This window comes from Haloarchaeobius litoreus (assembly GCF_024495425.1).
Taxonomy (GTDB): Archaea; Halobacteriota; Halobacteria; order Halobacteriales; family Natrialbaceae; genus Haloarchaeobius; species Haloarchaeobius litoreus.
Window position 1 is genome coordinate 1,045,934 of the sequence record NZ_JANHJR010000002.1, and the last position, 56,918, is coordinate 1,102,851.

General features: G+C 66.1%; 53 protein-coding genes, 1 rRNA gene and 1 other RNA gene (1 of these 55 cut by a window edge). 31 read left to right on the forward strand and 24 right to left on the reverse strand.

Annotated elements, in window-relative coordinates; all coding sequences use genetic code 11:
* A protein-coding gene (locus NOW55_RS12105) for a PKD domain-containing protein (protein ID WP_256400347.1) crosses the window boundary here: on the forward strand, positions 1–2,570 show its 3' portion. 928 nt of this gene lie to the left of the window's left edge; only the last 2,570 of its 3,498 coding nucleotides appear in the window; its start codon lies off the left edge, out of view; its stop codon occupies positions 2,568–2,570.
* The gene (locus tag NOW55_RS12110) at positions 2,560–3,507 is read left to right on the forward strand and encodes a hypothetical protein (RefSeq protein WP_256400348.1); all 948 of its coding nucleotides are present in this window, start codon (positions 2,560–2,562) and stop codon (positions 3,505–3,507) included. Before NOW55_RS12105 ends, NOW55_RS12110 begins: the two co-directional genes overlap by 11 nt.
* Here the strand turns inward: NOW55_RS12110 and NOW55_RS12115 are convergent, their stop codons facing one another.
* From NOW55_RS12115 to NOW55_RS12150, 8 genes are all read right to left on the reverse strand, one after another.
* Positions 3,508–3,738 (reverse strand): Rdx family protein, encoded by a 231-nt coding sequence (locus tag NOW55_RS12115; protein WP_256400349.1) that lies wholly within the window; start codon positions 3,736–3,738, stop codon positions 3,508–3,510.
* Between the two features lie 56 nt (positions 3,739–3,794).
* Positions 3,795–4,592, reverse strand: a complete 798-nt coding sequence (gene surE, locus NOW55_RS12120) for a 5'/3'-nucleotidase SurE (RefSeq protein ID WP_256400350.1) — start codon at positions 4,590–4,592, stop codon at positions 3,795–3,797.
* Between the two features lie 78 nt (positions 4,593–4,670).
* Complete coding sequence (locus NOW55_RS12125) at positions 4,671–5,885, reverse strand: TIGR04347 family pseudo-SAM/SPASM protein (protein ID WP_256400351.1); 1,215 nt, start codon at positions 5,883–5,885, stop codon at positions 4,671–4,673.
* A 12-nt stretch (positions 5,886–5,897) separates the two neighbouring features.
* The gene (locus tag NOW55_RS12130; protein WP_256400352.1) at positions 5,898–6,161 is read right to left on the reverse strand and encodes an Htur_1727 family rSAM-partnered candidate RiPP; all 264 of its coding nucleotides are present in this window, start codon (positions 6,159–6,161) and stop codon (positions 5,898–5,900) included.
* 100 nt (positions 6,162–6,261) lie between these two features.
* Positions 6,262–7,713 (reverse strand): small ribosomal subunit Rsm22 family protein, encoded by a 1,452-nt coding sequence (locus NOW55_RS12135; protein ID WP_256400353.1) that lies wholly within the window; start codon positions 7,711–7,713, stop codon positions 6,262–6,264.
* 2 nt (positions 7,714–7,715) lie between these two features.
* Complete coding sequence (locus tag NOW55_RS12140; RefSeq protein WP_256400354.1) at positions 7,716–8,474, reverse strand: prephenate dehydrogenase/arogenate dehydrogenase family protein; 759 nt, start codon at positions 8,472–8,474, stop codon at positions 7,716–7,718.
* 210 nt (positions 8,475–8,684) lie between these two features.
* The gene (locus tag NOW55_RS12145) at positions 8,685–9,866 is read right to left on the reverse strand and encodes a M24 family metallopeptidase (protein ID WP_256400355.1); all 1,182 of its coding nucleotides are present in this window, start codon (positions 9,864–9,866) and stop codon (positions 8,685–8,687) included.
* A 77-nt stretch (positions 9,867–9,943) separates the two neighbouring features.
* The gene (locus NOW55_RS12150) at positions 9,944–10,366 is read right to left on the reverse strand and encodes a DUF8009 family protein (protein ID WP_256400356.1); all 423 of its coding nucleotides are present in this window, start codon (positions 10,364–10,366) and stop codon (positions 9,944–9,946) included.
* A 95-nt stretch (positions 10,367–10,461) separates the two neighbouring features.
* Between NOW55_RS12150 and aroA the strand changes: the two genes are divergently transcribed.
* The 3 genes from aroA to aroC all read left to right on the forward strand — a co-directional run bounded on the left by aroA (position 10,462) and on the right by aroC (position 14,378).
* The gene (gene aroA, locus NOW55_RS12155; RefSeq protein WP_256400357.1) at positions 10,462–11,748 is read left to right on the forward strand and encodes a 3-phosphoshikimate 1-carboxyvinyltransferase; all 1,287 of its coding nucleotides are present in this window, start codon (positions 10,462–10,464) and stop codon (positions 11,746–11,748) included.
* A gap of 47 nt (positions 11,749–11,795) precedes the next feature.
* Positions 11,796–13,034, forward strand: coding sequence for an alkaline phosphatase family protein (locus NOW55_RS12160; protein ID WP_256400358.1), 1,239 nt, complete (start codon positions 11,796–11,798; stop codon positions 13,032–13,034).
* 198 nt (positions 13,035–13,232) lie between these two features.
* Positions 13,233–14,378 (forward strand): chorismate synthase, encoded by a 1,146-nt coding sequence (gene aroC / locus NOW55_RS12165; protein ID WP_256400359.1) that lies wholly within the window; start codon positions 13,233–13,235, stop codon positions 14,376–14,378.
* A gap of 26 nt (positions 14,379–14,404) precedes the next feature.
* Here aroC and NOW55_RS12170 read toward each other — a convergent pair whose 3' ends face one another.
* A complete protein-coding gene (locus tag NOW55_RS12170) occupies positions 14,405–14,611 on the reverse strand; it encodes a DUF8149 family protein (RefSeq protein WP_256400360.1) in 207 nt (68 codons plus the stop codon).
* Positions 14,612–14,790: 179 nt separating this feature from the next.
* On the opposite strand from NOW55_RS12170, the gene NOW55_RS12175 reads away from it, so the two are divergent.
* The 6 genes from NOW55_RS12175 (at position 14,791) to NOW55_RS12200 (ending at position 20,374) form a co-directional block, all read left to right on the forward strand.
* Complete coding sequence (locus NOW55_RS12175; protein WP_256400361.1) at positions 14,791–16,701, forward strand: 2-oxoacid:acceptor oxidoreductase subunit alpha; 1,911 nt, start codon at positions 14,791–14,793, stop codon at positions 16,699–16,701.
* A gap of 3 nt (positions 16,702–16,704) precedes the next feature.
* The gene (locus NOW55_RS12180) at positions 16,705–17,640 is read left to right on the forward strand and encodes a thiamine pyrophosphate-dependent enzyme (protein WP_256400362.1); all 936 of its coding nucleotides are present in this window, start codon (positions 16,705–16,707) and stop codon (positions 17,638–17,640) included.
* A gap of 103 nt (positions 17,641–17,743) precedes the next feature.
* Positions 17,744–18,172: an HTH-type transcriptional regulator LrpA1 gene (gene lrpA1 / locus NOW55_RS12185; protein WP_256400363.1), complete on the forward strand. Its 429-nt coding sequence runs from the start codon at positions 17,744–17,746 to the stop codon at positions 18,170–18,172.
* 95 nt (positions 18,173–18,267) lie between these two features.
* Positions 18,268–18,750 carry an SRPBCC family protein gene (locus NOW55_RS12190; RefSeq protein WP_256400364.1) on the forward strand — a complete coding sequence of 161 codons (483 nt, stop codon included), beginning with the start codon at positions 18,268–18,270 and terminating at the stop codon, positions 18,748–18,750.
* Between the two features lie 64 nt (positions 18,751–18,814).
* Positions 18,815–19,375: an FAD-dependent oxidoreductase gene (locus NOW55_RS12195; RefSeq protein WP_256400365.1), complete on the forward strand. Its 561-nt coding sequence runs from the start codon at positions 18,815–18,817 to the stop codon at positions 19,373–19,375.
* 78 nt (positions 19,376–19,453) lie between these two features.
* The gene (locus NOW55_RS12200) at positions 19,454–20,374 is read left to right on the forward strand and encodes a DMT family transporter (RefSeq protein ID WP_256400366.1); all 921 of its coding nucleotides are present in this window, start codon (positions 19,454–19,456) and stop codon (positions 20,372–20,374) included.
* 111 nt (positions 20,375–20,485) lie between these two features.
* Here NOW55_RS12200 and queC read toward each other — a convergent pair whose 3' ends face one another.
* From queC to NOW55_RS12220, 4 genes are all read right to left on the reverse strand, one after another.
* Positions 20,486–21,232: a 7-cyano-7-deazaguanine synthase QueC gene (gene queC / locus NOW55_RS12205; protein ID WP_256400367.1), complete on the reverse strand. Its 747-nt coding sequence runs from the start codon at positions 21,230–21,232 to the stop codon at positions 20,486–20,488.
* A 17-nt stretch (positions 21,233–21,249) separates the two neighbouring features.
* The gene (locus NOW55_RS12210) at positions 21,250–22,014 is read right to left on the reverse strand and encodes a 7-carboxy-7-deazaguanine synthase QueE (protein ID WP_256400368.1); all 765 of its coding nucleotides are present in this window, start codon (positions 22,012–22,014) and stop codon (positions 21,250–21,252) included.
* A 1-nt stretch (position 22,015) separates the two neighbouring features.
* Complete coding sequence (locus NOW55_RS12215) at positions 22,016–22,477, reverse strand: 6-pyruvoyl trahydropterin synthase family protein (protein ID WP_256400369.1); 462 nt, start codon at positions 22,475–22,477, stop codon at positions 22,016–22,018.
* A gap of 98 nt (positions 22,478–22,575) precedes the next feature.
* A complete protein-coding gene (locus NOW55_RS12220) occupies positions 22,576–22,935 on the reverse strand; it encodes an ArsR/SmtB family transcription factor (protein WP_256400370.1) in 360 nt (119 codons plus the stop codon).
* Positions 22,936–23,680: 745 nt separating this feature from the next.
* Here NOW55_RS12220 and NOW55_RS12225 point away from each other — a divergent pair.
* From NOW55_RS12225 to NOW55_RS12265, 8 genes are all read left to right on the forward strand, one after another.
* Positions 23,681–24,268 (forward strand): chemotaxis protein CheW, encoded by a 588-nt coding sequence (locus NOW55_RS12225; RefSeq protein ID WP_256400371.1) that lies wholly within the window; start codon positions 23,681–23,683, stop codon positions 24,266–24,268.
* 125 nt (positions 24,269–24,393) lie between these two features.
* On the forward strand, positions 24,394–24,756 hold the full coding sequence (cheY, locus tag NOW55_RS12230; protein ID WP_089733104.1) for a chemotaxis protein CheY: 363 nt from the start codon (positions 24,394–24,396) through the stop codon (positions 24,754–24,756).
* On the forward strand, positions 24,753–25,826 hold the full coding sequence (gene cheB, locus NOW55_RS12235; RefSeq protein ID WP_256400372.1) for a chemotaxis-specific protein-glutamate methyltransferase CheB: 1,074 nt from the start codon (positions 24,753–24,755) through the stop codon (positions 25,824–25,826). Before cheY ends, cheB begins: the two co-directional genes overlap by 4 nt.
* Positions 25,819–29,328 (forward strand): chemotaxis protein CheA, encoded by a 3,510-nt coding sequence (locus NOW55_RS20615; RefSeq protein ID WP_303648701.1) that lies wholly within the window; start codon positions 25,819–25,821, stop codon positions 29,326–29,328. The genes cheB and NOW55_RS20615 overlap by 8 nt, the downstream gene beginning before the upstream one ends.
* 25 nt (positions 29,329–29,353) lie before the next feature.
* Positions 29,354–29,959: a chemotaxis protein CheC gene (locus NOW55_RS12250; RefSeq protein ID WP_256299515.1), complete on the forward strand. Its 606-nt coding sequence runs from the start codon at positions 29,354–29,356 to the stop codon at positions 29,957–29,959.
* Positions 29,956–31,200 carry a chemotaxis protein CheC gene (locus NOW55_RS12255; RefSeq protein ID WP_256400373.1) on the forward strand — a complete coding sequence of 415 codons (1,245 nt, stop codon included), beginning with the start codon at positions 29,956–29,958 and terminating at the stop codon, positions 31,198–31,200. Before NOW55_RS12250 ends, NOW55_RS12255 begins: the two co-directional genes overlap by 4 nt.
* Positions 31,197–31,718 carry a chemotaxis protein CheD gene (locus tag NOW55_RS12260; protein WP_256400374.1) on the forward strand — a complete coding sequence of 174 codons (522 nt, stop codon included), beginning with the start codon at positions 31,197–31,199 and terminating at the stop codon, positions 31,716–31,718. The genes NOW55_RS12255 and NOW55_RS12260 overlap by 4 nt, the downstream gene beginning before the upstream one ends.
* A complete protein-coding gene (locus NOW55_RS12265; protein ID WP_256400375.1) occupies positions 31,715–32,518 on the forward strand; it encodes a CheR family methyltransferase in 804 nt (267 codons plus the stop codon). The genes NOW55_RS12260 and NOW55_RS12265 overlap by 4 nt, the downstream gene beginning before the upstream one ends.
* A gap of 171 nt (positions 32,519–32,689) precedes the next feature.
* Here NOW55_RS12265 and NOW55_RS12270 read toward each other — a convergent pair whose 3' ends face one another.
* Positions 32,690–36,040 carry a methyl-accepting chemotaxis protein gene (locus tag NOW55_RS12270; RefSeq protein WP_256400376.1) on the reverse strand — a complete coding sequence of 1,117 codons (3,351 nt, stop codon included), beginning with the start codon at positions 36,038–36,040 and terminating at the stop codon, positions 32,690–32,692.
* Positions 36,041–36,319: 279 nt separating this feature from the next.
* On the opposite strand from NOW55_RS12270, the gene NOW55_RS12275 reads away from it, so the two are divergent.
* The 6 genes from NOW55_RS12275 (at position 36,320) to NOW55_RS12300 (ending at position 44,876) form a co-directional block, all read left to right on the forward strand.
* On the forward strand, positions 36,320–37,567 hold the full coding sequence (locus tag NOW55_RS12275; RefSeq protein WP_256400377.1) for a hypothetical protein: 1,248 nt from the start codon (positions 36,320–36,322) through the stop codon (positions 37,565–37,567).
* A gap of 74 nt (positions 37,568–37,641) precedes the next feature.
* Entirely contained in the window at positions 37,642–38,634 is a 993-nt protein-coding gene (locus NOW55_RS12280; RefSeq protein WP_256400378.1) for a glutathione S-transferase family protein, read from the forward strand.
* 253 nt (positions 38,635–38,887) lie between these two features.
* Entirely contained in the window at positions 38,888–42,745 is a 3,858-nt protein-coding gene (locus tag NOW55_RS12285) for a DUF7289 family protein (RefSeq protein WP_256400379.1), read from the forward strand.
* 46 nt (positions 42,746–42,791) lie between these two features.
* A complete protein-coding gene (locus NOW55_RS12290; RefSeq protein WP_256400380.1) occupies positions 42,792–43,652 on the forward strand; it encodes a geranylgeranylglycerol-phosphate geranylgeranyltransferase in 861 nt (286 codons plus the stop codon).
* 141 nt (positions 43,653–43,793) lie between these two features.
* Complete coding sequence (locus NOW55_RS12295) at positions 43,794–44,426, forward strand: RAD55 family ATPase (protein ID WP_256400381.1); 633 nt, start codon at positions 43,794–43,796, stop codon at positions 44,424–44,426.
* A 39-nt stretch (positions 44,427–44,465) separates the two neighbouring features.
* Complete coding sequence (locus tag NOW55_RS12300; protein WP_256400382.1) at positions 44,466–44,876, forward strand: CoA-binding protein; 411 nt, start codon at positions 44,466–44,468, stop codon at positions 44,874–44,876.
* Between the two features lie 29 nt (positions 44,877–44,905).
* Here the strand turns inward: NOW55_RS12300 and NOW55_RS12305 are convergent, their stop codons facing one another.
* Positions 44,906–45,886, reverse strand: coding sequence for a PLP-dependent cysteine synthase family protein (locus NOW55_RS12305; protein ID WP_256400383.1), 981 nt, complete (start codon positions 45,884–45,886; stop codon positions 44,906–44,908).
* A gap of 36 nt (positions 45,887–45,922) precedes the next feature.
* Positions 45,923–46,294 (reverse strand): DUF5798 family protein, encoded by a 372-nt coding sequence (locus tag NOW55_RS12310; RefSeq protein ID WP_256400384.1) that lies wholly within the window; start codon positions 46,292–46,294, stop codon positions 45,923–45,925.
* A gap of 103 nt (positions 46,295–46,397) precedes the next feature.
* Here NOW55_RS12310 and NOW55_RS12315 point away from each other — a divergent pair, with 103 nt between their 5' ends.
* Both NOW55_RS12315 and ffs read left to right on the forward strand, forming a co-directional pair.
* Complete coding sequence (locus NOW55_RS12315; protein ID WP_256400385.1) at positions 46,398–46,823, forward strand: DUF7548 family protein; 426 nt, start codon at positions 46,398–46,400, stop codon at positions 46,821–46,823.
* A gap of 86 nt (positions 46,824–46,909) precedes the next feature.
* An RNA gene (ffs, locus tag NOW55_RS12320) (signal recognition particle sRNA) lies at positions 46,910–47,220 on the forward strand.
* A 128-nt stretch (positions 47,221–47,348) separates the two neighbouring features.
* Here ffs and NOW55_RS12325 read toward each other — a convergent pair.
* The 3 genes from NOW55_RS12325 to NOW55_RS12335 all read right to left on the reverse strand — a co-directional run bounded on the left by NOW55_RS12325 (position 47,349) and on the right by NOW55_RS12335 (position 48,900).
* A complete protein-coding gene (locus tag NOW55_RS12325) occupies positions 47,349–48,275 on the reverse strand; it encodes a mechanosensitive ion channel family protein (RefSeq protein WP_256400386.1) in 927 nt (308 codons plus the stop codon).
* On the reverse strand, positions 48,275–48,520 hold the full coding sequence (locus tag NOW55_RS12330) for a YhbY family RNA-binding protein (protein WP_256400387.1): 246 nt from the start codon (positions 48,518–48,520) through the stop codon (positions 48,275–48,277). The genes NOW55_RS12325 and NOW55_RS12330 overlap by 1 nt, the downstream gene beginning before the upstream one ends.
* Positions 48,521–48,624: 104 nt before the next feature.
* On the reverse strand, positions 48,625–48,900 hold the full coding sequence (locus NOW55_RS12335; RefSeq protein ID WP_256400388.1) for a ribonuclease P protein component 4: 276 nt from the start codon (positions 48,898–48,900) through the stop codon (positions 48,625–48,627).
* 209 nt (positions 48,901–49,109) lie between these two features.
* Here NOW55_RS12335 and NOW55_RS12340 point away from each other — a divergent pair, with 209 nt between their 5' ends.
* Together NOW55_RS12340 and NOW55_RS12345 are read left to right on the forward strand one after the other, a co-directional pair.
* The gene (locus NOW55_RS12340; RefSeq protein WP_256400389.1) at positions 49,110–50,174 is read left to right on the forward strand and encodes a glycosyltransferase; all 1,065 of its coding nucleotides are present in this window, start codon (positions 49,110–49,112) and stop codon (positions 50,172–50,174) included.
* A gap of 40 nt (positions 50,175–50,214) precedes the next feature.
* Positions 50,215–51,315, forward strand: coding sequence for a glycosyltransferase (locus tag NOW55_RS12345; RefSeq protein ID WP_256400390.1), 1,101 nt, complete (start codon positions 50,215–50,217; stop codon positions 51,313–51,315).
* Here NOW55_RS12345 and NOW55_RS12350 read toward each other — a convergent pair.
* The 3 genes from NOW55_RS12350 to NOW55_RS12360 all read right to left on the reverse strand — a co-directional run bounded on the left by NOW55_RS12350 (position 51,297) and on the right by NOW55_RS12360 (position 52,871).
* Positions 51,297–51,548 (reverse strand): hypothetical protein, encoded by a 252-nt coding sequence (locus NOW55_RS12350; RefSeq protein ID WP_256400391.1) that lies wholly within the window; start codon positions 51,546–51,548, stop codon positions 51,297–51,299. The genes NOW55_RS12345 and NOW55_RS12350 overlap by 19 nt on opposite strands.
* A gap of 100 nt (positions 51,549–51,648) precedes the next feature.
* Positions 51,649–52,038 (reverse strand): hypothetical protein, encoded by a 390-nt coding sequence (locus NOW55_RS12355; RefSeq protein ID WP_256400392.1) that lies wholly within the window; start codon positions 52,036–52,038, stop codon positions 51,649–51,651.
* Between the two features lie 74 nt (positions 52,039–52,112).
* Complete coding sequence (locus NOW55_RS12360) at positions 52,113–52,871, reverse strand: DUF2797 domain-containing protein (RefSeq protein ID WP_256400393.1); 759 nt, start codon at positions 52,869–52,871, stop codon at positions 52,113–52,115.
* Between the two features lie 121 nt (positions 52,872–52,992).
* Between NOW55_RS12360 and NOW55_RS12365 the strand changes: the two genes are divergently transcribed.
* The gene (locus tag NOW55_RS12365; protein WP_256400394.1) at positions 52,993–55,545 is read left to right on the forward strand and encodes an efflux RND transporter permease subunit; all 2,553 of its coding nucleotides are present in this window, start codon (positions 52,993–52,995) and stop codon (positions 55,543–55,545) included.
* On the opposite strand, the gene NOW55_RS12370 is transcribed toward NOW55_RS12365, so the two are convergent.
* Complete coding sequence (locus tag NOW55_RS12370) at positions 55,546–56,205, reverse strand: DUF8102 family protein (protein ID WP_256400395.1); 660 nt, start codon at positions 56,203–56,205, stop codon at positions 55,546–55,548.
* 85 nt (positions 56,206–56,290) lie between these two features.
* Here NOW55_RS12370 and NOW55_RS12375 point away from each other — a divergent pair, with 85 nt between their 5' ends.
* Positions 56,291–56,626 carry a BsuPI-related putative proteinase inhibitor gene (locus tag NOW55_RS12375; RefSeq protein ID WP_256400396.1) on the forward strand — a complete coding sequence of 112 codons (336 nt, stop codon included), beginning with the start codon at positions 56,291–56,293 and terminating at the stop codon, positions 56,624–56,626.
* A gap of 182 nt (positions 56,627–56,808) precedes the next feature.
* Here NOW55_RS12375 and rrf read toward each other — a convergent pair.
* Positions 56,809–56,918, reverse strand: a 5S ribosomal RNA gene (rrf, locus tag NOW55_RS12380); the annotation flags it as partial.

The following is a 56,918-nucleotide window of genomic DNA, read 5'->3' on the forward strand; positions in this document are numbered from 1 at the left end:
GCGGCTCCGGGCGGTTCGACTCGGGTGACTCCACCCGCGTCGACTGGTCACCCGGCGACCATCGGCTGTTCGCCCTCGTCGACTACACCGACGGTTCGACCGACGTGGTGTCCTTCCCGAACGGTCGGACCACCGTCGTAGCCGACCCACAGCCCTCGCTCGCACTCTCCGAACTCGACGCTGACGGCCGTGTTAGCGGGAGTTTCACCGCCGGCGACAACTACGGTAACCTCGTCGACGTCGTCGTGGAGATCGACGGACAGACCGTTTACGAACGTCACGCCAGCCGTGCTGGGAGCCGCCCCACGCTTGGTTCCCGTGTCGAGTCCGAATTCGCGCTCGCCGATGTCGAGCCGAACTCCACGCACGAGGTCGTCGTTCGGGCGACCGACGGCCGTGGACAGACTGCGACGCTTCGGCGCGACGCAGCGTCGTCTGGCGAGATCGAGGTCGTCCGCGCCGAGTTCGTGAATACCCCCGTGGACTCGTACCACGAGCGACTCGATCCTGACCGGTATACGGCGCATCACGTGATTGAAGTGCGGTTGAATGGTAACTCGCCAGATGATTTACAAACGTATTATTCTGGTACCACAGGTGTAGATATGATTTCTAATGACAGTTCGAATAGGGAGTTGATTCAGAGAAGCGGTGAAGACGTACTCGTTATTCATTCATTCTGGACGTCAGAGACACCAAGAGATTATACCATCACTTATCTAATAGAAAATGATAGTCCGAGTTCAGAGTCATTAGTCGGTAATTCACAATTCACAGTAGAGCCTAGTGACCCTGTTCTAGTACTTACGACCCTTACTGACGGAACAGAGCCAGAGGTTAATGACTGGGGTGTCGTGGTCGATGCAACTCAGTCATTCGATCCAGATCATACAAGACTCCGATTCGATTGGAGTGGAGGGGCGAATCCCACTCCAGGAAATCCTATGATTGGCGAGTTTGACAGGATGGGAATGGGTGAACTAGAGGTCCGCGATGGAAACGATGGCTTCAGTGCCCAACGGTGTTGTTTCATGCAATTCTTTGTTCCCCAAATCGAGTCCGTTGAGCAGTTAAACGAAGGGCCGTTCAATGCCACAGATATCGTTCAATTCGAGATCTCATCGGATAATTGGGGATTCACCAAGAGCTCCGGTGGATACTACGATGTAGATCTCTCTTATGAGTCTGAATCTAGGTATGTTACCGTTCTATCGAATGACGAGACCCCATTAGAGTACAGGACGGAAGAACAAGGAGACGAACAACGGCAATATTCCCAGCGAACTATCGTTGAAGTACAAGCCGCTGCACTTAGTGAGGATACTGTTCAGCCCACGGTCGCACTGTACAATGATGCGCACCCAGACCGGGTGCGAACCAACGTCACGCTCCCGACGGTGGAAGTTCGGAACCAGACGACTACTGAACAGTTCAGGGACAACATCACGGTTGAGAGTCTCGCATACGAGGTCAGACGCGAGAACGGGACGAAACATCAGGTCGTAACCGATCAAAGTGAATTACAGGTGTATATCAGGGAAGGATATCAGATCGTCAGCGAGACTAGACGGACCACTGGTGTCTTGTTAGAGCGGCGTATAGAACGCGAGGAAGAACACACGTCAAGGATTTCGTTCGGCACAGAGGAAGACCGGGCGGAGTACCTTCGGGAGAACGCCAATGCCCGTTCTGCTGGTTCACGTGCTGTGACACAAACCCAAACGGAGTACGTTTGGCGAGATAGTCGAGGTGGCCCCGGAACGTACACGGATCAGACGAGGATGCGTACGATTCCAGCTCAGACACGTACCCTTACCCAGTACGAAACCGAGGTCAGGCACACCCAGACGGAAACCGAAATGGTTCGTACACCGTACGAACACACCGTCCGACGGACTTCGGAGCGACCCGTCACTCGGTGTAACCAGATGGTAGGCTGTTATGAGGTAACGGTTACTGAGACTGTTACCGATACCGTCACCGACTATCGGATGGTTCCAACGCCCGTCGAGGAAACATGGTGGACTACGTCGACCTATTGGAGCACGGTTCCTCAATCGCCAGGAGACTCGCCAACCGGCCGAACGAAGCAGGTCGTAGTGAGTGAATCCCGACAGGTACAGGAGTATAGATTTGCGGTCGAGAGTCAGGGGCAGGTAACTAGAGAAACGTTCTTCGCGACCCAGACACAGTCTGAGACGGTCGAAGAGTGGGAGACGTACCAAACAGTGCAAAACGAGGTCATTGCACAGAAATTTGCTAAGCGGGACGACATCCGTGTGGGTAATGTGGAGCAAGAACTAACTTGGACAGTTGCAACGCGTGGTGAGACGACGGAAGTTGTCTCCGAATACGAGGATCCCACGAACGTTGTTGAGACGATTGCCATCGTAACTGGCGAGGTGAGGGAGAGAGAATTTAACCCAATCACTGCCGAGACTGAGGTAGTGACAGTTGACACGTTCAGGGAAGAGGTTATTCGGGATGGGGTTGTGTCTACATACTACCTAATCCGGTCGGTTAGTAGTCAAGAATCGAACTGCTTGACGGGTGACTATTGTGAAGACTAAAATCACTGTGGCGTTGTTCGTAGTATTACTAAGCTTCCAGTCGTCGATATGGGTCGCATCAGTCACTAGTGCCGAAGAAATTGATTTGGCCCCTGAATCAGAACGAACTATTGAGTCATTTAAGGGAGTCATATATAATATTGAGTTTGATTCCGAGAAAAGGGTAATCAATGTGTCAGCCTACAATCCAAGACAAGAAGCAGTAAACTCATGGCTTGATATCGAAGTTGATAGAAGTATTATAAGAAATGGCGGGCTGAATCTATCCGCGGGAGAGACACAGCATTTCTCGTATAATATTAACGGGTCAATTGCTGCGGATCGTGAGAGCCACCACATCTTGGTTGGGACAATTGGCAACTCAACAAGGTATAATTTCAATTTGGCTATAAACTCGTCGTCCCCGAACGGTGTCCCACTCCCGGAAATAGAGAACGTCGAAGTAGTCCAGACTACGATTGACGGCGAGGAGACAACCGCAGCGAGAGTTACGGTCAGGAACGAGGCGAACGTGCAGTACAACCCAAAAATACGAGTCACGTCGCTCCAGACGCATTCGGAATCGCACATCGTCGGGATCCCAGACGAAGAGAACCGCCGCACCATCGTCATCCCACTGAACGAAGAGCCCGAGATGATCGTCGCCGGCGAGGTCAGACTGTTCACGGGTTGGATCCACAACGAGTCCAGAATCTCTGACCAGGTCGAGTTCGAGGGGACGGTGGACGGTGAGACGGAGGTGTGGGACCGCGAGTTCGAGCCGATCCAGATCGACTACGCGAACCGGGACGTCGACGAGTACCAGTACCGGAACGCGACGGTCAAGGCGAAGAACGACGAGATCTGGCGCGAGCGGCTGAAGCCCGTCGCGGTGGTCGCGGGCGTGATGCTGGTCGGTATCCTGCTCGTGGTGTCGGTGCTCTCGCGGCGTCGGTAGTCAGAGCTGTTCGCGGACGAGTCGGGCGATCTCGTCGACGTCGTACTCGTCGTCTGCTTTGTCGAAGACCGTCTCGTTGTCGACGTTGACGGTGAAGACGCCGTGGTCACCCGTTCGGAGGGTGACGCTGTCGATCTGTTCGCCGAAGTTCGAGAGGAGGACGTGCTGGACGTCTTCGGCGCGGTTGAGGTAGCCACACGGGACGCAGTACTCGATTTCGATGTCGGTCATGGGCGGGGGTTCGGGCCGCCGGTGGAAAAGCAACGGGGTCGAGCCGGAGCGGGTCCTCAGTCGGAGTTGTAGGTTGCCGCCAGTGCGTCGAGTGCCTCGTGGTGCTCGGTGGTGTGGGGGGCGGTGAGGGGGGAGACGCTGACGTGGCCGTCGACGATGGCGCGACGGTCGGTTCCTTCGGGGTCGGGGACGTCACCGGCTGCCATGCGTTCCCAGACGCGGTCGTGGAGGGAGGCGATGCCGTCGTCGACGGTGGCGTCCATGTCGTACATGTGCGACGGGCGGGTGATCTCGATGTCACCGGTGCAGTAGTCGGGGACGGGTGCGTTGAGGTTGAGGTAGTCGGCGTGGTCGAACACGCCGGCTCCGAGGGCGTGCTTCACGAGGTAGGTGGTGGCACGGGTCGCCTCGCGGTACTTCGATTCGGGGACGTCGACGTCGGTCCACTCCCGGTCGTCGTTGGGGTCGAGTGGGACGTACAGAGACGCTGCGATGGCGGGAACGCCGAAGAACGCGGCCTCGACGGCGGCGCTGACGGTGCCGGAGCGGCCGAGGACGTAGTGGCCGAGGTTGGCCCCCTTGTTGCAGCCGGAGACGACGAGGTCGGGGTTCGGGCAGATGGCCTGGAGGCCGGCGACGACGCAGTCCGCGGGGGTGCCCTCGATAGCGTAGCCGAGCTCGTGCTCGGCGATGTCGACCCGGCTGGAGATCGCACGACCGACGGCGCTCTGGTCGGTCGCGGGTGCGACGGCGGTGACGTCACCGAGGTCCGAGAGCGAGTCGTAGAGGGCTCTGAACCCCGGACTCTCGATGCCGTCGTCGTTGGTGAGGAGGATCTCGAGGTCGTCGTCCATGCCGGGTGGCTCGGAGTGGGTGGGCAAAAGGGCACCGTTCGGGGACTCCGAAGGCGTCAGGAGCGGTGTGGGTGTCGGTCAGTCGGCGTCCGTCGGCTGCAGTCCGCCGGTATCGGGCGCACGCTCTTCCGGCGTGAGGTAGCACTGCGGGTCGGGTGCGAACGGGTCGTCGTGGACCGCGAGCGACCGGAGCGGCGAGCCACCCTTGCAGATATCGGCGTACTGGCAGTCGGTGCAGCGTCCCTGGAGCCTGTCTTCGCGGGAGCGGAGCGCGTTCACGAGCGGGTTCGAGTCGTCCTCCCAGATTGCACCGAAGGAACGGTCGCGGACGTTGCCGAGGCTGTAGGACTGCCAGAACTGATTGAGGTGGACGTTGCCGTGGTAGTCGATGTCGGCGACGCGCTCGCCGGCGGGGTCGCCGCCGTTGGTCTTGAGATACCGGCGAACCGTTCGGGCACGGCCTTCACCCATCTCGCGGCGGGCGTACTCGGTGATGTAGCCGGCGTCGGCGTAGTTCCCGACGAGGAGGGTCTCTATCTCGTGACCCTCGTCGTGGTAGGCGCGAGTGAGGTCGCACACCTCGCGGACCGCCTCGCGTCGTTCCGCCGTCGAGAGGTCGGTGTCCGAGATGTCCGCACCGCGGCCGCCGTAGGCGAGGTGGTAGAAGCAGAAGCGGTCGAGTCCGATGTCGGCGAGCAGGTCGACGATGTCGCGGAGGTCGTCGCGGTTGTGTTGCGTGATGGTGTACCGGAGGCCGGTCTTCAGTCCGGTGTCGAGGCAGTGCTCGATGCCTCGAACCGCGGCGTCGAACGCGCCGTCCTGTCCGCGGAAATGGTCGTTCGTCTCGGCCATCCCGTCGACAGAGATGCCGGCGTAGGCGAGACCCGCGTCGGCGAGCGCCCGGGCACGGTCCGCGGTGATGAGCGTCCCGTTGGTCGAGAGGACCGGGCGGAGGCCCACGTCGGCGGCGTAGTCGACGAGTTCGACGAGGTCCGGCCTGACGAGGGGTTCCCCACCGGAGAACAGGACGACCGGGACGCCGTAGTCTGCGAGGTCATCGAGCAGTCGTTTCCCCTCACGGGTCGAGAACTCGCCGTCGGCCCCGCTGTCGCAGGCGCTGGCGTAGCAGTGCTCGCAGTAGAGGTTGCAGCCGCGCGTCGTGTTCCAGACGACGACCGGTCGCCGCTGTTTCTCCTCGGAGATCTGTTCTTTGTCGGATTCGTCGGCTGCGTCGTACCGGAGGCCGTCGCCCTCGGCGTCGAGCCCACACAGTAGCTTCGAGACGGATATCATGGTTCGTGATGGTCAGTCGTCCGCGGGGGTCGCGGCCTCGTCGAGCGTCGAGGGAGTGAACCGGTGCACAGCCTCGGCAGGGCAGAGCCAGAGGTCGTCCGCGGTGAACGAGAACAGCGCGCCCGCCTGCTCGTAGGCGATGTCCCAGCTATCGGCCGTGACGCTCCCGACGTGTTGCATCGGGCCGGTACTGGTCTCCCGGACGAAGACCTCCCACTCCGAGCCGTCGGTCGCTCGCGGTGCATCGCTGATGCGTTGTCGGTCGTCCACTGGCATACCCGCCGGTTGCCAGGCGACTCAAAAGTCACCCTCGCAGATTTTCAGCGGGTGGGAATGGTTGTGAGGATGTTCGGGTCCGGAGGCTGGCCTGGCGCGCTCAGACCGGCTTCGGGATGCGGTCGACGACGGTCTCCTCGTCGACGACGAGGTTGTAGGAGTCCTCGTCGTCGTTCCAGAGGGCGAGCACGCCGTCGAAGACGAGGAGGTCGCCGTAGTCCGCGGTGGCGAGGTCGGCGTTCCCGACGGTCTCGCGCACGAGGACGGCGTAGTTGTCCTCGTGTTCGGAGCCGTCGCCGATCTTGAACAGCTGGTTGGCAGTGGGGTCGTCGGGCGAGAGGTCGTGGGAGAGTTTCACCGCGAGCAGGTCGATGCGGTTCGAGACGTGGTCGTCCATGTTCGCCATCTTCGCGTAGGTGTTCGCCGATGGCGTGACGTCGAGGAGACGTTCGTCGTCGTGGCGGAGGACGCTGTAGGAGAACTGGACGTCGACGTTCACGAACTCGCCGTCGGCTGGCTCGCGGTCGTCGGCGGCGTCCGCGTCGTCGGCGCGTCGCTCGTCGAGTCGGCGCTGGAACGCGGGGACCGCGAGGTCGGGCCGGACGTCGAACGACCAGCCACGGTCGGTCGGTGCCTCGTTCGGCCAGAGGCGGACGGTGGGGGCGTAGACGGTCGGACTGTCGTCGGTTCCATCGTCCGCAACCGCTCGTTCCAGCGCACGGAGGCCGGTGCTCGTGTTGCGGTCGGCAGGCGCGAGTGCGACGAGCGAGCCGTCGGCGGCGACGTGGTCGAGGTAGCGTCGGAGGACCGTCTCCGGGTCCTCGAGCTCGTTGAGGACGTTCGCGAAGAGGACGATGTCGTACTCGCCCTCGGGTTCGAACGCCTCGGCGGTCGTCTCGTGGACGGTCGGGTGGACGTTCGGGCCGGTCTCCGCGAGGAGCGCGCCGAGCACTTCGGTCGCGGCGCTGGGCTCGACGGCGTGGTAGTCGACGAGTGCGTCGTCGGGCAGGTAGTCGTTGATGCCGAGTGCCGGGCCGCCGACGCCGGCACCGACGTCGAGGATTCGGAGCTCCCGGGGGAGCAGGCGTTTCGCGACGAGGTCGTTCAGGGTGTACTGGACAGCGGCGTAGAAGTCCGGCAGGTGGTAGATGGCGTACCCGAGCGCCACGTCCGTATCGTACTCGACCTGGCGTCGCTGGTAGTAGTCGTCCTTGAGCCGGCGGATGGTCTCGCGGAGCCGGTCCCCGGACTCGCCGGTCGCCCACTCGTAGCCGTAGTGGTCCACGAGCAGTTCGTCGAGCGCGCTGGCGTAGGTCTCCGGGAGCGACTCGACCACGTCGATAGGGGTCTCGACCGGCCGCTCCGACACCGGGACGAAGGTACCGTCCCCGCGTTCGACGAGTTCGAGGTCGACGGCCTCCTCACGGAGCACCTGCCGGACGACGGCGGGGTGGGGCTGGCTGGCGACGTACTCACAGATCTCGTCGGGGTCGATGGGCCGGACGTTCCGGAGGTACTTGGCGTTGGAGACGACTGCCTCTCTGTCGACCATCGTCAGGTACCCCCCGGTCCGTCGTCGTCGGTCGTCCCGTCCCGCAGTCGTTCGTACAGCTGTTCGAACTCGTCACGGTCCGCGTCGGCGATCCTGGCGGCGGCCTCGGCGAGCGCGTCCGCGCCGTCGAACCGCGACTGGATGTCGGCGTAGACGTGCGCGTCACCGTCGGTCACCCGGTCGACGAGGGTCTGCAGGTCGGCCGAGACGGGCGTGTGGAATCGTTCGTCGACGGGTTCGGCGGCGAGACCGTAGGCGAGGACGGCCGCATGGGCGCTCGCCTGGACCGTCTCCATCGCCTCGTCGTGTTCGTCCGCAGTCGTCTCGAAGACCTCGTTGCCGGCGTCGGTGAGTGCGGTCCGGACCGCATCGACCGTCGGGCCGGACTCGTCGGTGACGGCGGCGATCCGCCCGGGTGCGCTCGACGGCGCGAACAGGGGGTGGAGGCTCAGCCGTTCGAGAGCCGGTGCGTGGTCGCGCATCGCCGCGAGCGGGGTCGCCATCTCGCCGGTCACGTCGACGATCGCGCGTTCGGCGCGGTCGGCCTGTGCCGCGATGGCGTCACCGACGACGGGCATCGGTACCGCGAGACAGACCACCTCGTAGGTGTCGGTGCCGTCGAGGTCAGCGGTCGTACCGCCGACGGCGGCCGCCGCCTCGCGAGCCGCGCCTCCGTCCGCGTCCGCGAAGGTGACGGTGCCGTCGAGTGCGTCGGCTAGCCAACGTCCCATGGAGCCGGCCCCGACGACGAGTGTTCGCATCGCTACGGGGTAGCGAACCGGCGTTCAAAAGGGGTTCGGTCGGCCTCAGAAGAAGCCCGCGTAGTAGAACAGGCCGATGGTCAGCACGACGAGCAGACCGATGGTTATCATCAGCCAGTTGAACGCGCCCTCGGGGCTCATGGCGGAGAGGTTCATGTTCTCGAGTTCCCCGAGCGTCATTTTAAAGCTGTTTATCCGGGGTCGTGGGCATCAGTCCACGACCAGCTCGACCGGGTAGTCGACGAGGTTCTCGTAGCCGTCCTCGGTGACGACGACGATATCCTCGATGCGGACGCCGCCGACCGCGGGGTCGTACAGGCCGGGCTCGATGGTGATGATGTGACCCGCCTGCAGCTCCTCGCCGTCGCGGGAGACCGCGGGTCCCTCGTGGACATCCAGCCCGACGCCGTGACCGGTCGAGTGGATGAAGCCGGTCTCGGTGCCCGGGTCGGTGAAGATGGTCGGGTAGCCGGCGTCCTGGTAGACGTCGATGACGGCCTGGTTCACCGCGTCACCGGTCGCGCCCGCCTCGACGACGTCGAGTGCCGCCTTTCGGGCCTCGTCGGTGACCTCGTACCACTCGCGCTGGGTCTCCGAGGGCTCGCCCTTCAGGAACGTCCGGGTCATGTCCGAGTGGTACTTCGTCGCCTTGTCCTTCGGGAAGATGTCGACGATGACGAACTCGTCCGCGCGGATGGGACCGCTGCCGCGGTCGTGGGGGTCTGCAGCGTTCTCACCGCAGGCGACGATGGTCTCGTCGAGTGCGCAGTCGTGCCGGAGCAGGCTGATCTCGATCTCCTGCTTGACGAACTCGCAGGTGAGCACCTCGCCGTCGGGCCGGTGGAGGACGCCGTCATCGTCGACAGTCGCCTCCGCGACGAGCTCCTCTGCACGGGCCATCGCGGCCTCGTTGGCCCGCTGTGCCGTCCGGACGTTGTCGACCTCCTCGTCGGTCTTCACGGCGCGGATGTCGCCGACGACCCCCTCCTCGTCGGGGACCACCGAGACGTCCTGGTTCCGGAGGCCGTCCGCCGTCCCGACCGGGAAATCGCGGCCGACGGCGACCGACTCACAGCCGAGGTCGGCGAGGAACTCGGCCTGGACGAGCTCGGTCGCCCTCTCGGCGCTGTGTTCCCGTCGCTTCTCCTGCAGGTCGTAGTCGGTGAGCCGTGCGACCCGGTCGAGTCGACCCTCCTTCTTCGCCCGGCCGTACTCCAGCGACGAGACGAGCGCCGCCGTCTCGTCGGGTGTGTAGACCGCGAAGAACGGGTCCGGTGCCCCGAAACCGGTCAGATAGTAGCAGTCAGAGTTCGACTCGTCGTCGTAGAACGCGTAGCCATCGAGGCCCTCCTCGTCGAGGAACGCGTCCAGTGCGGAGAGGTCCGGGTCCATACGGCGACAGTTCCGCGGAGCGAGTAAAAACCGTCCGGTTGGGGAACCGGGCGGCCGGTTCCGTCGGGGCGACGGCCTCACCCGAGCACGGCCACGTCGACCTCGTGCTGACCGTCCGGTGTCGACAGTTCGACCGAATCGGCGAGGTGCTCCCTGACCGTCTCTCGCCACTCCTCGACCGCATCGACGTGGCGCTCGTGGTGGCTCTCGACGTCGTACTCCCCGTCGGGTTCCGTATCCACGGCTCGCGGGTACCTGGGGGCCGAGGCCTCGACCAGCCGGTCCGGCGAGATGTGGAAGGCCCCGGTCTCCTCATCGCGACCATCGGTGACGCCGCCCGGACCGACACGGTGGATTCGGGCGCGCATCCGACCGTTGAACGGCGGGGTGACCCGGAGCACCGTCTCGGCCCCCTGCTCGCTCGCCACCAGCGCCGCGACCACGTCGTTCGCGTGGATCGCCAGCGACCGGATCACTGTCGGGTCGTCATCCTCGCTCACGTCTCGACACAGGGCAGCGCCGGACTTGAGTACGTCGCCGACGGTAATCTCACCGCTGTCGGTACGCTCATGGCGCGACCGCCCCACGACCGGATATGGACGTCTCCATCTCGCCTTCGACGGTCCACGGAACCGCCAGGGCACCGCCCTCGAAGAGCTACACGCACAGGGCCATCCTCGCCGCGGGCTACGCCGACGGGGCGGCCGTGACGGACCCGCTTCTCAGCGCCGACACACGGGCGACAGCTCGCGCTGTGGAAGCTTTCGGCGGGTCGGTCGCGGTGACCGACGACGAGAGCCGCCTCGATGTCGATGGCTTCGACGGTGTGCCCGGCGTCCCGGCCGACGTCATCGACTGCGCCAACAGCGGGACGACGATGCGACTCGTCACGGCAGCCGCCGGCCTGGTCGACGGGACGACCGTCCTGACCGGCGACGAGTCGCTCCGCTCGCGCCCGCAGGGCCCGCTCCTCGACGCACTCACCGAACTCGGCGCGAGAGCCGAGAGTACCCGTGAGAACGGGCAGGCACCGCTCGTCGTGACCGGGCCCATCTCCGGCGGGAGGGTCTCGATTCCCGGCGACGTGTCCTCGCAGTACGTCACCGCGCTGCTCATGGCCGGTGCGAACACCGACGAGGGCATCCGGGTCGACCTCGAAACCGAGCTGAAGTCCGCGCCGTACGTCGACATCACGCTCGACGTACTCGACGCGTTCGGCGTCGATGCCCACCGGACCGACGACGGCTTCGCTGTCGACGGTGGCCAGCGATACGACCCCGGTGGCGAGTACGCCGTCCCCGGCGACTTCTCCTCGCTGTCGTACCTGCTCGCAGCCGGAGCCGTCGCGGCCCCCGAGGGGCTGACGCTCGACGGCGCAGTCCCGAGCGCGCAGGGGGACACCGCCATCGTCGACGTACTCGACAGGATGGGTGCGGCGGTCGACTGGGACCGCGAGGCGGGCACCATCGATGTGTCGCAGTCGTCGCTGTCCGGTACCACGGTCGACGTGGGGGACACGCCCGACCTCCTTCCCACCATCGCCGCGCTCGGTGCAATCGCCGACGGCGAGACGCGCATCGAGAACGTCGAGCACGTCCGCTACAAGGAGACGGACCGCGTGAGCGCGATGGCCGAGGAGCTGACGAAACTCGGCGCGAGCGTCACCGAGCACGAGGACGAACTGGTCGTCTACGGCGACGAGAGCGAGCTCGTCGGTGCCCGCGTCGACGGGCGGAAGGACCACCGTATCGTGATGGCGCTCTCCGTCGTCGGCCTCGTCGCCGAGGGCGAAACCACCGTCGCGGGCGGCGAACACGTCGACGTGTCGTTCCCGAACTTCTTCGACGTGCTTGCGGACCTCGGTGCGACCGTTCGACGCTGACCCCCACAACCGGGGACTCTTTTTACGAGTCGGCCGTTCGTCGGCGTATGCTCCGGACGGATGTCGCGGCATCGCTGCGGGACCGGTTCGAGGACGATGGCTACCTCTTTCCGGACTACGACGGCTACTGCTTCTCGAACCTGCCGGGCTCGGTCGCGTCGCTGCTCGACGCCGCCGCCGGCCGAACGCTCCCGGCGGACACCTTCGATGGCGTCGACACCGATGGCATCGAGACGGTGCTCGTCGTGTTGGTCGACGGCTTCGGCTGGACGCAGTGGCAGCGCGAGCGCGAGCACCACGCGTTCCTCGACCGCCTCACCGACACGGCACGGGTGACGCCGCTCACCTCCATCTACCCGAGCGAGACCGCGGCCGCCATCACGACGTTCCACACCGGCGCGCTCCCGGCCGAGCACGGCGTCGTCGGCTGGAACGTCCACGACCCCGGGTTCGAGGAGACGTTCGAGGCGCTTCCGTTCCTGACGAAAGAGGGGGTCCCGCCGACCGGGCTGGGGCCTGACGAGGTGTTCGACGCCGACGCGATCTACCCGGCGCTGTCCGAGCAGGGCGTCGAAGCCCACCACGTCGTTCCGTTCGACGAGACGTACGAGGGCGCGACGGCGCACACCTACGGTGCGCTGGACGAGCTGCCCGGGCAGCTTCGGACCGCGGTCGACGCCGCCGATGGGCGGTCGTACTGCTTCTGCTACATCCCGCACGTCGACCACGAGGGACATCGGACGGGGACGCGCTCGGATGCGTACCGCGACACGGTCGCCGAGGTGTTCGACGTGCTAGAGCGGTCGCTCGCCGGCCTCGACGACGAGACGCGCGAGGGGACGCTGTTGCTGGTGACGGCTGACCACGGACACGTGGACACGGACCCCGAACGGAACGTGAACCTGGACGAGGATGCAGCGTTGGTCGACGCGCTGGAGCGCGATAGAAAGGGAGAACGCGTCCGCTTTGCCGGGAGTCCACGCAACGTCCAGCTTCACTTGCAACGGGGGCGTGTGGAGGCGACGGCCGACCGACTGGCGTCGTCGCTCGACGCTCGCGTCTACACACAGGAGCAGGTGTTGGAGGCGCAGCTGTTTGGCGACGTGAAGTCGTCGGAGACGTTCCTACGGCGGCTCGGCGACGTGACGCTGACGCACCGCGAGCTCGGCACGTGGTGGGGCGACCACGAGGCCGAGGAACTCTCGCTGGTCGGGATGCATGGAGGGTTGCACCCCGAGGAGATGTTGACCGAGGTCGCGGCCGTCAGGCTCGCCGAGCTATCGTGATGGCGGAGTCGTGACTGCACGTTCGGATGGGGGCTGACAGGCGACGCCTGCACTCCCCCTGCACGCTGCGTCGCACAACCGCGAGACGTGCAGGGGTGCCGGTCAGGTCACGCCGGGACTGGTCCCGCCATGGTACTTCAACGGTCAGTTCTGGCGCTGTCTAGAACACCTAAATCCCCGGGTCCCCGAGTCGGGGACATGAACGGCAATCGTTTCGGTCGTCTGTTCCAGATGACCACGTTCGGGGAGAGCCACGGCGAGGCGATGGGCGTGACAGTCTCCGGCTGTCCCGCCGGCCTGGCGCTCTCGGAGGAGGACGTACAGGCGGAGCTGGACCGCCGCAAGCCCGGCCAGTCCCACATCACGACGAGTCGCGGCGAGCCGGACGCGGTCTCCATCAAGTCGGGCGTGCAGGACGGCTACACGACGGGAACGCCCATCGGGATGGTCATCGAGAACAAGGACGCCCGCTCGGGCAAGTACGAGCCGTTCATCACGGCTCCACGGCCGAGCCACGGCGACTTCACGTACTCCGCGAAGTTCGGGACGCGGAACTGGGGCGGCGGCGGGCGCTCGTCGGCCCGGGAGACGGTGAACTGGGTCGCAGCGGGGGCCATCGCGAAGAAGATCCTCGCGACGGAGGGGGTAGAGGTCCGGGCGCACGTCAACCAGATCGGCGACGTCGAGGCCCCCGAGGTGTCGTGGGAGGAGCTGGGCGAGCACACCGAGGAGAACGAGGTCCGCTGTGCGCATCCCGAGACCGCCGAGCGGATGCGGGACCTGATCGACGAGTACCAGGAGGCGGGCGACTCCATCGGCGGGAGCGTCTACTTCGAGACGCGGGGCGTGCCTCGCGGGCTCGGCGCGCCGCGGTTCGACGGCGTCCCGTCGCGGCTCGGACAGGCGTTCATGTCCATCCCGGCGACGACCGCCTTCGAGTTCGGTCTGGGACGGGAGGCCCGCGGGGTCGCCGGCATCGACCGGAACGAGGACTGGGAGTTCGACGAGGACGGCGACCCGGTCCCGGTCGGCAACGACCACGGGGGCCTGCAGGGCGGCATCACGACGGGCGAGCCCATCTACGGCGAGATAACGTGGCACGCGCCCACGTCCATTCCGAAGGAGCAGACGACGGTCGACTGGGAGACGGGCGAGGAGAAGCAGGTGCAGGTCATCGGCCGCCACGACCCCGTGCTGCCGCCGCGGGCGGTGCCCGTCGTCGAGTCGATGGTGGCGTGTACGATACTCGACTTCATGCTGCTCGGGGGCCGCATCAACCCGGACCGGCTGGACGGCCAGCCGGGCGAGTACGATACCGACTACCACCCGAGCCAGCCCGAGTAGACGGCCTGTGGGCGGGTTCGAACGTCTCAGTCGAGAAGCCCCATATCCTTCGCGACGAGGTCGTTCAGCTGGTCGAGCACGTCGGGGTCGACCTGCGCACCCGGCTCGCCGTCGTGGAGTTGGTCGTTGTGTCTGGCGACCGCGTCCTCGACCTCGCTGAAGGGGACGGCGGTCCGTGTGTCGCAGTCGTCGCAGACGACCGGAATCTCGGGCAGTTCGTCGTCGCTGGTCATGGGCGAACCGAGTCGGTTCCGGATTAAAATTCGTGCGGTTCGACCGTCCGTTCGCGGCGTCGACGGCCCCGCCGTCGGTCTTTCACTATTATTCCATGCTAATGTATAGCAAAGGCTTTAGTCTAACTCCATCCAACCTCCTAATACACTGGCCTTACAGGGGGCCGTGATTACTGAGCATGACTGACGACGAACTTATCTGGCGGATCGCAGGCGGTTCCGGTGACGGGATCGACTCGACGAGCCAGAACTTCGCGAAGGCCCTGATGCGGTCGGGGCTCGACATCTTCACGCATCGCCACTACCCGTCTCGCATCCGTGGTGGCCATACGTACGTGGAGATTCGAGCGGCAGGGCACGAGGTACAGTCCCGCGGTGACGGCTACAACTTCCTGCTCGCGCTGGGCGACTCGTTCGCGCGGAACCCGAAGGAGGAGGCCGTCTACGGCGACGAGGAGATCAAACCGCTCTCGGAGAACCTCGACGAACTCCGCGAGGGCGGGGTCATCGTCTACGACTCCGGGCTGCTGGAGGAGGACGACGTTGCCGAGCTGGATCTGGACGAGCGTGCCGAGGAGAACGACTGGCACGTCTTCCCCATCAACCTCCGCGGCATGGCCAAGGAGCACGGCCGCGAGGTCATGCGGAACACGGCCGGCGTCGGCGTCACGGCCGCGCTGCTCGAGATGGACCTTGAGCACATCGAGAACCTGATGACGGACGCCATGTCCGGCGACGTCCTCGAGGCGAACCTCTCCATCCTGCGCGATGCCTACAAGATGGCCCAGGAGGAGTACGAGTTCGAGCACGACGTGCGCGCCCCAACGGGCGAGCACGACGAGGAACAGGTCCTCGTCTCCGGCTCGAACGCCATCGCCTACGGTGCCATCGACGAGGGCTGCCGGTTCATCGCCGGCTACCCGATGACGCCGTGGACCGACGTGTTCACCATCATGACCCAGAACCTGCCGAAGATGGGCGGCATCTCCGAGCAGGTCGAGGACGAGATTGCCGCGGCGGCACTCGCGGTCGGTGCGAGCCACGCCGGCGCGAAGGCCATGTCCGGCTCGTCCGGCGGTGGATTCGCGCTGATGTCCGAGCCGCTCGGCCTCGCCGAGATGACGGAGACGCCGCTCGTGCTCGTCGAGTCCATGCGTGCCGGGCCGTCGACCGGGATGCCGACGAAGCCCGAGCAGGCCGACCTGGAACACGTCCTCTACACCTCCCAGGGTGACTCCCAGCGCGTCGTCTTCGCGCCGGGGAACATCGAGGAGGCGTACGACCAGACCCGGATGGCGTTCCACGTCGCCTACGAGTACCAGATTCCGACCATCCTCATCTACGACCAGAAGCTCTCCGGCGAGAACAAGAACGTCGACGAGAGCTTCTTCGACCGCGAGCCGAACCCGACGCTCGGGTCGACGCTCACGGAGGAGGAGCTGAAGGAGGCCGCCCACGAGGCGTCGGGCAAGTTCATGCGCTTCCAGTCGGACCCCGACGAGACCGAGAACGGCGTCAGCCCACGCTCCCTGCCGGGGCAGAAGGGCGGCCGCTACCTCGCGTCGGGTAACGAGCACTGGCCGTCGGGCCACATCGCCGAGGACCCGGACAACCGCGTCCTCCAGATGGACCGGCGTAAGCGCAAGATCGAGTCCATCCGACGGGAGCTCGACGAGGAGCACGACTCCCAGCAGACGTACTTCGGCGACGAGGACGCCGACCTGGGTATCATCACCTGGGGCTCCCAGCAGGGCACCGTCGAGGAGGCCGTCGAACGCCTCAACGACAACGGCCACTCCGTCAAGGGCATCGGCGTCTCCGACATGATGCCGTTCCCCGAGGGCGAGATGACCGAGTTCCTGGAGAGCGTCGACGAGGCGCTCGTCGTCGAGATGAACGCCTCGGCCCAGTTCCGCGGCCTGCTCCAGAAGGAGCTGGGCCGGTACGGGCCGAAGCTCACCTCGATGCTCAAGTACAACGGGAACCCGTTCGAGCCCGGCGAGATCGTCGAGGGGTTCGAGATCCGCCTCGGCGGCGACTCGGCCGAACCGACAGCACAGGTGCGATTCGAACCAGCAGCAGGTGATTAGACCATGAGTGCATTCAACGCGATCGGAGAGGAACGAGAGATCGACCGGGACGAGTTCACGCCCGGCAACGAGCCCCAGCCGACCTGGTGTCCGGGCTGTGGCGACTTCGGCGTCCTGAAGGCGCTGAAGCAGGCCCTGCCCGAGGTCGGCCGCAACCCCGAGGAGGTCCTGACGGTCACCGGTATCGGCTGCTCGGGCAAGCTGAACAGCTACCTCGACAGCTACGGCTTCCACACCATCCACGGCCGCTCGCTGCCCGTCGCCCGGGCCGCGAAGCTGGCCAACCCCGAGCTGGAGGTCGTCGCGGCCGGCGGCGACGGTGACGGCTACGGCATCGGCGGGAACCACCTGATCCACACCGCCCGGGAGAACCACGACATGACCTACATCGTGTTCAACAACGAGGTCTTCGGCCTGACGAAGGGCCAGACCTCGCCCACCTCCCCGAAGGGACACAAGTCGAAGACCCAGCCGTCGGGCAGCGCGAAGACGCCCATCCGACCGCTGTCACAGTCGCTCAACGCCGGCGCGGGCTACATCGCCCGGACGGCCGCCGTCAACCCGAACCAGGCGAAGGAGATCATCAAGGAGGCCATCGAGTACGACGGCTTCGCGCACATCGACTTCCTCACCCAGTGCCCGACCTGGAACAAGGACGCGAAGCAGTACGTCCCGTACATCGACATCCAGGAGTCCGACGACTACGAGCACGACACCACCGACCGCGAGGAGGCGGCCCGGATGATGTTCGAGACGGAGAACAAGCTCTACGAGGGCGAGGTGCTCACCGGTCGTTACTACGTGGACGACGAGAGCCCGTCCTACCAGGCCGAGAAGACGGCCCTCGGCGAGATGCCCGACGAGCCGCTCGTCGAGCGCTACTTCGACGACGACTACGAGTGGGAGCGCAGCTACGACCTGCTCGAGCGTCACAAGTAGCGCCGTCGCACGGTTTCTGACCGGTCTCCGTCCCGGCTTTGCGAACCGTCCGTCCCGTTTTCGGATTCATAACTTATTTTTCCGGGCACACAAACTCTACTGTATGAGCACCGAATCGACGGCCGACCGTATCCTCTCCGTGCTGGAGGAGGACGCGCAGGCTTCCTACGCCGAAATCGCCGACCGTGCCGGGGTTTCGAAACCCACCGTCCGAAAGTACATCAGCCAGCTCGAGGAGGACGGGGTCATCGTCGGCTATTCGGCCGACGTGGACCCGAAGAAGCTCTCCAGTCAGTCCATCGCATTGGTCGGCATCGACGTCGCCTCCGAGCGCTACGTCGAGGCGACGCGGGCCCTGAAGGACCTGGGCGCGATCGAGTCGCTGTACACCTCCAGCGGGGACCACATGCTGATGGCCGAGGTGCGTGCCGCCGACGGCGACGAGCTCGGCGACGTCATCCACGACGAGGTGCTCTCCATCGACGGTGTCACCGCCGCGCACCCGTCGTTCCTGCAGGAGCGCCTGAAGTAACGCCCGACGGACGGGTCCGTCGAAGCGATCACCGGTCACAGGCCGTCGGTGCGGTCACCCGGTTCCTTTTGCACTCGGATTCCCTACACGTATGTATGCCTGTCTACTCCCGTCGCACCGTCGTCGACGCCCCGTTCCAGACGGTCTGGGACTTCCACTCCGATGTCGCCGGGCTGGAGGCGCTCACCCCGGGGTTCGCGAACCTCCGCGTCGAGTCGGTTCGGGGGCCTGACGGCGAATCGGACCCCGACGTGCTGGAGACGGGCTCCGAGATCCGGATGTCGATGCGGCCGTTCGGCGTCGGGCCGACGCAGCGCTGGACGTCCGTCATCACGGAGCGGTCGGAGGACGCCGGCGCAGCGCTGTTCCGTGACGAGATGCGCGGCGGGCCGTTCCGCAACTGGGAGCACACCCACAGCTTCTACGCCGCCGGCGACCGCACCGTCGTCGACGACCGCGTCGAGTACCGGCTCCCGCTGGGCGGGCTGGGCGACCTCGGTGGCCCGTTCGCGTGGATCGGCTTCGAGCCGATGTTCCGGTACCGGCACCGCCGCACGAAGGAACTCCTGGAGCCCTGAGACACCCGTCCAGCTGACCGGCTCCTGTAGCTTTAACCGCGTCGCGGCTCTAGATTGGTACTGCATGACGCACGTCGTAGTCGTCGGCGGCGGTCCCGCCGGCCTGTCCGCCGCACTGTTCACCGCGAAGAACGGACTCGAGACAACCGTCTACGACATGGACGGCACCTGGATGCACAAGGCACATCTGTTCAACTACCTCGGCATCGAGTCGGAGGACGGCACCGAGTTCGTCGAGGAGGCCCGCAAGCAGGTCGACGGGTTCGACGTGGACCGCCAGCAGGGTATCGAGGTGACCGGGGTCGAGACGACCGACGACGGCTTCACGGTCACGACGGCCGACGACGACGCAGTCGAAGCGGACTACGTCGTCCTCGCGACCGGCGCGAACCGCGACCTCGCCGAGGACCTCGGCTGTGCGTTCACCGGTGAGGACGTCGTCGAGGTGGACGTGACGATGGAGACCAGCGTGGGCGACTGCTACGCCACGGGCGCGATGGTCCGCGCCGAGGAGTGGCAGGCCATCATCTCCGCTGGCGACGGCGCGGCGGCCGCGCTGAACATCCTCTCGAAGGAGAAGGGCGAGCACTTCCACGACTTCGACACGCCGGCAGACGCGGAGTAGTGCGACCGACGAACGGGCAGGCGGGCCCGGGTCGCCGCTACCGGAATCTCCTTGACGCGGCTGCCCGGATGGCCTGACGTGTCGGTCGCAGCCCGCCAGTACGTCGAGTCCCGTCCCGTCGTCGGGCTCGCCGTCGCCGTCGCCGCCGTCAGCACCAGCGCGCCGCTCGTCGAGCTGTCGGCCGCTCCGAGCTCGGTGAAGGCGTTCTACCGGGTGCTGTTCATGACCTGCCTCGTCGCGCCGGTCGCGTTGCGCCAGTCGCCGGGCGACTTCCGGCGCATCACCTCCCGGGACCTCGGCATCGCGGTCGTCGCGGGCGTCGCGCTCGCCGCCCACTTCGCGCTCTGGTTCGCGAGCATCGACCTGACGACCATCGCCGCGAGCGCGACGCTCGTCCAGACCCAGCCGCTGTTCGTCGCCGTCGGCGCGTGGTTGTTCCTGCGCGACAGGGTGACTCGCCGGACGGTCGTCGGCATCGTCGTCGCCGTGTTCGGGGCCGCACTCATCGGCCTCGACGCGGGGGAGAGTGCGACCGCAACCGACCCCCTGCTCGGGAACGTTCTCGCGGTGGTCGCCGCCGCGATGGCCGCGGGCTACGTGCTCGCCGGCCGGTCGCTCCGCCAGCGCATCCGGCTGTTCCCGTACGTCACCGTCGTCTACGGGGCCTGCACGGTCGTGCTGTTCGTGACTGTCCTCGTGGAGGGACACGCCCTGTTCGACTACCCGCCGCGGGAGTACGCGCTGTTCCTCGCGATGGCCGTCGGCCCGGGAATCTTCGGTCACACCGTCATCAACTGGCTGCTCGAACGCGTCGAGTCGGCGGTCGTCAGCGTCTCGCTGCTGGGGGAGCCACTGGGGAGCGCGCTGCTCGCGCTGGCGCTGTTCGCGGAGGTCCCCGGCGTCCTGACGGTCGCCGGCGGGGCCGTCGCGCTCGTCGGCATCGGCATCACGGTCTGGACGCGCGAGCGAGACGCAGCCGACGAGTCGGCGACCGGCTGACGCGGCTGGGGAGACCCTTTCGCAGGACTGGCCGTCGGGGACGTCCGCCGGTTGTGTCACCCACACACACCACTGTTGCACGTGATGCAAGTGAACGGTCGTGTTTCCGGGTCAGTCGACGTAGCTCGGGCGCTCCTCGTACTCGATGGGGTCCCGCTCGCCGAGGCGCTGGAACGCCTGGAGCCGGAACGCACAGGCGTCGCAGGTGCCACAGGCCGGCGCGTCGGCACGGTAGCACGACCAGGTGTGCTCGTACGGCACACCGAGTTCGAGGCCGCGCTCGGCGATGTCCGTCTTCGACCACTCGACGAACGGGGCCTCGATGGCGATGTCGGTCTCCGGTCTCGTCCCCACGTCGACGACGGTCTGGAAGGCATCGAAGAAGGCGGGGCGGCAGTCGGGGTAGCCCGAGAAGTCCTCGCTGTGGGCACCGATGAACAGCGCGTCGCAGTCCTTCGCCTCGGCGTAGGAGACCGCCATCGAGAGCAGGTTCGCGTTCCGGAACGGGACGTACGACGAGGGTATCTCGTCGGCGTCGAGGTCGGCGTCCGCGACGGCCACCTCGTCGTCGGTCAGCGAGGAGCCGCCCACTGCCTGCAGGTGGCCGGTCTCGACGTGGAGGAAGTCGACGACTGCGTCGAGTTCGACCGACAGTGCCTCGGCGCTCTCGAACTCCCGGGTCTGGGTGTTCTGGCCGTAGCTGGTGTGCAGCAGGCACACCTCGTAGCCCCGGTCGGCTGCGAGGTACGCGGCGGTCGCGGAGTCCATCCCGCCGGAGGCGAGGACGACGGCGCGCCGATGGTCGGGGTGTTCGTCGGTATCGTACTGGTCGCCGGTGTCGGTGGTCTCGTCGGTCATGGGTTCTGTGAAGGCGGTCACGTCTCGGGGGCGTCGTTCCAGAGGTCCACGTGCAGCCGTGGCGTGTAGCGGTAGCCGTGTGCCAGCGCCAGCTCGGCGACGCGGTCGCGGGTCTCGGCGAGTCGCTCGCGCGTCGCGCCCTCGGGCATGAGCAGCACGTCATCGTCGTGGATCGGTACCCGGGCGCGGTCTCGGAGCCGCACGAGCAGGTCCTCGACATCGCGCACGTCGGCCTCGTCCGTGACGACGAACTTCAGCTGGTGGTCGTAGTCGGCGACGAGTCTGGAGAGCGTGTTGATGTCGATGCGGTCACGCTCGTGACGCTCCGCCCACTCGCCCTCGCCGGCGGGGTCGCGCTCGGCCGTCGGTGTGCTGTTCGCCAGCTTGGGCGAGACGGAGGCGAGGTCGATGGGTGCGTCGCGGTGGATGGTGCCGTTCGTCTCGACGGTCGTGTGGTAGCCCCGGTCGTCGAGCTCGTGGAGCAGGTCGACGACAGCGTCGTGGAGCAGTGGCTCGCCGCCGGTGACGACGACGTGGTCCGCACGGTCGTACCCGGCGACGGCCTCGACGATGTCGTCGACGTCCATCCAGGCGTGAGTGGGGTCCCACGAGGTGTGGTAGGAGTCACAGAACCAGCAGCGCAGGTTGCAGCCGCTCGTGCGGACGAACACGCTCGGGACGCCCGCGAGGCCGCCCTCGCCCTGGAGCGAGTAGAACAGCTCGTTGATGGGGAGGTCGCCGTCGCCGTCGGCCGCTCGGGTGACGTCGCTGGTGACGGGCATCTCAGAAGCCGCCACCGCACAGCTCCGACGTCTCCGCGACGCGAACGGCGACGTCGGTCACGTTGTCGGGGAGTCGCGCCTCGAGTTCGGCCTCGAAGCAGGCGCTCATCACCTCCGCCGTGGGCGGGTGCTCGAGGACGACGATGCCGTCGCCGTCGCCGGTCGACTCGAACGCCTCGACGAGCGGGTCGTTCGCCTCGAGCAGGAACCGGTGGTCGAACGCCTCGAGCACGTCGGTCACGTCGCCCTTGTCGACGACCCAGCCCTCGTCGGAGAGCGTCCCGGTCAGGCGGACGGTCACCTCGTAGTTGTGGCCGTGTGGTCGCGAGCACTTCCCGTCGTGATGTTGGATCCGGTGACCGGCGCTGAGACGGATGGGCCGGTCGCGACCGACGTAGAGCGTCCGCTCGGTGTCGGCGAGTTCGACGCGCTCCCGGTCGCGTTCGAGGGCTACTCCAGTCATACCCAGGTATTCCCGAAGGAATACTTGAATCTGCCGAACGGGTCGCTGGCACGTCGCAGTCGCCACTGGCGGCAGGGAGGCCAGACCGCCCGCGGAACTCACTCCATCTGGTCCTGGATGCGGTTCTTCGCCTCCGAGCGTTCCTTGCAGGAGAACGAGGGGACCGTCTCGGAGAAGTCGACCGCGAGTTCGTCGAGCGTGCGTCGGTAGACGTTGGTCCGTCGACCCTCCTCCGAGAGCTGCCGGCCCTCGCACTCGAGCAGCCCCGCCTCCACGAGCTCCTCGATACGGCGGTAACAGGTCGCTATCGGGATCTCCATCTCGTCGCTGAGTTCTTGCGCCGATGCTGGCGACTGCGCCGCACAGAGTATCTCCGCGCTGTACTTGTTGCCCAGTGCCTCGAGCAGGTCCCGCTCGTCGACCCCAGTGCCTTGTTCAGCCCATCGTCCAGTAGACATCTGCCACAGTATAGTCTGATTATCAAGATTGAATCTTGTGGTAGTGAGCCGTTAGGTTTCGCGCGACCGGCAGGATACCCTCGTACGACACAACACGGAGACGTGGTGGGGTCACCGGGTCGAAGATGGCGGTATCCGCGGTGGAAGATATCATGATATTCACATCTTCTCCTCGCCCTCGTCGTCTACACGCTCGGGGTGATGCTGAGGGCCGGCCAAGGGCGGCACGTTCGACCCCACCCGGACCATCGGGGACACGTTCGCGTTCCTCCCGTTCGCAGCCAGCGACCACTACGTGAACGAGTTCGCCGACGTGGAGACGGACGCTCACCGAACGGACGTGCCCGCCGTCCTCGTGTTCGGCGTCGACGTCTTCGCGAACCACTTCTCGAAGCAGTGACCGGACGACACGCCGACGCGCGCACCGGTAAGCGGACGTTACCGACCCGCCGGTCGCCGATACATCTCCGGCGCACCCACTGACTGACCACCGGGGCGACGTTCGCACTGTTCGGGCTGTTCCCGGTCGACGGTGTGCTCCCCCGAGTGGCCGGCTGGAGCTGTCTCCTGCTGGCACCGGCCGGGGGCGTCGCGAGTAGCCGGTTCCCCCGGGTCACGTCGCCGTGTTCGAGCGTCACGACGATGGTCGGGCTGGCGGACGTCCAGCTGCTGGCGTGGGCGGCGCTGGTCGTCGCTCGCGGGGGTCAACGTTTTTACCCACCAGGGGTATTAGGCGCATAGAACCATGTCTGCGGACCTGCCCGACGAACTTCTGGACGTCGAGGTCGAGGCCGACGCCGAGGATCTCGATCCCGACGCGACGACCGAGCGCCCCGACGACGCCCCACGCGAGCAGGAGGACGAGGAGACGGAGCGGTTCGTCGTCTTCCACATCGGCGAGAAGCTGTTCGCCGTCAGTGTCGACGCCGTCAAGAGCATCGTCAAGATCCCCGAACGGACCCGCGTCCCCCGGACCTCACCAGCCATCGACGGCATCATGGACCTCCGTGGCGAGATCACCGCCGTCATCGAACCCCGCGTCCACTTCCGCATCGACGCGGACCCCGCACCGTTCGAACGCCAACGCATCATCGTCTTCGACCGCACCGCCGACAAGCAGGGCGTCGGAATCCGGGTCGACGGCGTCGACGGCGTCGAGATGTTTCCACTCCGACAGATTGTCCCGGGCGACCACGCGACGTCCGCCGACGCGTCGCACCCCCTCGTGGACGCGGTCATCCGCCGGGTGGAAGACGGCGATGTCACCGAACGTATCGGACTGCTGGACATCAAAGGGCTCATCAAGGCGTCGGGGCAGGACGCTACGGCCTGATTCCGACGACTAAACGTCCGATTACTGCGCGTTCGGATGCCCCTACCCCGTGTTCTCGACTCTGATAACCGGGCAACAGCATTTATGTTCGCGCTACGTCTAACGTGGCTTGGTGTACTAACTGAATGTCGACAGGGGTGCTCATCGTGGACGACTCTCATTTTATGCGGAACCTCCTCCGTCAGATATTGGAGGACGAGTATGACATCGTGGGAGAGGCGTCCAACGGGGCAGAGGCGGTCAAACTGTACAAAGAGGAAAATCCGGACATCGTGATGATGGACATCGTGATGCCGAAGTGTAACGGTATCAAGGCTACAGCGGCCATCAAGAAGCTGGACCCGAGCTCGCGGGTCATCATGTGTACGTCCGTCGGCCAGCGGGAGAAGATGAAACTCGCCGTCAAGGCCGGCGCGGACGGATACGTCACGAAGCCGTTCGAGGAACCGAGCGTGCGGAAGGCGCTCAAAGACGTCGTACCTGCATGACGAGCGTGCTCGTTGTCGACGATTCGCAGTTCATGCGGACGGTCATCGGCAACATCCTCGCCGACAACGGGTACGAGGTCGAAAGCGCCAGCGACGGAAAACAGGCCGTGAAGGCAGTCGACGAGCACCAGCCCGACATCGTCACGATGGACGTGCAGATGCCCGGGATGAACGGAATCGATGCGGTCCGCGAGATCATGTCGACGAACCCGACACCGATTCTGATGCTCAGCGCCCACACCGACAGCGGTGCGGACGCGACGCTCGACGCACTGGCGGAGGGTGCCGTCGACTTCCTCACGAAACCGAGCGGCGAGGTGTCACCGGACATCGCCAGCCTCTCGGACCGACTCGTCGAGAAGTGCGAGGCCGTCGAGCGCGCCGACATCTCGTCGGTCGCGGCGGCCAAGCGGACCGCGGTCGCCGGCGCAGGCGGCTCGGTCGCGGCCGACACGGAGTCGACACGGCAGTACGTCGACCACCCGACGGTCGTCATCGGCGCGTCGACGGGCGGGCCCAAGCTCGTCGAGCGCATCGTGCGGGACCTCCCGCTCGCGCTCGACGCGAAGGTGCTCGTCGTCCAGCACATGCCGGAGTCGTTCACGGAGCGCCTCGCGGCCCGACTCGACCGGTTCACCCCCTACGACGTGCGCGAGGCGAGCGACGGCGAAGCGGTCGACGACGGCGACGTCGTCATCGCGAAGGGGGGCTTCCACATGGAGGTCACCTCGAACGTCGCTGGCCGACTGCGCATCCGACTCACCGAGGGCGAACGGCGTCACGGTGTCCGGCCCTCCATCGACGTGACGATGGAGACCGCCGCCGAGCGGGTCAAGGACCCGCTCTGTGGCGTTACGCTGACCGGAATGGGCAAGGACGGCGCGGCCGGTATCGAAGCCATCAAGGCCGCCGGCGGCACGACCATCGCCCAGGACGAGGAGACGAGCCCCGTGTTCGGCATCCCGAAGCAAGCGATCGAGACGGGCTGCGTCGACCAGGTGCTGCCGGCGGACGGTATCGCCGCGGGCATCTGCTCGACGTTCGCCCAGGAGGGTCAGACGCATGGATGAGTACCAGAGAGACTTCGTTCAGGAGAGCGAAGAGAACATCACCGAGCTGAACAACGCGCTGCTCGAACTGGAGCGCGACCCAACGGACGACGCGGCCATGGACCGCATCTTCCGGATGGCGCACACGTTGAAGGGCAACGCGGGTGCGATGGGCTTCGAGCACGCCTCGAACCTCGCACACGCCATCGAGGACCTGCTCGAGGTCGTCCGCTCGGGTCAGGTCGAGGTCACGGCCGACCTGATGGACGAGATATTCGTGGGCGTCGACGAACTCGACACGATGGTCGACGAGGTCCGCGCCTACGGCGAGATCCGGACCGACCCGAGCGACACCATCGAGACCATCCGCGAGGTGCAGGAGGCGGCGACGGGCGTCCCGACGATCGGGGAGCCCGACGACGCTGCCATCGAGGACGCGGTCGCGGCGGCCGACGACCTCGCCGACGAGGACCACGACGTGTTCCACGTCCGCCTCGCGGTCGACGAGTCCGGCTCCGTCGCGCACGGGAGCGCGGTCGTGGACGCACTCGCGGACGCGTTCGACCTCCTCGGGACGGTGCCAGACCGGGAGACCATCGCTGCCGGGGACTACGACGGTACCTTCGACGCCGTCTTCGGCAGCGCCGTCGGCGAGGCCGCCATCTCGGCGGCGCTCGACCCGGTCGAGCCCGTCGCACAGGCCCGCATCAACGAGATCACCGAGACCTACGAGACCGCCCGCCTCGAACCGGAGTCCACCGACGCCGGCGACGAGGAGTTCGACGACCTGTTCGACGACGACCCCGGGAGCAGCATCGACGTCGACGACGCACAGGACATGAGCGTCGACGACCTCCTCTCGGAGTTCGACGAGTACGACGACCTCGACGCCATGGTCGAGGAGATGGACGACGTCTCCGGCTTCGACGACCTCGGCGACGCGGGCTCGTTCGACGACCTCGAACTCGGTGACGACCTCGACCCCGGCGACGAGCCGGCCGAGGACCCCCTCGACGACGGTTTCGGTGGGGACCTTGAGGACGACCTCGATGTCTCCTTCGAGGAGGAGGCCGAGGAGTCGGCGGCCGACGCCGAGCCGGCCGAGCCCGTCGAGGACCCCGACGAGGAGGTCGACGACGCGGCGGCGACGTTCGCGGAGCTCAAACAGGAGGTCGACCCGGTCGGCTTCGACGAGCTCCAGGACGAACTCGACGAGCTCGAGTTCGACGAGTACGCGGACGAGGAGGAGGTCGGCTTCGACGAACTCCTCGGCGAGGACTTCGAGGAGTCCGAGGACGATTTCTTCGGCGGCGACACCGAGGCCGCCGTCGGAACCGACCAGGACGAGGTCTCCGTCGACGACCTCGTCAGCGACGACGACGTCGCGGGCTTCGAGGAGAGCGAGGCCGAGACGCCTGTCGAACCGGGCGACCCCGTCGAGGCCGCGGAGCCAGACACGGCCGACGAATCTGTCGAGGCTGACGCTGGCGAAGCTGTCGAGGCCGAGCCCGCCGACGGTCCGGTCGATGCCGAAACCGCCGACGTGGCGGACGCGGAGCCGACCGCCGAGGCCGATGCAGCCGCGACCGACACGGACGTGGCGGACGCGGCCGACGCGGTAGTCGAGACCGACGACGAGATGGCGGACGCCGACGTGGCAGCCGGCGCAGCTGAGGCGGACGCGGCCGACGGTTTCGGTGAGGACGACGTGTCCTCCGGGTCCGACTTCGGCGACGACGCTGCGACCCCGGCGTCCGACTTCGGGTCGTCGGACGACGACTTCGGAGCCGATGCGTTCGACGACACCGACACCGGGTTCGACGAATCCGGTGGCTTCGGCGACGACTCCGGCGGTGACGAGTTCGAACTCGACGCGGCGGACCCCGACGCCCCGGCGACCGTCGACGACGCACCGGCGGACTCGTTCGCGAAGGACGAGTTCGAGGAGGACGAGTTCGGCGACGAACCCGCGACCGCAGCCGGCGACGGCTTCGACGAGCCTGCCGACACGGCGGGTGTCGGCGACGTCGGTGCGGGTGTGTCGGGCGACGAGGAGGACCTCGACCGCGTCGAGGTGCAACGGTTCGAACTCGACGAGCCCGCTGCCGACGGTGAGACGACCACCGAGGTCGAAACCGGCGACTTCGGGGCGGACGCCGACGACACCACGACGACCCAGCCGAGCGCCACCGACTACGGCGGCTTCGGCGAGGTCGACGTCGACGGCGCAGACGGGTTCGACCCGGCACCGGAGCCGGAGACCCCCGAGGCCGGTGCCGCCGCGGGCGACGCGAGCGACGCAGCCGCCGCCGAGGTCTCCGCGGTCGACGTCGACGTGGACATCCAGACGCTCGCCGACGAGGACGGCGACGCCGAGACGGACGACGAGATCCAGTCCATCCGCGTCGACGTCGAGCAGGTCGACAAGCTGCTCAACCTCGTCGAGGGGCTGGTCACCAGCCGTGTCCGGCTCCGTCGGACCGCCGAGGAGGGAGCCGACCCAGACGAACTCGACGACGAACTCGACGAACTGGAGGACCTGACCGGCGAGCTCCAGGACACCGTCATGGACGTCCGCCTGGTGCCGGTCCAGATGGTCGCGAACCGCCTGCCGCGCATCGTGCGCGACATCTCCCGCGAACAGGACAAGGACGTCGAGTTCGAGATGCACGGCGAGGGCGTCGAGGTCGACCGGTCCATCCTGGACCGTATCGGCGACCCGCTGGTCCACATCGTCCGGAACGCGGTGGACCACGGCATCGAGGACCCCGATGAACGGGAGGCCGCAGACAAGCCCCGAACCGGTCAGGTCTCGCTCGAGGTCGAGCGGGCACGCGACCAGGTCGTCATCGAGATCGAGGACGACGGTCGCGGGCTCGACGCGGACCGGCTCCGCGATGCCGCGGTCGACGCCGACGTGCTCACCGCGGACGAGGCGGCCGACCTGTCCGACGAGGACGCCTACGAGCTGATCTTCCACCCCGGCCTCTCGACGGCCGCGGAGGTGACCGACGTCTCCGGCCGCGGTGTCGGGATGGACGTCGTCAGGAGCACCGTCAACGACCTCGACGGTTCCGTCTCCGTCGAGAGCGAACCCGGCGAGGGGACGACCATCCGGATGCTGCTTCCGGTCACTGTCGCCATCGCCGACGTGATGTTCGTCACCTCCGGCGACGAGGAGTTCGGCGTCCCGGTCAAGGACATCCAGGACATCGGGGACGCAGCCGAGATCAGCGTCGAGGACGGCCAGGAGGTCGTCCGCGCTGGCGACCGCTCGTACCCGCTCGTCCGGCTCAACGAAGCGCTCGAGACGCCGGGCAGAGCGAGAAACGGCGACGGCATGCTGCTGCGCATCCGCGACGAGGTCCGCCCCGTGGCGGTCCACTGCGATCAGGTTCGCGGCCAGCAGGAGGTCGTCGTGAAGCCCTTCGAGGGTGTCCTCGGAGGTATCCCCGGGCTGAGCGGTGCGACAGTGCTGGGCGAAGGTGAGGTAGTCAACATCCTTGACGTGAAGACACTATGAACGGACGAAAACACTGGAGGAAGCTATGAGTCTGATGGTCGACATCCGGAAGCTGAGTTTCATCAACGAGATGGCCAAGGTCGGCACCAACGGGGTCGCCGACAACATGAGCAAACTGACAGGCGAGGACGCCAAGATGGAGGTGACGAAGACGAACTTCATCGATATCCAGGACATCAAGACCCAGATGGACGCCGGCAAGCGCGTCGGTGTTCGGGTCCGCCTGATGGAGCCCCCGCACGGGCACATCCTCATCCTGTTCCCGGAGGCGAGCGCCCGCAAGATAACGGCGCTCATGCTCTCGGACATGGTCGACGACATGTCCGAGGTGTCCGGCGAGATGGCCCGCTCGGCGGTCGAGGAGCTCGGCAACATGATGGCGTCGGGCTTCATCGACGGCTGGGCGGACGTGCTCGGTCGCACCATCGACATCGCGACACCGCAGCTCGTGTACGCACCGGCCGGTGAGATCGTCGAACGGACCGCGGGCCTCGGCGGCGAGGACCTCGCGCTCTTCTTCGACTCCAACCTGACCGTCCCGAGTTACGACATCGACGCCGAGATATACGCCTTCCCGAACCTCGAGGAGTTCGTGGAGATGGTCAACGGGATCGAAGCCAGGCCCCAATGAAACTGGACATCACCGCGCTCGGCACCTTCTACGACATGGCGAGAGAGGGTGCTGGACTCGCGGCGGGTCGGCTGACCCGCATGACCGACGTGGAGACGCGCGTGGGCATCACGAAGCTCAACTTCATGCGCGGCTCCGAGATCCGCACGGAGTTCGAGGATGGGGTGCCGAAGGTCGGCGTCCGCGTCGAGCTCTCGGGCGGACTGGACGGGCACTCGCTCATCCTCTTCGAGCGCGACGCGGCGCTCCGCGTCGTCAGCGCGCTCGTCGAGGAGGCGTCGGCCGACGAGTTCGACGACATGAGCCGCTCGGCTGCGACGGAGGTCGGGCAGATCATGAACGCCGGCTTCATCGACGGCTGGGCCGACGTGCTCGGCACCGCCATCGACGTCTCCACGCCCGAGTTCATCGAGGGCGAGACGGCAGAGCCGTTCCTCGGCGACCTCGAGGAGGCCCCGCAGGGCGACGACCTCGCGCTGCTGTTCCAGAGCCAGATCGAGGCGGTCGACACGGAGATCGGGTTCAAGCACTACCTGTTCCCCGAGCGGGAGTCGATGGCCGCCATCCTCGACAAGCACACCGACCCCGACAGTCAGGGCATCGAGTACGACAAGCTCGCGGGCTTCGACGAGATGGCCCAGCAGGGCGCACGGGAGGTCGCCTCGAACATCACGACGCTCACCGGCATCGACACGAGCGTGAAGATCCGGCGGCTGAAGTTCGCATCGCTGGCGGCCATCCCCCAGGAGATAGACGACGAGATGCTCGTCGGCGTCGCCCACGAGCTCGACGGCACGCCGTCGGGCTACCTGCTGTTCCTGTTCGACGAGGCATCGGCCCGGGAGGTCGTCGAGGCGACCATCCCGAACCCGCCCGAGGACGAGTTCGGCGACCTGGGCAAGAGCGCCATCAAGGAGCTCGGAAACATCATGGCCTCCGGGTTCATCGACGGCTGGGCGAACGTGCTCGATACGACGATCGACCACTCGCCGCCGGAGTACATCCACGACTACGGCGCGGCGGTCATCGATCCCGTCATCATCCAGCTCGGCGAGAACCAGGACTTCGCGTTCGTCTTCGACACCGTGATCAAGGCCGAGGACCGCGAGTTCGACTGCTCCATCTACGCGATTCCGGACGAGGCGGACCTCGAACGGGCGCTGAACAACCTCGACATCGAGAAGATCGAGGACGCACAGACCAAGGCAGACTTCCCCATCGACGAAGTTGAAAACGCATGAAGACGTACGGCAGTGAACCGGGTGCACCCGAGCCGGTCCAGGTCGGTATCTCGGAGTTCGTGGTCAGGGGCAAAGAGTCGACGGAGACGTTGAAGTCCTACGGGCTGGGCTCGTGTCTCGCCATCGCACTGTACGACCCGGACTCGGGCATCGGCGGGCTGGCGCACGTGATGCTGCCCGACGGTGATGCGGCCGATGGCGCGGACACACAGCCCGGCAAGTACGCCGACACGGCCATCCGGGCAATGCTCCGACGGATGGTCGAGAACGGTGCAGCGTACACCTCCGTCGAGGCGAAGATAGCGGGCGGCAGCGACATGTTCGAGTTCGAGTCCTTCGGCGACGGCGTCGGCAACCGCAACGTCGCGGCGGCGAAGGAGGAGCTCGAGAAGCTCGGCGTCCCCATCATCGGCGAGGACGTCGGCGGGCAACGCGGTCGGACCGTCGAGTTCGATGTCGGGACTGGAACGCTCCAGATTCGAACCGCCGACGGCGACCGTGGAGTGACGGAGCTGTGACCGACGACTCCGACTTCAGTCGGGTCGCACGGTACATCGAGGACGAGATCGGGTTCGCGACGAGTCATTACAACGACAGCTACCTCAAGCGGCGGCTCTCCTCGCGGATGCGTCGCACCGACACGTCGGACTACGACGAGTACTACGAGCTGCTCGTCGACAACCCCGACGAGGCCCAGGAGCTGCTCGACGCGCTCTCGATCAACGTCACCGGTTTCTTCCGCAACCCCGACGTCTGGGAGGGGATCCGGTCGGTGCTGCGGACGCTCTCTGCGGAGCAGAACCGGGTCCACGTCTGGTCGGCGGCCTGTGCCGACGGCCGCGAGCCGTACTCGCTGGCGATGCTCATCCTCGACGACCCGCGCATCGACGAGGAGAAGTTCCGCGTCTACGGGACCGACATCAACGAGGAAGCGCTCGCGACCGCACAGGAGGGCGTCTATCACAGCACCCGCACCATCGACATCGAGGAGCAGCTCGGCTTCCTCTCGAACTTCCACGCGTACATCGACCGGGACGACAACCGGTTCGAGGTGACCGACCGCGTCAAGCGGCTGGTCACCTTCGCCCGGCACGACCTCATCAACGACGGTCCCAAATCCGGCTTCGACCTCGTCGTCTGTCGCAACCTGTTCATCTACATCGACAACGAGTACAAGCGGCCCATCCTGAAGACCATCGCCCAGTCCATCCGGCCGGAGGGCTACCTCGTCATCGGGAAGGCGGAGACCATCCCGCCACAGCTCAAGTCCGCCTTCGAGGTGCTCGACGGCCGGCTGCGTATCTACCAGCGCGAATAAGGGTGCCGTTTTTCGTCACGTCCGCAGGCCCGTAGCGACTGCCACGCCGGCCCCGCGGCCGGTTCTCGCCGTGGGCGGCGGAACGTCGACGTTTCGCTCCGTCACGAGACTGCTGCGTCGTCGCTCACGGGATAGCACGCGAAAGAAGCGCCGAGAGCCGCGGTCGCCGGCCTACTCGTCGTCCTCGGGCTCGGTCTGGGCGAACGAGAACATGTCGTCCTCGTTGCCCGCGTCGTCCTCGTCGTCGTCGTCTGCCGCCTCCTCGTCAGCCGTCTCCTCCGTGCCCGATTCGTCCGTCGCGTCGGCTTCGTCGGGCGTCTCCTCGGTCGTCTCGCTACCGAAGTCGATGTTCTCGACACCCGGGACCTCCTTGGTCTCGGTCTCCGGCTCCTCGTCACCCTCGTCTTCGAGGTCATCGAACGAGCCCTCGTCGAAGCCGAGCGCCTCGTCGAGCTGCTTGTCGATCTCCTCGTCGACGATGGGCTCCGTCTCGACGGGCTCGTCATCGACGGCCGTCTCCGCGTCAGCAGTCACGTCCGTCTCGTCTTCGACGACCGGCTCCGCGTCCGCAGCCACGTCGGCGTCGTCCTCCGTGGCCGGTTCGGCCGCGAACCCGTCGTCAGTCCCGGGTTCGGGCGGCTCCTCGCCGACCGCGGGCTCGTCCTCCATCTCCGGGGCCGTCTCGCCGTCGACCTCGGGCTCGTCGGTCTCGGGCGCGGCGGCACTCGTGTCGAACGCCGCCTCGTCGATACCCGCGTCGTTCGGTTCGTCGTCGCCGAACTCGATGTCGGGGTCGAAGTCCTGGATGTCGTTCTCGCCCGTCTCCTCGGGTTCCGCGTCGTCGGCCTCGCCGAGTTCGACGTCCGGCGCATCCATCGCCGCGTCCGCCTCGTCGACCGCCGTGTCCGGTTCGGTGGCGTCGTCGACGGGCTCGTCGGCGATGGCGTCGTCGGTCTCCTGAGCCGCCGCGTCGGGGGTCGGCTCGTCACTTGGCACCGCGTCGTCGAGTTCCAGCCCGTCCGCGTCGACGTCCTCGTCGACCGCGAGGGCATCGTCCTCGCCGAAGCCGCCGGTGTCGTCGAACGTGGCCGTCCCTGCGTCTGCGTCCGGCTGGGTGTCCTCGTCGAACGTCGCGGGTGACCCCAGGCCGCCGGCGTCGCCGTCGCCCTCCTCCACCGCCTCGATGTCGGTCTCGTCCGACAGTTCCATCACGGCCTCCGCAGCGTCGGAGTCCTCCGTGCCGACTGGTTCGGCGGCCTCGGGCTCGGCCTCCACGTCGGCGAGCAGGTCGGCCCCGTCCGCGAACTCCATCGCGGCGTCGACGTCGGTGTCGAAGCGGTCGAGGGCCTCGCTCAGCCGGGACGCCTGGTTTGCGAGGTCGCTCGCGCTCTTGGACACCTCGGTCAGTGCGGTGGTCTGCTCCTCGGCGGCTGCCGCGACCGTCTCCGCTTCGCTGGTGGTCTCCTCGGAGATGGTCGCCGCGTCGTCGACCATCGCGACGACCTCCTCCGTGGAGGCCGCCTGCTCCTCGGTCGCTGCCGAGATCTCCTGGACACCGGTGTTGGTGTCCTCCGCGTAGCCGGCAATCTCGTCGAGTGCGTCCACCGTGTCCTCGACGGCCTCGGTGGTCGCGGAGATCTGGTCGGACGCACCCTCGACACCCTCGACCGTCTGCTGGGTGGTCGACTGGATGTGCTCCAGACGCTGCTCGATGTCCTCGGCCGCGTCCTTCGTCTCCTCGGCCAGATCCTTGACCTCCTGTGCGACGACGGAGAACCCCTCGCCGGAGGAGCCGGAGCGTGCGGCCTCGATGTTCGCGTTCAGCGCGAGCATGTTCGTCTGCTCTGCGATCTCGGAGATGAAGTCGATCAGCTCGTCGATCTGCTCCATCTCCGTCTCGAGCTGCTCGATCTGCTGGGTGACCTGCTCGCTCTCGCGCTCCAGCTGTGCCATGCGGTCGATCGCGTCCTGTGCGGCTTCGCGACCGTCGCGACCCGTCTCGGCGGTCCGCTCGGCCAGGTCGGCGACCTCGTTGGACGAGGACGCGATCTCCTCGATGGTGGTCGACAGGCCGGACATCTCCTGGCTGACGCGCTGGAGGCTGTCGTTCTGCCGGTCCGCACCGTCGGAAATCTCCTGGATGGACTCCGTGACCTGCTCGGACGCGGAGCGCACCTCCTCGCTGGAGGCCGTGACCTCCTCGGAGGAGGTGGCGACCTCGTTCGCGAAGTTCTTGAGCTGACCGACGGTCTCCTCCATCTCGCCGATCATCTCGTTGAACTCCGTCGCGATGTCGGCCATCGCCTCGGAGTCGGACTCGGCGTTCATCCGCTGGGTCATGTCCCCGGCGGAGACCTGCTGCATGACGCCGCTGTACTCGTCGGCCTTGCGCTCCAGGTGCCGGTTCATCTGCTCCGCCTCGGCACGGGCGAGTTCGGCCTCCTCGCGGGCGTCGCGGGCCTCCTGAATCTGCTCACGGAGGGCGTCACGCATGGACGCGAACCCGTCGTACAGCCGACCGATGTTGTCGATACGGTGCGTCTCGAAGTCGACGTTCAGCGTCCCCTCCTCCATCTGCTCGGTCTTCGTGGTCAGACGGTCGATGGACGCCGCGGTGTTCCGGCCGATGACGGTTCCGAACACGACGATGATGGCCATTCCACCGATGGTCGCGTACAGACCCCAGTCGCTCACCGTGTTGACGAAGCCGTACACCTCGTTCGTCGGCGAACTGATGGTCACCACCATGTCCCGGTTGGGGACCTGCGCGTAGCTGACTGCGTACTCGTCGCCGGCGTAGTCGCCGCCGACCATCGCACCAACCGCCTCGGGCGGGCTGCTCGTGGTGAACGTTCCCTGCCCGGCGAACGATTCGTCGCTGCCGAAGGAGCTCCCGATGAAGCCATCGGAGTCGACGCGGCTCACGTTCGCGAAGGCCACGTCGTTGTTGCTCGTCAGGATCATCGTCGCCTGTCCCTCGTCGTTCTGGATGGTGCGGCCGTAGTCGTTGACATCGACCGCGGTGACGATGACCTGCGACCCACTGGTCCCCTTCACCGGGTAGGCGTAGGCGACGACGGTCCGGTCGTCGTGGTTCTGGTAGACGGTGTAGTACGCGCCGTTCTCGGGGACGGTCCCCATGCCGCCACCCTCCAGTGCGCTCGCCCACGCCGTGTCGATGTCGGCGATCGAGGAGCCGTTGTAGGGGTCGTGCGAGGTCGCGAGCACGTTGTCGTTCTGGAGGCTGACCCAGTGCATGTCGCGGATACCCCGCTGGAACTGCAGTTCAGTCGTCCGTTCGTTCAGGACTGACTCGACGGCCGACCGGTCGTTGCTCCCGACTGGTTCCTCCAGTGCCGTCGCGGTCGTCTGTGTGATCACCAGGTTACGCTCGTCCCAGGACTGGAGGTTCCGTGCCTCCTGCTCTGCCTGGTCGGCCAACCTGTCGTTGACGCTCGTCTCCACTTCCTCTGTAATCTGACCCGTCGCGACGAACCCCACCGCCCCGACTGCCAGACCCATGATAAGGAGCGCGATACCGAACTTCAACGCGTAGCTTTTTCGGATAAATTTTGGTACGAGTCGACGGAGTGGGCCCAGCATATGTGCGATACGGTAGGTACTAGAATATAAAACGCTACCGGAGATTATCACACGTGAAAACACCAGACTGCGGCGGGGTTGGTCACCTGTCTTTAAATTAGTGGCCGTTCCATCGGTCGAATAAAAATACAGACCAACCGTACAGTTCCACCGCGCTGAGGGTAACATACATCCCGCTGACCGACGTACGCGGGGACGATGGGGCCGGATGAACGGACGATGGGGCCGGACGAACTGGCGTCGTACGTGGAGCGTGCCGGGAGCGCGGCCTCGGCGTCGGCCGAGCTGGGGCGGCGCAACACCCAGCTCCGACTCGTCGAGCCCTTCCTCGAGTGCCTCGGCTGGGACGTTCGCTCGCCCGCGGTCGAGGCGGCGTTCGCCGTCGACGACGCCGACGCAGTCGTCGACTACGCGCTGCTCGTCGAGGGTGTACCGGCGGTGTTCGTCGACACGATCGCCTGCGAGTCGTCGCTCGGGTCCGCGGACGGTGAGGCGTTGCTGTCCGCGATGGATACGGCCGGCGTCGAGTGGGGTATCCTGACCAACGGGCGTCGGTTCGCCTTCGTCGCCCGCCGGGAGGACGGCGAGGACGGGTTCACGTGCTCGCTGGCCGAGCTACCGTCACACGCCGACGACCTCGAGCGGTTCACGCCCGAGCGAGCCGGTGGGTACGTGCGGGGACGCGAACGCCGGCTGGCCGCCGCGGAAGTAATCGACGGCCAGCGGGACGCGCTCGGCGACGCTATCGTCGGTGAACTCCGCTCGCTGGCGGGTGACGACGCGGACGCCGTGCCCGCCGCGGAGCTCAGGACGGTCACGGACTCGTTCGTCGACGAGGTCCTCGCGACCGTCGCTCCGGATGAGTTTCGGAACGAGGCCGCCGGGGGTGGCGGCGAGGGAACCGACGAACCGGCATCGAACACACCCTCGCCTGAGTCGGTCACCGCCAGTACCGCCACACAGTCGACCCGGGACGAGCCGGCGAGCACGTCTCACCGGACCGACACCGGCGGAGCGGACGCAGACGGGTCGGACGGTGACGCAGAGGACATCGACAGCCACGATGTCGACGGGGCGACCCACGCCCCGATGACCGACGACGGGGAGTACGTCGCCCGGCTGTTCACGGACCGGACCTCCATCGGGGCCGTCGGCGGCTCCTCGGTCGCCGGGACGATGAAGGAGGCTGCCGACTACCTGCTCGAACAGCACCACCTCGATGTCGGACTGTCGCTCCCGTACGTCCCGGACGACGGCGGTCAGGCGGTCCTGAACCGGGTCCCGCGTCACCCGAGCGGCGAGGCGATGGACGAGTACGTCCAGCTCGATGCCGGGGTGTACCTCTGGACCGCGGGGTCGCTGGACGAGCGTCGCGACCGTATCGAGACGCTCGCCCGGGAGGCCGGCCTGCGCGTGATGTTCCAGGGCGACTGGAAGCAACGCTGAGTCGCAGCCGGAGAAAGCGGTAGGATCGTCACGGAGGCGACGCGGTTTTGCCCGGTCGATTCTAACCGGCCCCCATGCACATGCTCGTCGACGGGGAGTGGCGGACCGACGCGTACGAGAGCACCACCGAGGACGGCGAGTTCGACCGTCAGGAGACGACGTTCCGTGACTGGATCCGTGACGAATCCGGCGCGGAGTTCCGTCCCGAGGCGGGCCGCTACCATCTCTACCAGTCCCGGGCCTGTCCGTGGGCGCACCGGGCCGTCGTCGTGCGCCGACTGCTCGGACTGGAGGACGTCGTCAGTATGGACGTGGTCGACCCGTACCGCGAGACACACGGCTGGCAGTTCACCCCCACGAAGGACGGCTGCACCGCCGACACCGTCAACGGGGCGGACTACCTCCACGAGGTGTACACGGCGGCGGACCCGTCGTTCACCGGGCGGGTCACGGTCCCGGTCCTCTGGGACCGCGAGACGGGGACCATCGTCAACAACGAGTCCGAGGAGATAATCAAGATGCTCGCCGACGCCTTCGGCGAGTACGGCCGGTACGACGTCGACCTCTACCCGGCGGAGTTGCGTGACGAGATCGACCAGGTCATCGACGACATCTACGACCCGATCAACAACGGCGTGTACCGGGCCGGGTTCGCCGAGGCGCAGTCAGCCCACGAGGACGCGGTCGTGGAGCTGTTCGACGCGCTGGAACACTGGGACGAGGTGCTCGCAGACCAGCGGTATCTGGTCGGCGAGCAGCCCACCCTCGCGGACGTCTGTCTGTTCACCACACTGGTCAGGTTCGACGAGGTGTACCACACGCACTTCAAGTGCAACGTCGGTCGACTCGTCGACTACGGGAACCTCTGGGGACACACCCGGGACATGTACCAGCTTCCCGGCGTCGCCGAGTCGGTGAACATGGACCACATCAAGGAGCACTACTACACCACCCACACCGACCTCAACCCGGGACGGATCGTCCCGGTCGGGCCGGACCCGGCGTTCGACGCCCCCCACGACAGGGACGACCTCCCGGGTGACCCGCCGCCGGCGCTGCGCGAGTGAGGGCGAACAGAAGGGGTAACAAACCCGTCATGTAGTCCTGGAGACAGCTGTATTTTCACCCGCAAGTGGGTTGGATTAGCGCGACATCTGTTAGTTCATCGCTGGGTAGGCTCGAATGAAGTCCAAATTTGTATTAATAGCTTTTGGCCGACGTATTCCGAAGGTCCGTCACTGATGCGTCTTTCACCACAAAAGATGTGAAAACAAATGGCTCGTTCCAGGCAATAATATAAATGATTCGCCCGATACACTTATGCTGCGCGCGCTGCTGTTCTCAGACAATTCACTGGAGCCACCGATGTTCTCGATATCCCCCAGATTCGGCCCGTCCGAGCGTCGTGCAGCCTCTGCAATCGTCGGACTGGTGCTTCTTTTCGGGATGGTGATGGTTGGTGCGGGTCTCATCTTGATGGCGAGTATGTCTGCGACGGAGGAGGTACAGCAGCAGAACGAGCTCAACAACGCGGAACTGTCGCTGCAGGAGGCGAGCGTCAGGCTCCGGACGCTCTCCTTCCAGGACAGCGACGACGTCGCCTCGTTCGACCTGAGCGGCCGGAACTCGGACGACGTCCGGATCGAAACGAACGGGAACCTGACGTTCAGGTTGAACGGCGAGGCGGCCTGTACAGCCAGGATGGAACTCGGCTCCATCATCTACCGCAACGACGAGGGCCAGTCCGTCGCCTACCAGGCTGGCGGCGTGTGGCGCGACAGCGGTGACGGTGTGAACATCGTCTCACCGCCGGACCTGACCTACCAGACGGACCAGATCGACGGAAGGACCGTTCGGAGCATCGACTTCCCCGTCGTCAACGTACAAGGCGACCTGCAGTCGAGCTCGGGTGAGGTGACCGCACGGCAGATCGACGACGATGGGCCGGGCCTCGACCAGCAGCTCTGTCTGCCTGTCTCGGAGAACTCGACCATCGACCGGGTTCGCTCGATGACGATCACCGTCGAGAACAACACGTACTACGAGGCCTGGGAGCGCTACCTCGACGACGAGTTCGGGGAGGAAGTGCTCGACAAGGAGATCGACCACGACAACCGGACGCTCCGGTACACCGTGCCCCTCGGGCAGGACCTCTCGCCCGAGGAGTTCACCGTCGAGAACGCACAGGTGCTCGGTGGCTTCTACTCCGGGTCGGCTGCTGGGGAGATCAACCTGAAGCGGCACGGTCTCATCGACAGTTACGACGGAAGCCAGGGAACGTACGCCTCCCAGCCGGAGAACTGGGGCGAAGGAAACATCTACACCAACAGTGAGATCGACATCACGAACTCCCGAGTCAACGGTACGATATACTCGGGTTCGGGGGTCGAACTCAGCGGTGGTAACTGTGAGGTAACAGGTAACGTCTATTTCAATAACACGACTGGGTCCGGATTGAATGATGTCGGAGGGAGCTCATGTGTGGCAGGAGAGACCGACAACGGGACTCACATTCCGCCCCTGCCGGACGTCGACGAACAGATCGAGGCGGCACTGAACACGACGGCCGGCGCGAACCACAACAACCGGACCGGCGTCATCCAGAACAACGTGACGACGCTCTCGATGGGCGACACCGCGACGCTCGAATCACCGGGTGTCTTCTACCTCGACTCGCTCACGGTCCCGGAAGACGCGACGCTCGTCCTGGACACGACCAACGGGGACATCGTCCTTGCTGTCGAAGGGAACGTCGACGTCGCTCCAGGTGCCGAAATCCGGGTGCAAGGTGATGGCCAGGTCCGTGTGTTCGCCGGCGGCGAGTCCGGAGAGCAGCTCGAACTCGACAGCTCCAGGGTGGGCGTCCATGATGGAACGCAGTACACCAACCGGTCGGCCGGGTTCTGGTTCTACTGCAAGTCAGGCTGTTCCGGGGAGTTCCTCGACGGCAGCGAGTTCACCGGGGTCGTCTACGGGCCAGGGAACGATGGCGGTCAGTTCGGAATCGGACGGGATTCCGAGGTGTTCGGAGCGCTCGCAGTGGACAGGATCGACACGACTGCCGGCAACAACGGGGTCGGGAACACGCGGGCAGAGCTCCACTTCGACACCAGCGTCCAGACCGCAGAGTTCGACCGCGACGGTGACGGCGTCCCCGACAGCGAAGAGGGCGAGGGAGGCGGTGTCCCCGAGGAGTACGACGACTGCCCCGAGAGCGACGCGATGGGTGTCAATGGCTGCCAGCCCGTGACCGAGGACGAGGACGCGAACGCGCTCATCATCAACCAGTCCCACGCCCGGCTGACCGTCGTCGGCTCGATGGTTGCGGATAACCGGACGCGGACGCGTGAGGTCGGCGAGCGCGAACCGCTGGACGTGGTGTTCGTCCTCGACGATTCCGGATCGATGGGGAACCCCGAGGTGAACGAGATTACGAGTGGTCCCGTGGAACTAGATGGTGGCTGGACACTCTGGGAAACTCCCGAGGAAGCGGCTTACACCGACCCAGACGACAACGTTGTAGACGTTCCCGAAAATCAGGTATGGCAGGTAGAGTACTTAGATCCTGAATACCACAGCAACCCTACTGCAACCAGATCGGAATACGAAAACGTCGACCTGAGCAAAGGCGGTGACTGGGACAAAGACGTGGTAGAGTATGTACGAAGGCTCAGCGATGACGGAGGCGATATCACCGTCACAGACGGACAGATATGGCTTGTATCCAACAACCCGTATTTCGATGAAGGAGATGCCGGGACTGGGAGCACCCAGTGGGCTTACGAGGGGGAGACGATCGATACTGACAACTGGAACTACGTGCGGATGTATGAACTCGGAAACGATCCACAAAACCGTCGAGTAGATGCAACTGAAACGTTTATCGGTATGTTGAATGATTCTAACGGAGATCAGGTCGGTGTGATCAGGTTCGCATATTCCGGCACTCAAGAGTTATGGGATATCGATGGAGTCTCGGGTGGGGACTTCAATGGAGCAAACGCCAGTTTGGAGGATAGTTTCAGTTCTGAGGGAGGAACGCCAATGCAAGCTGCAATACAAGCGGGAGAGAGCGAACTGTTAGAAGGAGATAATGATAATAAAGTCATGGTTCTTTTAACCGACGGGCAACCGAGTTACAATTCTAACGAAGAAATCATTAGCACTGTGGAGAGCCTCAATGAAAATGTCGAGATTCAGGCAGTCGGTCTTGGTGGCGGTACCAACCAGACATTCCTTGAGGAGCTAGCCAGCACGACCGGCGGGAATGCATCTCAGGTTGATAATTCGGGCCAACTCAACGAGACGTTCCGTCAGATTGCTGGAAGCGTTACCGACGAGCGGTACAACGTCATCGAGTACAAGGACACGACGGTCGAGGTGAGCATCAACGACGAGACAGTCACGCTGTCCGGCAACGCGAACGACCCGACTGCGTCGACCCGTCCCTCGCGGACCATCAACATCGCCGACACGCTCGGCGTCGACGAGGAGCAGGTCGAGGAGTACGTGGGGACGATGCTCTCGGCGGAGGCGACGACGTACGACTGTGCCAACGTCTCCGAGACCGGAGACACGCAGACCCACGGCGGCGAGGAGTACGACGAGGTGACCTGCAACGGGACCGAGGGGACGTTCGACCAGATAGACAACACGACGTCCGACCACGAGATCTACGTCGACGGCGAGGACGTGCCGGACGACTCAGACTTCGACACCGGGTGGTTCAAGCAGCAGAGCTTCAGTCAGGTCCTCGACGAGTACGAGACCGATACCGGGACGCAACTCGTCGACGACAGCACCGACACCTTCGACCTCGGCGAGAACGACGCGGTCATCGTCGTCCGGACGAACAGCTCGAACGGCGACACGGACTACGTCGTCCTCCACTTCGAGGCCTGGAACGAGGAGCCGTGGGTCGTCAACGGCTCCGACGACGGGAGTAGCCAGGTCGTCGGCGACGACAGCTCCACCCCGGACCCGACCGACGACAACAGCTACGTCATCGACATCGACCAGAGCAATGTCGAGGTCGGCAACGAGTCCGCCAGCATCGTCGCCATGCCGGCCGACGTCACCCACGCCGTGACGGCCGGCGATGCAGGCGTCACGCCGGCTGCAGCTGGCGGTCCGTCGATGGCGCTGGCCGCCGACGCTCGCGCCCGCGCGGCGGTCTGAGCCGACAATCACGCCTTTTTTGTCCAGCCCCTCTGGAGTGGAGCGTATGACGACGACGCAGGAGCAGCTGGCCGGACTGCTGGAGCTCACACGGCCGGTCAACGCGCTGGTCGCCGGGGTGCTGACGTTCATCGGCGCGTTCGTCGCGGTCGGTGCCAGTGTGTTCGATCCGGCACCCGTGACGAACGCCGCCGCGGCCGTCGCGGCCACGGTGCTGGCCGCCGCCGCTGGGAACGCGATCAACGACTACTTCGACCGTGACATCGACCGGATCAACGACCCCGACCGTGCAATCCCGCGCGGTGCGGTCACGCCACGTGGTGCCCTGCTCTGGAGCGCCGTGCTGTTCGTCGGGGCGGCCGTCGCCGCGCTGTTCCTGCCGCTTCTCGCCATCGGCATCGCCGCGTTCAACCTCCTCTCGCTGGTGCTCTACACCAAGTTCTTCAAGGGGACGCCGGGCTTCGGCAACCTGCTCGTCGCCTACCTCGGCGGCAGTACGTTCCTGTTTGGGGGGGCGGCTGTCGGCAACGCCGCGACCGCGGCCACGCTGTTCGCCCTGGCGGCGCTCTCGACGGTCAGCCGGGAGATCATCAAGGACGTCGAGGACATCGACGGCGACCGGGAGGAGGGACTGACGACGCTCCCGGTCGCTATCGGGGAGCGGCGGTCACTGCTGGTCGCCGCCGGCGCGCTCGCACTCGCCGTGCTCGCGAGCCCGGTCCCGTACTTCACGGGGACGTTCGGCGTCGTCTACCTGGTCGCCGTCCTCCCGGCGGACGCGGTGATGGCGTACGCGGCCTACGAGGGATTCTCGGACCCGACGGCCAGCCAGTCGCGCCTGAAGTACGGCATGTTCCTCGCGGCCGGTGCATTCATCGTCGGGCGGGCCGTGGTTGCATTCGGATAGCGTCATGGAAATAACCGTTCCTGTCGAAGGTGAGATAATCAAAAACACTATAAGCTGGATGCCGTATCGTTCTACCAGACGAGGGAATGGGCTGCGCGTACAACAAACTGCGGTGCCGGTTTCAGGTGACGAGGGCACGCCATGTATGACCTTGCTGACGTTCTACCGGATGCGGAACTGGACCCTGGGACGAACCTGCTGATTGCAGGGCCGCCGCTGACGGGGAAACGACGGATCGCGCTCGACATCCTCGCCAGCGGATCGACGCAGGGCGAGGGGTCCATCGTAGTGACGACGAAGGACAGCGCGGAGAAGATCATCGAGGAGTACGCTGGTCGGGTCGACGACATCGACGCCGTGGACGTCGGCGTCGTCGACTGCGTGACGAAACAGCGTGGTGTCGGCAACGTCAAGGACGACGCCCGCATCAAGTACGCGTCCTCGCCCGTCGACATGACCGGCATCGGTATCAAGCTCTCAGAATTCCTCGAGGAGTTCTACGAGGTGCGTGGACACCGGAAGAACCGCATCCTGCTCCACTCCGTCTCGACGCTGCTGATGTACTCCGACCTCCAGACCGTGTTCCGGTTCCTGCACGTGTTCACCGGTCGCGTGCAGTCGGCGGACGCACTCGGCGTGTACGTCATCGACTCGACGGCACACGACGACCAGACCATGAACACGCTGAAGCAGCTGTTCGACGCGGTCATCGAAGTCGAGGAGGGCGACGGTGGGGAGCCCACCCTCCACACGGCCGGAATTGCGTCCAGATAACGAGATACGCTTTTCGCGCTGGCTTGCCTCTAGCGGTGCATGCCGATCCAGACCGACGCGGAGCTCGAGCAGCTGTTCGACCTCGACACCATCGCCGTCGTTGGCTGTTCCACCACGCCGGGGAAGGCCGCCCACGACGTCCCGAAGTACATGCAGGCACGGGGGTACGAGATCGTCCCGGTCAACCCGTTTGCCGACGAGATACTCGGTGAGCGGGCGTACGACTCCCTCGACGAGGTCGACCGAGAGGTCGACATCGTGGACGTGTTCCGCCCGTCGGAGGAGGTCCCTGGCATCGTCGACGACGTGCTCGAACGCGACGACGTCGAGGCGCTCTGGCTCCAGCTCGGCATCGCCGACGACGAGGCGGCCGCCCGGGCGGAGAAGGCAGGACTGCTCGTCGTCCAGAACAAGTGCATCAAGGTCGAGCACAGCCGTCTGCGCGGGTAGTTCCGGTCGATTCCGACCCCTGTAGCGCGCTACCCGTCCCACTCCGCGAAGGAGCGGTAGATCCCCTTCGAGAGGTAGCGCTCGGAGGAGTCGGGAAACACGGTGACGACGGTGTCGTAGGGCGCGTCTATCTCGCCGCTCTCGATTCGCTCGGCGACGCCCTGGGCCGCGATGCTCGCGGCGGCGGCCGAGGAGGCGACGAGCTGTCCCTCCTCGCTGGCGAGACGACTCACCTCTTCATGGGCCGCGCGGTCGGCCACCTGGACGATGTCGTCGACGAGCGAGGGGTCGAACAGCTCGTTCGTGTCGATGTCGTGGGTGCCGATCCCCTCTATCTTGTACTCGCCTTCGTCCGGGTGGGCACCTTTGAACTCGCTGTACAGCGAGCCCTCGGGTTCGACGGCGGCGACGTAGGTCTCCGGGTCCCGCTCGTGGCCGTACTCCGCGAGGCCCATCAGGGTGCCGGCGGTCCCACAGCCGGCGACGATAGCTCCGACCGCGCCGTCCAGGGCGTCGTAGATCTCCGGGGCGGTCGTCTCGTAGTGCGCCTCGACGTTCAGCGGGTTCCCGAACTGCTGGGGGACGACCGCGCCGTCCAGCTCGTCGGCGAGCTCGTAGGCCCGGTCGATGGCCCGCTCCATGCCGTCCTCGGTCGGGGTGTTGATGACCTCCGCGCCGAGGGCGCGCATGAGCTGCTGTTTCTCGACGGAGAAGCGTTCGGGGACGACGAAGACGGCGTCGACGCCGAGCTGGCCTGCCGCGAGGGCGAAGCCGATGCCGGTGTTGCCGGCCGTCGGCTCGATGACGGTGCCGCCCGGTTCCAGCTCGCCGCGGTCGAGCATCGCCTCCAGCATGTACTTCCCGATGCGGTCCTTCACGCTCGCACCGGGGTTGAACGATTCGAGCTTCGCGTACACCGACACCTCGTCGGGTGCGGCCTGCACTTCCACCAGCGGTGTCCGGCCGACGGTGTCGAGCACCGACCCCAGTGGCCGTTCGTGCGTCGTCATCGGTCGGCAATTGTTGTCGCCGGCCGATAGGTGTTATTACTCGTCGTCGGTGCCGTCTTCCGCGGTCGAATTCCCGCCTTCCGTCGCCTCGTCTTCCGTCGCCGCTGCTCCTTCTTCAGTCGCATCGGTGTCACCGCCCTCGTTGGTGTCGCCACTGCTCTCGGCGTGCGTGATGGACGCCTCGGCGATGCGCCGTTCGATGTCCAGCCCGGCGTCCTCGGCGAGCGCGTCGAGGATGACGCGCTGTTCCTCGAGCTCCCGTTCGATCGTGACGACCCGGTCGCTCGAATCCTCGATGTCGTCCTCGATGCGGGCGAGTCGCTCCCGAATGTCCATCAGCTGTGCGTAGAGCTGCTCCGCGCGGTCGGCGACGGTCTGCAGCGCCTTCGCCTTCGAACCCAGTCCCATACCCGGTCATGCGCACTCCGGGGTGTTGTGCGTTCCGCCTCCGCCGCGCCGGCCCGCCTCGTCCTTCGTCGGGCTTATGCGGTCCGCACTCGGATGCTCGGACATGGTAGACGTCCGGACGCCACCGACCGTCGGCATCGCCGCCGGAATCGGGTTCGTCATCGCCGTGTTCGCCCCGTACGTCGCGCTCTCCTCGTCTGGCGTGGCCGCGCTGGAGACGTACTACGGCTACGGGCTCGTCGCGCCGACGTACCTGACGTTGTTTGCGCTCGTCGGCATCGTCGTTCTCGCGGCCGGCCGTGAGGCCAGAACGGAACCCGACCTCGCCGCCGGGGTGGCGCTCGTCATCGGACTCGCTGCGACGCTGTTGACCCTGCTGTGGGCCACCGGTGTCGAGGAGAGCGTGGTGTCGAGCATCGGGACGGAGACGTGGCTCGCGTACCATCGGTGGGTCGTCCTCGCGCTCGGCGTCGTCTTCACCGGCACGAGCGTCTGGTACGCCGACGTTCTCGGCGTTCTGCGGGGCTGAGTCGGTCCGCTCTTCACCCGGTCGACCCCGTCGCCGCCGGTCGGTTTCCGAGTCGAAAAGACCTTAAGAGCCAAGCGGCTACGGTTGAGTGGACTAGGTCGGGCAGTTAGGCCCTGCTCGAAACCCGCGATATGGTCTTTAGCGGGGACCGAAGCCCGTGGACGTCCGGTCAGACGCGACCGGGCCCCGGGAGCCGACGTGGAAGCCTCGTCCGTCGGGGACGGCGGTCGCCGGGCGGTGCCCGCAGGGGCACTCGCCCGTCGTTGGTCGGCGGCACTGGGTCAGGCACGGAAGTGAGCAGCCCACCGTCGGACACCCGTCGCTCGATGGGTCGCGGGGTGGAGGAGGCCACCGGGACTCCCCGGCCGTGAACGCCGGGCAACCTCGGGGTCCACCACTCATATCGCATTCTCACCACCGACCAGCCGTTGGCTCGCCGACGAGCCTCGACCTCCTGCCGAGCCGACGGCTCGGAGTCGCTGCGTCGTCAGTGCGCGATACGAAAAAACGAACCGAGAGACGGCCTCAGTCGTCCGCCGGCACGTTCGCGAGCTGTTCGATCTCCAGCGCGCCGCCGACGGTACGGTTCGGGTAGGGGATGTCGATACCCTCCTCGTCGAACCGCTCCTTGACGGCCTGCACGTACTCGCCACGGGTCTTCACGAAGTCCGCACGCGAGGGGTTCTCGATCCAGATGCGGGATTTGAGCCCGACGGAGGAGTCACCGAGTTCGGTCAGCCGGACCGACGGCTCGGGGTCGTCGAGGATGCCCTCGTGGGCGGAGGCTTCCTCCAGGATGATGTCGGTCGCCTGGTCGATGTCGTCGTCGTAGCCGATGCCGAAGAGGAACTGGAGCCGCAACTGGTCCTTCGCGACCGGGTTCTTGACGACGTTGCTCGTCAGCTGGGAGTTCGGCACCGTCAGCAGTTCGTTGTCGAAGGTGCGGACGCGGGTCACCCGCAGGCTGATGTCCTCGACGATGCCGGAGTTGCCGTTCCACTCGATCCAGTCGCCGATGCGGAACGGCTTGTCGGTGAAGATGAACACGCCGGAGACGAAGTTCGCGATGATGTCCTGCATCGCGAAGCCGATGGCGAGCGTCGCCGCCGCGCCGATGGTCGCCAGGGCGGTCAGGAAGTTCCCGAACTCCGCGAAGCCGAACGCGACCGTGATGGCCGCGAAGACGACGACGAAGTGGACGAGCTTCCTGATGGGCAGCTTCGCGTGACGGTCGAGCCCGCGGCGGTCCATCACACGGTTCGCCAGCGGGAGAACGACCACGCGGCCGACGACGTACACCACGACGAACGCGATGACGAACTTCGTGAACTGCGCCGTCACGCCGAGGATGCCGTCGGGCACGCCCAGGTCAGAGAGGACACCTCTGACCCCGGTGTAGCCGTTGTTCCCCTGGAGGAACAGGCCGGTGAGCAGCGCGAACGCCCCCGACATCAGTGGTACACCGCGGTGTTCCCTCGTGTCTCTATCAGTTCCGCGTCGACCAGCTCCGCGAGCTCCTCGGCGAGTTCCGCCGTCGACGTGCCGCCGCGGGCCGCCCGCAGGAACTTCGCTTTCACCAGTTCGGACGATTTGAGCTGGTCCTCTAGCTCCGCTGTCACCGATTCGATTCCACCCTTACCGACCCAGACCGTCACGTCGAGGTCGTGTGCCTGCTTCCGAAGGTCCTCTCTACTCATTCGTGGCTCCGGCTTTGCGGGCCAGCGGTTTGAATGTTGTTCCAAACAGCCGTAAGAACCGGTATAGCGCCGCCGCTCGGGGCCGTCTCCGGCCCACTCCACCCTTACTCGTACGGGTACCGCGCGTGCGCTCCACAGTCGCAGGTGACCACCACGTGGCCGTCCTGCAGACGCACGCGCGCGTTCGTCCCCGGAACGAGGTACGCGTCGCAGGCATCGCAGGTGAAGCGCTTGAACCGCCGCGGGAGCGAGAGCCGGTTCCGCTCGGCGATGCGTCTCGCCAGCCGCACGTAGTACCGGGCCCGTTCATCCTCGCCTGCGCGGGTCGCCTCCCTCGCGAGGCAGTCGAGCCGTTCGATCCGCTCCGCCGCGACGCTCATTCCTGTCACGTGGTTTCTGGTGGGTGGGCAAAGGGCTACCGTTGTCGAGTGGGGTTCCGGCAGCTGGCCCGTCTCGGCAGCTGGCTCTCGTCCGGCGGCTGCAAACGCTCGGGAGCCGCGACGGATGGGGCCGCCACCTCGGGTGAGTCACTCCGGTTCACGAACACGAGTCGAAACCTATTTTCTGTCGTCGGGTAACCAACGGGACAGTGCGCGTCCTGAACCACCTCGAACTGGAGTCCCAGATGCACCGGAGCGGCATGGGAACGGCCGCAGACCAGCAGCGCGAGGCGCTCTCGCGGGCGGCACCGGAGATAGACGTGGTCACGTCGCCGTGGACCGACGGCTCGATGCCCGACGCGCTGTTCGCGTCGTGGGCCTACGGCGACGACCCGCTCGTGGACTACGACATCGCGCACCTGAACATGGCGGGTCCGGTGTCGCTCGGGCTGGCACGCCGGGCGAAGGCGCAGGACATCCCCCTGATTCTGCACACCCACGTCACGAAGGAGGACTTCCGGGACTCGTTCCGCTTCTCGAACGTCGTCGCGCCGGCGCTGGGTGTCTACCTCAAGCACTTCTACTCCCAGGCCGACCTCGTGCTCTGTCCCTCCGAGTACACGAAGGGGGTGCTGGAGTCGTACCCGGTCGACGCGCCCATCAAGCCGATCTCGAACGGCATCGACCTCGAACCGCTCGAAGGCTACGAGTCGTTCCGCGAGGCGACCCGGGCGGAGTACGACCTCGACGGGATGGTCGTCTTCGCGGTCGGGAACGTCTTCGAGCGGAAGGGGCTGACGACGTTCTGCGAGCTGGCGCAGGCGACCGACTACGACTTCACCTGGTTCGGGACCTACGAGGAGGGGCCGGCGGCGTCGAAGACGGTGCGGAGGTGGGTCCAGGACCCCCCGGAGAACGTCACCTTCACCGGCTGGGTCGACGACAAGCGGATGGCCTACGGCGCGGGCGACGTGTTCTGCTTCCCCGCGAAGGTCGAGAACCAGGGCCTCGTCGTGCTGGAGGCGATGGCGTGCGAGAAGGCCTGCGTCCTCCGTGACATCCCCGTCTTCCGGGAGTACTTCGAGGACGGCCACGACTGCCTCATCTGTGAGGACTTCGCGGAGTTCGAAGACGCACTGGCACGCCTCGAGGCGGACCCGGAGCTCCGCGAGCGCCTCGGGAAGAACGCCCGCCAGACCGCGGAATCGCACGGCCTCGACGAGATCGGCGCGGAGCTAGCCGACACCTACCGGGACCTGATAGCGGGACACTGAAGTCAGGTGATTTAAGTTCTCAAGGGTCAATCGGCCGATAATGGACCTTCAGGTTGCAGCCTTTACCGATACCTATCTGCCGACGGTAAACGGCGTGACCTACACTATCAAGTCCTGGCGGGACCACTGGAACCGCAACGGCGGCTGGATGGACGTGGTCTACCCGGACTCGGACGACCACGTGCCGGTGGCCAGTGAGCACCCGGTCCGGTCGGTCCCGTTCCCGTTCTACGAGGGGTTCCGCGTCGGCGCGCCACAGGTACCCGAGGTGGCGACCAATGCCGACGTCATCCACGCCCACACGGCGTTCGGACTCGGGCTCGCGAGCCTCCGTGTGGCCCGCTCCGAGGACAAGCCGCTGGTCGCCTCGTACCACACGCCTACCGCGGAGTACGCGAACTACATCGCCTCCTCGGACCGCATCACGGGCGGCCTCCGACGGCTGAGCGAACACTACGAGCGCTGGTTCTACAACCGTGCGGACCTCGTCATCACGCCGTCGGAACCGACCCGGCGGAAGCTCCTCGACGACGTCGGCGTCGAGACGCCGGTCCGTGCGGTCTCGAACGGCATCGACGTCGAGCAGTTCCGGCCGGTCGACACTGCCGCGTTCCGCGAGCGGTACGGTCTCGAGGGGACACTGGTCGGCTACACCGGCCGCCACGGCTACGAGAAACGCCTGTCGGACGTCATCACGGCCGCCGAGGGCCTCGACGTGACGGTCGTCCTCGGCGGCGACGGCCCGGCCCGGGACGACCTCGAACGGCAGGCCCGCAGTAGCGGCGTCGACGTACGCTTCCTCGGGTTCCTCGACCGCGACGAGATGGCCGCGTTCTACTCCGCGCTCGACGTGTTCACCTTCCCCTCGCCCGTCGAGACCCAGGGCCTCGTCGCGCTGGAGGCCAACGCCTGCGGCACGCCCGTCGTCGGGGTGGACGCCGGCGCGCTGGCCGAGACTGTCGACGACGGCGTCACCGGCTACCACTTCGACCGGGGCGACATCGACGGCTTCCGGCGGGGCATCCGGCGGGCGCTCGACGAGCGCGACCGGCTCTCGGAGAACTGTCTCGACCGGCGTGACGAGGTCAGCATCGACCACGCCATCGAGCGCCTGGAGTCGCTCTACGAGGACGTGTCGTAGATATCCGGCGCGAAGGTCAACCGCTTTCTGAGGCCGTCCGAGACGACCAGCACCGCGCCGAGCCCGCCCAGGGCCACGGCGGCCAGCCCGGCGGCGTGGACCGTCGGGTCGGCGGTCGCGAACTGCAGCAGCGTCCCGATGAAGAGGACCGGGGCGAACGAGAGCGTCGCCTTCGTGTGTGTGTCCGGGAGCTCCCTCGCCAGCACGTACAGCGCGACTGCCGAGAGTGACATCTGTGTTGGCACATTCACCAATCCAGCCTGTAAAAACTGTCGGCTGCCGTCCGACGCAACGAGCGACCGTCTACGCGTCGCTCGCGGCCGGAACGCTCGTTCAGTCGTCCTCGAGTGCGTCGGCGATGCGCTTGAGCGCGCGGGTCTGGTCGCGCATCTCGTCGCGGAGCTGGCGGACCTCGCGGACGAGCTCCTCGTTGTCCGAACCGCCGTCACGGCCACCGGGACCCATGCCGCCACCCGGACCACCGCCCATCATGCCGCCCATCATCTGTGCGAACGGGTTGCCACCGCCGCCACCCATGCCGCCGGGGCCGCCGGGGCCGCCGGGACCGCCACCGCCGCCCATCATCTCCTCCATGCGCTCGCGTCGGTCCTCGTCGGACTCCTCCTCGCGTCGCTCGCGGATCTCCTCGACCCGCTCGCGGAAGGACTTCTGCTCGTCGTCGCCGTTCTGGGCGTCCTCGGCTGTCTCCTCGTCTTCTGCCATACGCTTGGCTTCAGTCTCCGGCCCGAAAAGGGTTTTTCTCGCGGGGAACCACGTCACCCCACCGCGCCACCGGGCTACGGGAACGAGCCGAGGCTCGACTGGAGCCGCCGGTCGGTCGCCTCCTGCGTGACCCCGTAGCCCACGAGCTCCCGCAGGTCGACCGCGTACGTCGTCCCACCGCGGTCGAGGACGAGGACCCGTCCCTGCACCCCGCGCACCGTCCCCGAGAGCAGCGTCTCGGACACTGGGCGCACGTCGAGGTCGAGCCCGTAGTCGAACGTGTACGTCCCGATGATGTCGAACTCCGTCAGGAGGTCGGTCCACGCGGCATCGTCGACGGCCCCGTCGAGTCCGGCGATCTTCGTCGGGATGCGCACCCGGTCCGGAATCTCCTCCGCGTACTCCGCCTCCAGCTGCCGGGCGATGCGGCCGTCCGAGACGGTGTGGACGTGTGCCGCCCGGTCGGCCCCTTGCTCGCGGAGCCGGGTCTCCAGCCGGTGGGATTTCGTGACTCCGACCTTGAACACGTCGGGGGCGAACGCCGCGAGGTACACCGCGTGCTCCTCGCGACAGTTCGAGAGCGGCAGGTCGCAGTCGCCGGTACATCGGGCACACGGCCACCGGCTCGTGTGCTGGTCGCAGTAGGGTGACCCGGGTCGGTCGCAGGCGTAGTGGTCGTCGCCGTCGACGGCTCCGGCGCACCAGCGGTCACCCAGCGAGAACGACAGCGCCGTCCCGGGCGTGAGCGGCTCGTCCTCGACCGTGCCGCCGCTCGCCAACAGCAGCGCTGGCGCGTGCTCCACGGTCTCCGTCCGGTAGCCGACGACCTGCACACCTCTCTGTAACGCCGTTCGGGCTAAAGCCGTGTCGCTCGCCCGTCGCATAATCCAAATCCGATTATACTGTATCCAGATTATCGTAACGGCTTTGTCGCCTCCACCGGCAGTACCCCCCGTGAACGAGGAGCCAGCGGAACGAACGGAGGGGTCGCTGGCGGGACGGGTCGCGGACGGCATCGTCTCGCACAGCAAACTGGTGATTCTCGTCCTGCTCGTGGCGACCGCGATCGTCGGCAGCGCCGCGGGACAGGTCGAGATGTCCACCTCGACGGACAGCTTCCAGACCGAGACGGTCGCCGCCGACAAGCTCGACTACGTGAACGCCAACTTCGGCGACCCCGACGCGGTGAACCGGACCACGGTACAGATCGTCGTCCGGAACGACAACGTCCTCACGCGCGAGTCGCTGCTCGAGGTACTCGCCTTCCAGCGGTCGCTCGCCGAGAACGACAGCGTCTCGGCGACCCTGGCCGACGAACCGAGCACCGTCAGCGTCGCCAACGTCGTCGCCATCGCGGCCGTCCAGCAGGAACGCGCGCAGGCCGGCCGTCCCGGCGGCCCGCCGCCGAACCTCAGCCGGCAGGTCGAGGCGGTCGAATCGCGCAACGCATCGGAGGTCGAAGACATCGTCGAGCGCGTGCTCTCGCCGGACACCGACGCGCCGACCGGCGGGCAGGACCCCCTCACCCTGCTCCCGACGCACTACGAGCCCGGCACGAAGACCACGAACGCCACCGTCGTCGTCGCCTTCCAGGAGACCGGTGGCGGTGACGGTCTCCCGGAGAGCGTCTCCAGCGCCCAGCTCCTCATGCAGGACATCGCGGCCGACCGCTTCGGCGACGACGCGTTCGTCTTCGGCGTCGGCATCGTCGAGGACGAGACGGGTCGCTCCATCGGCGACAGCTTCGCCATCATCGGCCCGGTCGCCCTGCTGCTCGTCATCCTCACCCTCGTCGTCGCCTACCGCGACTTCGTCGACATCGTACTCAGCACGCTGGGCATCGGCCTCGTTCTCGTCTGGATGCAGGGCTTCATGGGCTGGTTCGACATCCCGTTCGGGACGACGCTCATCGCCGTCCCCATCCTGCTCATCGGGCTGGCCATCGACTACGCGATCCACGTGTTCATGCGCCACCGCGAGGTCCGCGCCGGGACCGATGACCCCGGTCCGCGCGACGGCATGGTGCTCGCGCTCGGCAGCGTCGGCATCGCCCTCGTCTGGGTGACCGTCACCACCTCCATCGGCTTCCTCTCGAACCTCGTCAGCCCGCTCGCGCCGTTGCAGAACTTCGGACTCGTCAGCGCGGCCGGCATCGTCAGCACGCTCGTCGTCTTCGGCGCGCTGATCCCCGCACTCAAGGTCGAGGTCGACGCCCTTCTCGAACGCGTCGACCTCGACCGCCGGAAGTCGCCCTTCGGCGGCGACACCGCCGTCGTCGGCCGACTCCTCTCGCTCGGGACCGTCGGTGCGAAGCGTGCACCCGTCGTCGTCCTCCTCGTTGCCGTCCTGCTCAGCGGGGTCGGAGCCTACGGCGGCACGCAGGTCGACACCAGCTTCGACCGCAGCGACTTCCTCACCGAACAACCACCCGACTGGATGGAGGAACTCCCCGAGCCGTTCACCCCCGGCGAGTACAACATCCGGCAGAACGCCGAGTTCCTCAACGACAACTTCCTCCAGCAGCGCGACACCACCCGCGCCGAACTGCTCATCGAGGGGCGCGTGACCGACCCCGGGACGCTGGACAGAGTCGTCGCCGTGCGCGAACGCGCCGCCGACGGCGAGACGGTCATCACGCTCGCCGACGGTGAACCGCGCATCCTCGACCCCGTCACGACCATCCGGGCCGTCGCCGCACAGAACGAGACGTTCGCCGCGACGGTCGCCGCCGCCGACACCGACGACGACGGCGTCCCCGACGAGAACCTCACCGCGGTGTACGACGGACTCTACCGCACCGCCCCCGAGCAGGCCCGTCAGGTCGTCGCCCGGAACGGAGCCGGCGAGTACGACGCCCTGCGCGTGCAGGTGTCCATCCAGGGCGGTTCGCCGGTCCCCCAGGTCCGCGACGAGATGCAGGCCGCCGTCGAACCTGCACAGGGTGACGGCCTCACCGCCACCGCGACGGGCCAGCCCGTCCTCACCGCCATCGTCCAGGACGGGCTGCTCGAGACCGTCGTCGTCACGCTCGTCGTGACCGTGCTCGCCGTGCTGGCCGTCCTCGTCGTCGGCTACCGGATATTCGACGGCTACGCGAGCCTCGGCGCGCTCACCATCGTCCCCGTCGTGCTCTCGCTCGCGTGGGTGCTCGGCGTGATGTACCTGCTCGAGATCCCCTTCAACGCACAGACCGCGCTCATCACCAGCCTGGGTATCGGGCTCGGTGTCGACTACAGCATCCACATGTCCGAACGCTTCACCGACGAACTCGAACGCCTCGGCAGCGTCGACGACGCCCTCACCGCGACCGTCGACGGGACCGGTGGCGCGCTGCTCGGCAGTGCAGTGACGACCGCAGCCGGCTTCTCGACGCTCGCGCTCGCCATCGTCCCGTCGCTCCAGCGCTTCGGCATCGTCATCGGCGTCGCCATCGTCTTCGCGTTCGTCGGCGCCGTGCTCGTCCTCCCCAGCATCCTCGCCCTCTGGGGACGACGCGTCCCCAACTGACTACGTCGACCCCACGTCGTCGCCGACGGCGATGTGGACGCGCTCTTCGTTCTCCCACGTCGCCTCCCCGTCGAGGAACGCCGCCACCCGGTCGACGAACTCGCCGTGCTCCATGCCGATCCCGCCATCGCTCAGGTCCAGCGCCACCGTCTCGACGTCCTCCAGCACTTCCCCCTCGCCGCCCATCACCGAGAGGAACTCGTTCGGCCCGACCGCCTCGCCCGCGCGGAGACGGTCCGCGACCGAGTCCAGCCCCGTTCCGAGGGTCACGTCCACGTCGAACGTGACGTCCACGTCGACCGTGCTGTCGAACCCCTCTGCCGCGTATGCTTCCTCTGCACGCGTGATCGCTGGTCCCAGGACGTGCTCGAACTCCATGCCCGTCTCCTTCATTCCCATGTACGCGAACGTCTGCATCCCGACCAGCCCGTACCGGAACGCCGGATCGTCCATCCCCTTCTCGAAGATCTGCTTCCTGTCCTTGCGCTCCAGGTTGCGGACCAGCAGGTAGAAGTCGACGATACCCTCGGTGACACGCCTGCGGATACGCGCCTCCGCGTTGCGCTTCGACTGCTCGTGCTCCATCTCTTTCAACCCGAGGAGGTACTCGCGGTCCGCACGCGACAGCAACCCCCGCGGCCTGTCGGGGTCGAACTCCATAATCCGTTTTCGGTTATGCGAACACCAGATATAACCGTGACGACTCGGCGGAACGCCTATGGGTTCCCCGACGGAACGGCAACCCATGTCGCTCACCGGGCAGCTCGACGTCGATCCGTCCACCGACGAGGTCTCCTTTACCTTCACCGTCACCAACGACGGCCCCGACCCCGTCGACCTCCAGTTCTCGAACGCACAGACCCACGACGTGCTCGTCGTCGAAGACGGCGACACCGAGATCTGGTCGTTCGCGGAGGGTCGCATGTTTGCACAGATGCTCCAGTCCACGACACTCGAACCAGGCGAGTCGATCACCTACGACTGCGCGTGGGACGAGCCCGAACCCGGCAGCTACACCGTGACCGCGTTCCTCGCCGCGAACAACGCCGACTGCGACGCCAGCGCCGAGTTCTCCATCTGAGACAGTCGTCGCTGGATGGTTCGTGTGTACGCGCAGTACGGGTGAATGACCGAGTTGTCGTTCTCGTGAACGACTCCAGACGACCGACCCAGCTGTCGCTCTTCGAGTCGGAATCGACCGACGAGCCCACACCCCGTTCGGTGAGGCTGTCGCTCGTCGAAACGTATGAATGAAGTATGAATGGGAGGCGGCGAATCGCGTTTCCCAGAGGCTCGCGCACTCCAGTACTCCCCGACACGCTGGCGAGCTTAACTTCCGTGTTCGGGATGGGTACGGGTGTTACCTCGCCGCT

Bases quoted from the DNA above. Each gene is read 5' to 3' on its own strand.
- NOW55_RS12160 (WP_256400358.1), top strand. From the start codon at position 11,796: ATGCTCCGGACGGATGTCGCGGCATCGCTGCGGGACCGGTTCGAGGAC.
- NOW55_RS12370 (WP_256400395.1), bottom strand. From the start codon at position 56,205: ATGGAGTTCGACCCCGACAGGCCGCGGGGGTTGCTGTCGCGTGCGGAC.
- NOW55_RS12115 (WP_256400349.1), bottom strand. From the start codon at position 3,738: ATGACCGACATCGAAATCGAGTACTGCGTCCCGTGTGGCTACCTCAAC.
- NOW55_RS12175 (WP_256400361.1), top strand. From the start codon at position 14,791: ATGACTGACGACGAACTTATCTGGCGGATCGCAGGCGGTTCCGGTGAC.
- NOW55_RS12325 (WP_256400386.1), bottom strand. From the start codon at position 48,275: ATGTCGGGGGCGTTCGCGCTGCTCACCGGCCTGTTCCTCCAGGGGAAC.
- NOW55_RS12330 (WP_256400387.1), bottom strand. From the start codon at position 48,520: ATGAGTAGAGAGGACCTTCGGAAGCAGGCACACGACCTCGACGTGACG.
- NOW55_RS12145 (WP_256400355.1), bottom strand. From the start codon at position 9,866: ATGGACCCGGACCTCTCCGCACTGGACGCGTTCCTCGACGAGGAGGGC.
- NOW55_RS12315 (WP_256400385.1), top strand. From the start codon at position 46,398: ATGGTAGACGTCCGGACGCCACCGACCGTCGGCATCGCCGCCGGAATC.
- NOW55_RS12195 (WP_256400365.1), top strand. From the start codon at position 18,815: ATGACGCACGTCGTAGTCGTCGGCGGCGGTCCCGCCGGCCTGTCCGCC.
- NOW55_RS12220 (WP_256400370.1), bottom strand. From the start codon at position 22,935: ATGTCTACTGGACGATGGGCTGAACAAGGCACTGGGGTCGACGAGCGG.
- NOW55_RS12310 (WP_256400384.1), bottom strand. From the start codon at position 46,294: ATGGGACTGGGTTCGAAGGCGAAGGCGCTGCAGACCGTCGCCGACCGC.
- NOW55_RS12305 (WP_256400383.1), bottom strand. From the start codon at position 45,886: ATGACGACGCACGAACGGCCACTGGGGTCGGTGCTCGACACCGTCGGC.
- cheB (WP_256400372.1), top strand. From the start codon at position 24,753: ATGACGAGCGTGCTCGTTGTCGACGATTCGCAGTTCATGCGGACGGTC.
- NOW55_RS12135 (WP_256400353.1), bottom strand. From the start codon at position 7,713: ATGGTCGACAGAGAGGCAGTCGTCTCCAACGCCAAGTACCTCCGGAAC.
- NOW55_RS12260 (WP_256400374.1), top strand. From the start codon at position 31,197: ATGAAGACGTACGGCAGTGAACCGGGTGCACCCGAGCCGGTCCAGGTC.
- queC (WP_256400367.1), bottom strand. From the start codon at position 21,232: ATGACCGACGAGACCACCGACACCGGCGACCAGTACGATACCGACGAA.
- NOW55_RS12180 (WP_256400362.1), top strand. From the start codon at position 16,705: ATGAGTGCATTCAACGCGATCGGAGAGGAACGAGAGATCGACCGGGAC.
- NOW55_RS12345 (WP_256400390.1), top strand. From the start codon at position 50,215: ATGGACCTTCAGGTTGCAGCCTTTACCGATACCTATCTGCCGACGGTA.
- NOW55_RS12350 (WP_256400391.1), bottom strand. From the start codon at position 51,548: ATGTCACTCTCGGCAGTCGCGCTGTACGTGCTGGCGAGGGAGCTCCCG.
- NOW55_RS12280 (WP_256400378.1), top strand. From the start codon at position 37,642: ATGCACATGCTCGTCGACGGGGAGTGGCGGACCGACGCGTACGAGAGC.
- NOW55_RS12225 (WP_256400371.1), top strand. From the start codon at position 23,681: ATGTCTGCGGACCTGCCCGACGAACTTCTGGACGTCGAGGTCGAGGCC.
- NOW55_RS20615 (WP_303648701.1), top strand. From the start codon at position 25,819: ATGGATGAGTACCAGAGAGACTTCGTTCAGGAGAGCGAAGAGAACATC.
- NOW55_RS12285 (WP_256400379.1), top strand. From the start codon at position 38,888: ATGCTGCGCGCGCTGCTGTTCTCAGACAATTCACTGGAGCCACCGATG.
- NOW55_RS12270 (WP_256400376.1), bottom strand. From the start codon at position 36,040: ATGGGTCTGGCAGTCGGGGCGGTGGGGTTCGTCGCGACGGGTCAGATT.
- NOW55_RS12125 (WP_256400351.1), bottom strand. From the start codon at position 5,885: ATGATATCCGTCTCGAAGCTACTGTGTGGGCTCGACGCCGAGGGCGAC.
- NOW55_RS12130 (WP_256400352.1), bottom strand. From the start codon at position 6,161: ATGCCAGTGGACGACCGACAACGCATCAGCGATGCACCGCGAGCGACC.
- NOW55_RS12335 (WP_256400388.1), bottom strand. From the start codon at position 48,900: ATGAGCGTCGCGGCGGAGCGGATCGAACGGCTCGACTGCCTCGCGAGG.
- NOW55_RS12290 (WP_256400380.1), top strand. From the start codon at position 42,792: ATGACGACGACGCAGGAGCAGCTGGCCGGACTGCTGGAGCTCACACGG.
- NOW55_RS12190 (WP_256400364.1), top strand. From the start codon at position 18,268: ATGCCTGTCTACTCCCGTCGCACCGTCGTCGACGCCCCGTTCCAGACG.
- aroA (WP_256400357.1), top strand. From the start codon at position 10,462: ATGGACGTCTCCATCTCGCCTTCGACGGTCCACGGAACCGCCAGGGCA.
- NOW55_RS12295 (WP_256400381.1), top strand. From the start codon at position 43,794: ATGTATGACCTTGCTGACGTTCTACCGGATGCGGAACTGGACCCTGGG.
- NOW55_RS12355 (WP_256400392.1), bottom strand. From the start codon at position 52,038: ATGGCAGAAGACGAGGAGACAGCCGAGGACGCCCAGAACGGCGACGAC.
- NOW55_RS12210 (WP_256400368.1), bottom strand. From the start codon at position 22,014: ATGCCCGTCACCAGCGACGTCACCCGAGCGGCCGACGGCGACGGCGAC.
- NOW55_RS12375 (WP_256400396.1), top strand. From the start codon at position 56,291: ATGTCGCTCACCGGGCAGCTCGACGTCGATCCGTCCACCGACGAGGTC.
- NOW55_RS12275 (WP_256400377.1), top strand. From the start codon at position 36,320: ATGGGGCCGGATGAACGGACGATGGGGCCGGACGAACTGGCGTCGTAC.
- surE (WP_256400350.1), bottom strand. From the start codon at position 4,592: ATGGACGACGACCTCGAGATCCTCCTCACCAACGACGACGGCATCGAG.
- lrpA1 (WP_256400363.1), top strand. From the start codon at position 17,744: ATGAGCACCGAATCGACGGCCGACCGTATCCTCTCCGTGCTGGAGGAG.
- cheY (WP_089733104.1), top strand. From the start codon at position 24,394: ATGTCGACAGGGGTGCTCATCGTGGACGACTCTCATTTTATGCGGAAC.
- NOW55_RS12250 (WP_256299515.1), top strand. From the start codon at position 29,354: ATGAGTCTGATGGTCGACATCCGGAAGCTGAGTTTCATCAACGAGATG.
- aroC (WP_256400359.1), top strand. From the start codon at position 13,233: ATGAACGGCAATCGTTTCGGTCGTCTGTTCCAGATGACCACGTTCGGG.
- NOW55_RS12300 (WP_256400382.1), top strand. From the start codon at position 44,466: ATGCCGATCCAGACCGACGCGGAGCTCGAGCAGCTGTTCGACCTCGAC.
- NOW55_RS12215 (WP_256400369.1), bottom strand. From the start codon at position 22,477: ATGACTGGAGTAGCCCTCGAACGCGACCGGGAGCGCGTCGAACTCGCC.
- NOW55_RS12255 (WP_256400373.1), top strand. From the start codon at position 29,956: ATGAAACTGGACATCACCGCGCTCGGCACCTTCTACGACATGGCGAGA.
- NOW55_RS12140 (WP_256400354.1), bottom strand. From the start codon at position 8,474: ATGCGAACACTCGTCGTCGGGGCCGGCTCCATGGGACGTTGGCTAGCC.
- NOW55_RS12170 (WP_256400360.1), bottom strand. From the start codon at position 14,611: ATGACCAGCGACGACGAACTGCCCGAGATTCCGGTCGTCTGCGACGAC.